This is a genomic window from Mycetocola sp. Y442, from assembly GCF_056898615.1.
Window position 1 is genome coordinate 684548 of sequence record NZ_JBXHBV010000002.1, and the last position, 57671, is coordinate 742218.

Below are 57671 nucleotides of genomic sequence, written 5' to 3' on the forward strand. Positions count from 1 at the left end.
AGCATCGAATCTAATACAAGCGGCATCTACACAACCATCTGGCCCTAGACGGGCTCGACGCGTTGAGTCGCGCATCACAGGTCGGCGTGCAGGGCCCACACTCGCTCGGCGGAATCGCGCCAGCTGAAGGCGCGAGCCCGGTCCTGACCGACGATGCGGAGTCGTTCGGCGCGTTCTGAGTCAGTGAGGACCGATGCGACGGCGTCGGCGAGCCTCTCGCCATACCCCTTCTTGCCGCGTTCGACAGCAACCCCAGCGCCACCGGCGACTTCCAGAAGGGCGGGATCGTCGGAGTGCACCACAGGGGTCCCGAAAGAGAACGCTTCGACGAGGGGGAGGCCGAAGCCTTCCCGCAGGCTGGGGTAAACGAAAACGCTTGCCCGATCGAGAACCACTGCGAGGTCTTCGTCGGCGAGATGCCCGAGCGCGCGAACGTGGTCCTCGGGCAAGCCCGCCTCGTCGGCGACGACGGCGAGGGACAGTTCGCCCCAGGTGTCGGGGCCGAGGACAAGCAGGGGAAGATCGGGGGCGCCTGGGCTGCCAAGGCCGTTGATGAGGGCGGTGACGCCGCGCCGAGGGTCGAGCGAGCCGACGGTGAGGACGTACTCGGCCGGGAGGTCGAGGCGACTCGCTCGGGCATCGGCGTCTGCTGGCAGTTTCAGGTCCGAGGCCACAGCTCCGGAGATGACCCGCACTCGGTCGCCAAGATCGACGATCTCTGACAGTTGTTCAGCGACAGCGTGCGTCGGAACGACGATTGCGTCGGCGTGCTTGTTTGCGCGTTTCAGCATCCCCTTGTGCCAGGCGACGCTCGTCGGTGTCAGCGACTTGGGGTGGGTCCAGGCCAGCGTGTCGTGGACCGTGACGACGATCTGTGTGGCGTCGAACTCGCGATCGTGCCGGTGAAGGGGCGCGAGAAGGCTCGGGGAATGGATCATTCCGGATCCCAGGGACGGAACAATGCCCAGCTGCCAGGCTGCGGCGAGCTCGCGGCGCGGGAGCGTGGTCCGATGAAGAGCGGCCAGTCCGGGGAGCGCCTCTTCGATCGCGGCGATCTTCTCTGCGGGCAGGGCCGAGACGATTCCCTCGACAGCACAGCCTTTCGGTGCGGTCTGGATGAGCGCTCGGGCGAGCTCCTCCGTATAACGGGAGATTCCATTCGGGAGGGGCGTCACCATCTGGTCGACGATCACCCGGAGTGTCGTTGCCATGCCGCTACGCTATTCGCTCGCCGACGGACGTTTGACCGCGCCTGACGCCACAGCATCCGCGAGGGCCTCCCGCCAGTGGCGCATCGGTTCAAGCCCTGCCGAACGCCACGCGTCGTGTCCAAGAACTGAGTACGCCGGCCGCGGCGCGGGCCGGACGAACGCCGAGGAATCGGTGGGTTGCACCCGCTCAGGGTCAAGGCCAACCTCTTCGAAGATGGCTTTGGTGAAGTCGAACCAGGATGCCTCACCGGCGTTCGTGCCGTGGTAGATACCGGCGGGAGCATCAGAATCGACCAGAGTGACGATCTGTGTGGCCAGGTCAGCGGTCCAGGTTGGCTGGCCGAGCTGGTCCGTGACGACGCTCACGGTCGGATGGGTGCTAGCGAGCCGCACCATCGTCGCGGCAAAGTTTGGTCCGTGCTCTCCGTAGAGCCAGGCTGTCCGCACGATGTAGGAGCCGCCAGGGTTCTCGCTGAGCACCGCTTCCTCGCCGGCGGCTTTAGTGCGCCCGTATGCCGACAGCGGTTCGCGGACAGTGTCCTCACGGTACGGCGCTGTGGCGTCACCCTTGAAGACGTAATCCGTCGACACCTGGACGAGCTTCGCGCCGGCCTCACGAGCCGCGATCGCGAGGTTCTTCGCGCCGGTCGCGTTGACCGCGAAAGCGGCATCCTCGTGGGATTCGGCGTCGTCGACCTTCGTGTATGCCGCGGCGTTGATGATGACGTCGTGGCCTGATACAGCGGTGCGGACGGCGTCCAGGTCGGTGACATCGAGATCGGTTCGACCGAGAGCCGTAACGTCGCGGCCAGCGAGGGCCTTCTGCAGGTCGGTTCCGAGCATGCCGGATGCTCCGGTGATGAGATAGCGCAATGTACTTCCTTCGTGAGAGTCCCCATAATTCTATTTGCTCGCGATGTGCCGTTCCTGCGACGAATACTGGCAGTTGGTAGACTGCCCGGGTGCAGATCCGCGAACTGAAAATCCCAGACAGCTACGAAATCACCCCGAAGCAGTTCGGCGACGACAGGGGAGTGTTCCTCGAGTGGTACCGCTTCGACAAGCTGGAGGAGGCCACCGGCCGCTCAATTCAGTTGGCGCAGTCGAATACCTCGGTCTCCAAGCGTGGTTCGGTCCGCGGAATCCACTTCGCGGATGTGCCGCCAAGCCAGGCCAAGTACGTCACCGCCACCCATGGCGCTGTCCTTGACTACGTCATCGACATTCGAGTCGGCTCACCGACATTCGGTCAGTGGGACTCGGTTCTGCTTGATGACAAAGAGCGCAAGGCGATCTTCCTTTCCGAGGGGCTCGGTCACTGTTTCGTCGCGCTCACCGACGATGCGACCGTGAGCTACCTTGTCACCGATGTTTACCGCCCGGACCGCGAGCACGGGATCAACCCGCTCGACAGTGACATTGGATTGGTCTTCCCCGATGAGGCCGGTGCCCCGCTGCTCTCACCCAAGGACACGGACGCGCCTGGTTTGGCGGAGGCTGCTGCTTCCGGCTTGCTCCCCACCTGGGACTCGGCACGGGCGTACTACGACACCCTGCGCACGCAGCTGTAACTCTGCGCACGGCAATATGACTCTTCGGGTGCAGATATAGAAGAGAGAATGTGACGTCAATGGAGACTGATCTGGGCCCGAATCCTGTGGACGAGGGCAATGTCAGGCGCGGCGAATGGGTCTCGGCCGCGTCGTATTGGCAGCCGCCGCTCTTCACCGTGACGGCATGGCTGGAGCATGCGCCTTTCGCGTACTGGCTGATGGATGCCATTCGGCCTGGAACTGTCGTGGAGCTTGGCACTCATTACGGCTACTCATACTTCGTATTCTGCGAAGCGGTGCTGCGTTTGGGGCTGGACGCCCGTACATATGCGCTCGACTCATGGGAGGGCGATGATCATGCCGGTTTCTACGGCGAGGAAGTTTACGAGTTCGTTTCGACTACGAACGAGGCATCGTACGCTGACTTCTCAAAGCTCATTCGAGGATCTTTCGACGATTCCCTCGCGCTCGTCGAGGACGGGTCGGTCGATTTGCTCCATATAGATGGCAGGCACGGATATGAAGACGTCGCTCACGACTTCAACGCGTGGCTGCCGAAGCTCTCTGCTCGGGGTGTCGTCTTGTTTCACGACGTCGCTGAACGGCAGGACGGCTTTGGTGTATGGAAGCTCTGGGAAGAACTGCGGGGCCAGCACCCCGCATTCGCATTCGACCACGCGCACGGGCTTGGAGTGCTCGGTGTTGGACGAGAACAACCTCCTGCTCTCATTGGATTCTTTGACGCGGCGAAGACCGAGGGGGACAAGATCAAGCGGTGCTATGAAGGTCTCGGTGAGACGCTGGCTTTCCGTGCGCAACTTGAAGCGATGCCCGACGAAATTCGTCGGCTTCGAGCGCAGGTGGATGCCCTTGAGTTGGAGCGAGTCGCGGCCCAGGCAGCGGTGCTCGAGCTTCAGACCGAGATGGCGCGCCGCTCGGCGTCGATGGAAGCTCGAGTCCGAGCGATGGAGGCCAGTACGAGCTGGCGGCTAACAGCACCGGTGCGGGCGCTTGGCGCGTTGTGGCGCCAGTGACCATGAGCCGCTCAGCAAGGGCGAGCCTCTGCTGGCTGAAGGATAGACTGGCGAACTATGCGCGGAATTATTCTTGCCGGTGGGTCCGGTACACGACTGTGGCCGATCACCAAGGGCATATCGAAGCAACTGATGCCGATTTATGACAAACCGATGGTTTATTACCCCCTGTCGACGCTCATGATGGCAGGAATCAGGGAAATCCTGATCATCACTACTCCGGAGTACAACGACCAGTTCAAGTCACTGCTTGGAGACGGCTCCGAGCTCGGGATCAGCCTTGAGTATGCAGTGCAGGAGTCCCCGGACGGTCTCGCACAGGCATTCATCATTGGCGAAGACTTCATCGGAGATGAGAGCGTCGCGCTCGTACTCGGCGACAATATTTTTCACGGAACCGGTCTGGGGTCGGCGTTGCGTAATCACGGGGAGGTCGACGGCGCACTCATCTTCGCTTACCACGTCGCCAATCCGACGGCGTACGGCGTCGTGGAATTCGACGACAACTTCGTTGCGCTGTCCATCGAGGAAAAACCGATGGCGCCAAAGAGCAACTATGCAGTCCCGGGTCTCTATTTCTACGACAACTCCGTCGTCGAGATCGCGAAGACCATAGAGCCGAGCGAGCGAGGCGAGCTTGAAATCTCGACGGTGAACGAAAGATACCTCAACGCCGGCAAGCTTCAGGTGAAGGTTCTCGACCGCGGGACCGCCTGGCTGGACACCGGAACATTCGAATCGATGATGCAGGCATCCGAGTATGTCCGCGTGATCGAGGATCGCCAGGGTTTCAAGGTCGGGTGCATAGAAGAGATCGCGTGGCGGGCTGGCTGGATTGACAGCGAGCAGTTAAAACGACTGGCTGCGCCCCTGGTCAAGAGTGGGTACGGGCGTTACCTCAGCACTCTCGTCAAGGAGTAATTCCTGAGTCCGTGCTGCAAGATGTGCACCGGAAGACATGCTGGATCGAGTGCATGTCGCGATCTGATTGGAACCATAAGTGAATCGAGTAATCAGGGGCGCACTCCTCGGGGCGGCTGAAACAGTTCGAAAGGGTCTCAGCCACCTGCGCATTCTCATCCAGCACGGGCCGAGCAACTACCTCAAGTACGTTGAACGGTCACGCAGGGCCCGCACCTTTATGCACCGGTTTCCTAATGGGATAACGTCCGCCATCGACCCACGCACAGCCGAGAACTGGCACTTGAACCACCGTAAGCCGACCGTATTCGTGCTGCTGGGTACTCATCCGGCAGACTTGTCGGATTGGATGCAGGAAATTCACACCGGTGCACAGGCCCATTTTCTGGTGAGCGCGGCGCAAGCGTCACATATGCCTGGCGTGGACCAGGCGCTGTACACCGTGTGCGACTTCATCGAGGATGCCGGGTCAACCAGCCTGATCGACATTCGAATGTGGATCAAGCAGTATTGGCGGAGATGCGACGTGGTCATAGCAGACCTCGGCAATCCGCTCATCAAGCTGATCGACGTGGTCAGGCTCCAGCATGCTGCGTATAGCTACGACCCTGACCATGAGATCGGAATCGCGTCACCGTCGATTAGGGCGAACGGCGAAGTCATCGCCGGCTTTGATTACGATCGTCGAAATGCTCGGTGGTCCGCCAACGGCGGAACACCTGCTGAGTATGGGCAGCGCGAGATACCGCGATATGTCTTGACGGCAGTGACCCACGGCCTTTACGTAACCGCAGAAACGATCGATCGGGTTCCGCTATCGACTCGTGAGGTGCGGAGTATGGATCTCGAGGCGCAGATCTCTTACCTGATTCACAAGGCATGGGCTCAGAATGTGCGAACCCTGTGCTTCTCTCCCGTCGTTCTCGACGTGGGCTCTATCCCGCAGCCGGAGCTCCTGCCCTTCCAGGCGAAATGGCTGAATAACAGACCGGTTCTGACCGCTGATGGGCGAAAGCGGATTATCTTCGTGTTGAATGCCACCTCGATCAGCGGTGGAATACGGACGGTGTTCGAAGAGTCGACGGCGCTCGAGCAGCAAGGGTTTGCCCCGGAAATTTGGTCGCTGCAAGGGCAACCAACCTGGATGGAGCTGAAGATTCCCGTGCGCACGTTTCGCGGCTACTCAGACATGTTGCTCGCACTCAGGGATGAAGAGGCGATCAAGGTCGCGACGTGGTGGGAAACAGCTCAGGTGGTTTGGCTCGCAAGCGTAAATTCAGGCTACCCGGTGAACTTCGTGCAGGAGTTTGAAACGTGGTTCTACCGCGATGACGCTGAAGCGCGAGCCGCCGTCGTATCAAGCTACCGGAGAGAGTTCGTCACAGCAGCGATCGCCACCTACCAGATGGGGGAGCTGAGAGACGTCGGAGTTGACGCCCAATATCTGCCGGTCGGCTATGACGCGACGACTTACCACCAGCTGCAAGGACACCCTCGCGAGACTGACGTTGTGCTTGCCGTGGGACGAAGCTTCTTCCAAAAGAACTTTGCAATGACATTAGAAGCCTGGCGCTCGTTGGGTGAGAACAGACCTCGGTTATCGCTCTTCGGGAGCGAACCGAACATCGTCGTGGATTCCCGTGCCAGCTACCACGAACGGCCTTCGAACGCCGAGGTGAACGTCCTGTACAACGAAGCCACGTGTTTCGTTCAGACTTCCCTGCACGAGGGTTTCTGTTTGCCGATCATCGAGGCGATGGCGGCTGGCTGTCCCGTAATCACGACCGATTCGCACGGCAATCGGGATTTCTGTGTCGACGGGGTGAATTGCATCATGGTCGCACAGGGCGACGTCGCAGGCCTGGCAAATGCGATCGAACGCGTTATCAGCGATCCTCAACTTCAGAATCGGCTACGAGCCGCCGGATTGGAGACGGCAAGCCGCTTCCGCTGGTCAGAACTCACCCCCGCTATTTCCGGATTCTATGATTCAGTGGCTTGAGACTCGGCGTTTCACTCCACGGTAGATTCTCGAGAGCAACGACCACGCCGCCGTGCGCCGCAAGCGCCCAAGCCGCGGCGATTCGCGTGCGAACGGCACAGAGGAGGGGGCCGCGGCGTTGAGGTGGGGACTTGTCCTCTGGGCCAGGTCGTCATAGTTGTCAATGACCGCGGACCGGAGCTGCGCGGTGGTTTGTTCCCAGGTCCATTCCGGCCTTACCATGCGAATCCGCAGTTCTGTTGCCGCGCGCAGTTCGGGATCCGTCAGGTACGAGAGGATTGCGGCTTTCGTGTCGGGCACACTGCCGATACCGGTAACTTGACCTAGTCCGTTGGCTTCGATGTACTCCGCGAACCAGTCGCCGGCTGAGACGATGCTCGGCAAGGATGCCCAGAAGTGATCGAGGATTCGGGTGCGGAACGCGTAGTGAGTCTCCAGGCTCAGCTTGTGAGCTGACAGTGCAACGTCCGCGTCCAGGAGATAGTTGACGCGGTCGTCGGCGTCCACCCATTCATCAAGGAAGATCACGTTCGATCCGAGGACTCCGAGCTCGCCTGCAAGTTCTCGTGCACGGTCGACCGCTTTCGGCCGGCCAACCGCTGTGTTCGGGTGAACCGTTCCGTAAAACACGAGTTTCACTTCCGGGTGGTTTGGCGCGAGTTCAGCGACCGCTCGGATTGGCGTTTCGGCGTCGAACCAGTCCCAGATTCCGCCCGCCCACACAATCACAAAGTCATCAGTGGCGATTCCGAAATTGCCACGTAGCGCATGTCGTGTCTGCACCGGGTCGCTTTCATTCATTCCAAAGGGAGCCAACCCGATGATTTCGTCGACAGTGCGGTGCCCAAGATCGCTGGGGAGAATTCCACCGTTGGCCATGATGAAGCCGAGCCAGTAGTCGCGTTGCCGCTCGTTCGACGTGACAAAGAAGCTTCCTGTTTGCGAGCAGAACCTGAAGTATTTGAGGAGCTCTTTATATTCGCGGTCCTTATCGATTTCGTCCGTAAACCCGCTGACGCGTTCAGCTCCGACGGTCTCGACGGGTAGCGCGTTGTAAAGGTCATAGACGATCCGTTTACCGTTTCCAAGTGCATGACTGACCACATTCGTGTCAATGAATTGGCTGAAGATGACATCGTGTTCATCGACGAGCTTTTCGAGCTCAGTCCGTGACTGATACGACGCAACCTGAACGGACGAATCGCTGAGGTCAATAAGCTCGCTTCCTTCCACACCTATCGCGAGCGTCACTGTTGCATGAGGGGCAAGGGCACGCGCAATGGCTACATACCGCATCCCGGGCCCCGCCATGCGGCGGCCAACGACGTCGGGAGCGACCACCAGCAGTCGGACAGTGGGAGCCAGGAACGTTTCCCCGTCGTTAGGTAGCATTAGGTGCTTGTCCTCTCGAATCTACAGTTGGAATTTGATGCCTCGAAACCTGCTCGCTGCTGCTGCTCGACGTATTTATCGGCGGTTACCCGCCCCGATGCACGACCGCGCTCAGGAACTCGTAACCAAACGATCCTACGCGGTCAATACGCGCGGACTTGGTGCCGATCGTGTTGCGGCCGCCTGGGTGTCGGAGCACCGTCGACCAGTGAGCATCGTCATTCCCAGCTATAACGACTTTCCTTTTCTGTCGGCCTGCCTTGAGAGCATCGAAGCGACGTGCGCGAACTTCGACTACGAGGTCATCATCGTGGACGACTATTGTGAGCCGGAGAATCGGGCCAAGCTCAGGACCCTCGAGTCGAACCGGATAAGGGTCATCCTCAAAGAACGCCGCGAAGGATTTGCGGTGGCGGTGAACGTTGGTATGCGCGCGGCCACGCACGACATCGTGTTGCTCAATAGCGACATCGTGGCGCAGGAAGGCTGGCTGGAGGCGCTCCAGTACACCGCATACGCCGTGGACCCCAAGGTGGGTTTAGTGAGCCCCAAGCTCGTTTATCCAAATGGGCGAATTCAGTACGGCGGGACCTATTACGCCCGCGTCCTCGCTCCGCAGTGGTTCGGGCACTTGTACGTTGGAAGTCCGGCGACCTCCCGAATCGCCAACGTTCCTGTCTACAACACCTCGGTCTCGGGTGCGTGCGTTTACATCACGCGAGAGGCATACGGAACTCTTGGTGGCCTCGACGAGGAATACTGGCTCGGGTTCGAGGACGTGGATTACGGGTTACAAGCGTGGGCGAGCGGAATCCGGTGTTACTACCAGCCGTTGTCGCTCCTGGTTCATCACGAGTCTGCATCACGGGGATACAGCCAAGGGAAACGCGAATTGGCGTCGATGCGACACTTTTGGCGGCGTTGGGAAGGGTTGTTCCTTGATCGGCGGACGGCAGCGCCGCTCGCCGTCGACTACCTGGTCAGTGGCGAGTCCGATGCGCTGTGGACGCAATACGTCCAGGAACAGGCTGCCTGGCTCTCTGCGAACGGGTGTCCAGCCTCAGTGCACATGGTGGCGGAAGGAACCGTCGACGAGCTCCTGGTTGATAAGTTGTCGGACGTGGAGTCGCTCAAGATCGCGTGCGATTTTGGGGCCGCTACGACAACGTGGCTAGCGAGCGTCACCAGCGGGAAGGCCGTCTATTTACTACCCGACGTTGAGAGCGGCGGGTTCCCTGACGACCCAGCCAAACAAGCTGGAATCGTGGCGAAATATCGACCCGAGTTTGACTTCATCGCCCCGAACCGATGGACGGCAGACCAGCTCAGGGCGGAAACAGCCTGGGAAACGTTTGGACGAATCGTGCCTGCTCTGCCCACGAAGGCACGAGAGGAGTCTCCGCGGTCGCGGATATTCGCGACGCTTGGGCTCGACGATGACACGCGGTCGTGGGTCGACAGTGTTCTCGGACCGCTTGGCGCCACCGCCCTGCACTTGAAGTCCGCTGTTCCGTCTCCATCCGAACTCGAGTTGCTGGCTCAGACGAAGCCCGTCGGGGTAGTGGCTCTCTCTGCCTACCCCAACGCTCTGGTGCCTCTCGCGCTGATGGCTACTGGCGCGGCACTCATTGCAATCGTGAACGACAAGACCAGATACGAAGTGCTCGACGGCTACAACTCCTTGCTCGTGTCGGGCTCCGACCGAAATCAACTTAAAGGCGCCATAGAGGATATTACGAACGATCCGCAGGTCGCCAAGGAACTGAGCGATAACGGGTTCAAGACCGCGACGAGGTTCGCCGACGCTAATGGACCGAAGATGCTGTCCCTCTTGAAGTCGATCGCCATCACCGCGCCCTAGAAGGTAACGACGAAATCGCTCTTGCCTGCTCAGCCCTTTGGTCGCAACGCGCGACGCATCGCTGCCGAGCGAATTCGCAGCCCTACGATTGCGGCCACCCGGAATGGCCAATAGACCCGTCGCGAGTACTTCTTTGCGATGAACTTTTCGGCGCTCCGATGATGCGCCTGAAGCATTGCGTCAGAAGATTTTCCGGTCGATTGGGCCCCAATGTGCGTCACCTCCGCAGCAGGTTCGTAGACGTTGCGCCAACCAGCCTTGTGCAGCCGGTAGCCGAGATCCACGTCCTCAAAATACATGAAGAAATCTTCATCGAATCCGTTTATGCTTTCGAATGCCTCTCGACGGATCAAGAGACACGAACCAGACAGCCAACCTGCTTCACGAAGCCGCGGTGACGCGCTGTCATCGTCGTGGTAACGGCGAGTCCACGGATTGGCTGGCCAGATATTCGCGAGTAAGGCATGGCCGATTCCTATCCGCACGGACGGGACACGACGGGCAGACGGATATATTGATCCATCCACATTTCGCACCAGCGGGCCGACGCTACCGATGCGTGGGTCGACCCGGGCTCTATCGATGAGCGTGTCGATCGCCGCTGGACTAACAAGAACGTCGGGGTTACTGACGAGAATCCAGTCCACTGATGCCGGCAGGCTCTCGAAGGCGCGATTGATGGCGGCGCCGTATCCCAAATTGCCGGGCATCGGAAGATACCGCGCTCCGTGCTCGCGACTAATCGATTCCGCATGACCCGTGTCCGGGGAGTTATCCGCTACCACGATAATGGCGTCATCGCGTGGCGGGGATGAAAGGCCCTCCAGGAAACTCGTCAAAGGGCCGTCGGAGTCGTAGCTTACGGTAACGACAGCACGAGAAAGCATATGTTTGAGTCTAATCGAAGAGGGATGTCTTAGCGGCTGGGCTCGAGCTGAACAGACGCAGTGGCAGCAAACTGCACCACTCCGGCACCGTTCGGGTCGTGCTGGTAATCCAGATGGCCCGCCGGGTTCAGATTATCGATGATCGTTCCGTCGAGCTCTGTCGCACCGGCGCTGATCACCAGGCGTGAAGCGCCAAAGTTGGTATCAGGGAGCCGAAATGAAATCGCATACCGACCGGGTGTGGTTGGCAGGTCAATCCCCAACCCCTCGGTATTGAGGCGATAAATTGTCTGTCCGAGCGGCGTATCGAGAGTGAATCCCGTGATCCATTCGACCTCACGCTTTACCTCGGCGTGAATCGTGAGGGTCAAATCAGATCCCCTCGGAAGCGGGGAGTCCCCGCTGAGAGATGGCGAGCTAATCGACACCTCGGAGATAACTACTGCCCGGTTCACCGGCAGGTCGTCTTTCTCCGCTTCTTCCTGTTCTTTCTCCACACGGTCACGCTCGTAACCTTCGCGGAGAGTACGAATACCCTCTCCTACGTCGCCATCGTGAACGATCGCGCCGCCGTCGAGCACGATGGCACGCGTGCACACGTCTGCGACTTGTTCCGCAGAGTGGCTGACCAGAACAATCGTGCGACCCTCGCGCTGGAACTGTCGAATCTTGTTCATGCATTTGGCTTGGAATGGTTCATCGCCCACGGCGAGTACCTCATCGACCAGCAGCAGGTCGGGGTCGGAATGAACTGCGACGGCGAAAGCCAGACGCACATACATTCCGGATGAATAGAACTTCACCTGTGAGTCGATGAAGTCACGTATCCCCGAGAACTCGACGATATCGTCGAACACCTTGTCGGTGTCGTCGCTGCTCATCCCGAGGATCGCCGCATTGAGATAGACATTCTCGCGCCCGGAAAGATCCGGATGGAAGCCGGCGCCAAGTTCAAGCAAGGCAGCGACGCGTCCACGCCGATAAACTGCTCCGCTCGACGGATCGATAATCCCGCCGATTATTTTGAGAAGCGTGCTTTTCCCAGAGCCGTTGTGGCCAACAAGTCCAACCGTTTCCCCCAGCTCAATCTCAAGGGACACGTCACGAAGCGCCCAGAAAACGTCCTTTGACTGCTTCCTGTTGGAGAAGTAGAGGACCCGGTCCTTGATCGATTTGTCCTTGTGAAGTACGAATCGCTTGGAAACATCGTCGACGCGAACAATGGGTTCAATAGTGGTCAAGGATCAAAGCTCCTGTGCGAAGTTGCTCTGGAGCCGCGAGAAGATTCGCTGAGCGCCCCAGAGAAGCAAAAGACTGACTGCGAGTGCGATCAGCAGACGAAGGTCGAGGTTTTCAGGCCAGAACTGGTTGGGATCCGCGCTGCCTGCAACCCACATGGCCTTTTGCATACCCAGCACGGCAAGAGTGACAGGGTTGGCGAGGTATACCTGTTCGATCCACGATCCGCTGAGAGCGCCGTTCACATAACTCATCGAATAAACGATGGGGGAGGCCCAGAAGAGCACGAGCAGGAGAACCTCGACGAGATGCTGCACATCGCGGAAATAAACGTTGACCGCCGACAGGACGAGGGCGAAAGCCGTACCCAGCACCACGACAACGGCAATAGAAAGCGGTAAGTAAAGAATCTCGATGTGCAGCGGGGGTCGCATGAGTACAAATGTCGCGACGACGAGGATCCCGAACTGTACGACGAAGTTGAAGAGGGCGCCACCGACGGCGGCGAGGGGGAATATTTCCCGAGGCAGATAGACCTTCTTCACGAGCCCCGAGTTATTAATGATCGAACTCGTGCCTGCGCTGATGATCTCGGCGTAAAGGCCCCAAATGGTCAGACCCGTGAATACGAACACCGCAAAGTCGGGGATCGCGCGTGCAGCGCCAAGGAACTGCCCGATGGCAATGTAGTAAATCAGCAGTTGCGCAAGGGGTCGGATAAGCGACCAGACAATGCCGAGTCCGCTGTTCTTGTACTTTGCCCGAATCTCTCGACTGACCAGACGGCCGAGGAGTTCACGATACTCGGCTATCTCTTTGAAGGACTCAACGGTCCCTTGTGTGAACTTCGGTGGTCGCCCTACCCGCCGTAACGGTTCAGTGACGACACGGGAGCGCTTTGCGCCTTCCCCAGAAATATCCATGGGCTCACTTTCTCGTCGGGCCACCAGAGAATCTTATCCACTCTGCTATGCCGAAGCTGCGAGAGCGTACAGGAGGAGCCGGCCCCCGGGGCGCTGCAATCTTCGATTGATAGACTCCCAAGTCCGCGACCGTTGAAAATGTGGAGTGCTCAGTGAGAAAAATCCGGCCTGGTGTCGTTTCAGTGGTTCTAGTGAATTTCCGAGGCGCGGACGACACGATCGCAGCCATCGCGTCTCTCCAGGAACTCAACTGGCCTCAGGAACTGCTGGAGATCGTCGTTGTGGAGAATGGATCCGGCGACGATAGTCTCGCGAAACTCAAGTCACACGGGTCTCCGGCAATTATTGTCGAATCGCAGGTGAACTTGGGATTCACGGGCGGATGCAATTTGGGAGTGAGTCACTCGTCGGGGGAATTCGTCGCGTTTCTCAACAACGATGCGAAACCACATGCGGATTGGATCGCAGAAGCGATGTCCACATTCGCCCGTGGCATGGACATCGGCGCTGTCGCAAGCAAGGTCCTGGACTGGACAGGAGAGTCGATCGACTTCGCTGACGCAGCGATCACCTGGTACGGCATGGGCTATAAGCCACACGCGGGGGAAACCGATCGTCACGCGTGGGACACCGAGAAAGATGTGTTGTTCGGCACGGGCGCAGCTATGTTCATTCGTGCGTCGGTCTTCGAAGAGCTTGGCGGGTTCGACGACAACTACTTCATGTTCTACGACGATGTTGACCTGGGGTGGCGCCTGAACCTGCTGGGGTATCGATTCAGATTCCAGCCACGTTCGCTCGCATTTCACAAGCATCACGCGTCAATGAACAAATTCGGAAGCTACCGCGAAACGTATCTTCTCGAGCGAAACGCTCTCTTTACCCTGTACAAGAATCTGGACGACGAGTCGCTGGCTCAGGTCTTGCCGGGTGCGCTACTGCTCGCAGTGCGCCGCGCCGTCGCGAGAGGGGGCGCCGATTCTGCCGAGTTCGACTTACGTCGAAGCGGGAACGATGCACAGGCTTCAGTGGCTGTCGACAAGCAAACTGTAGCGGGGGTGTATGCAATTGACCAGTTTGTCGAAAAGCTGCCAGAAATCAGTGAGTCGCGGAAGGTCGTGCAAGGAACCCGTCGGCGTTCGGATCGCGAACTGAAAGAGCTATTTGGAAACACTGACGAGCCCGCCTACCCAATCGAAAACTACCTGCGCGGCTACGAAAAGATCATTGATTCTCTGGGGCAACTCGAAATACCGGGTCGACGCCACATCTTGGTAGTCACCGGTGATGCACTCGGGGAGAAGATGGCGGGCCCGGCGATTCGTGCGTGGAACATAGCCAAGCTGCTGTCGGCGGAGCATGACGTCCGTCTGGTGAGCACGAGTCATGCCGACTTGCGCGACGAGCATGTCGCTGTCAGTGCGGTCAACTATCACCACCCGGCGTCGATGGCCCCGCACGAAGCGTGGGCCGACGTTGTTATTCTGCAGGGACATGCCCTGGCTCTGTTTCCGGTCCTCCAGAAGACGTCGAAGGTTGTGGTTGTAGACGTCTACGATCCGCTTCACCTTGAGCAACTGGAACAAGGTCGTGGCAAGACATTCACCCTGTGGAACAAGCAGATCAGCGAGGCAACTGAAACGCTCAATCACCAGCTCGAAGTCGGAGACTTCTTTCTCGCGGCTAGTGAGCGGCAGCGGTACTTTTGGCTGGGTCAACTCGCTGCAGTTGGACGCATCAACGCCTACACCTATTCGCGGGACAGTGAGCTCGACAGCCTGATTGGGATCGCGCCCTTCGGCATTGACAGCACACCGCCCGCTCACACACGACAGGTGATAAGAGGTGTCGTGCCGGGAATTGGGGCTGACGACAAGGTCGTGGTGTGGGGTGGGGGCATTTATAACTGGTTCGATCCGGAGACGCTTATTCGTGCCATCGCCCGTGTCGCGGAATCGCACCCCGATGTCCGTCTCTTCTTCATGGGCGTAAAGCACCCCAATCCCAACGTCCCCGAGATGGAGGCAGTTGCGCGTTCCCGTGTCCTCGCGGGCCACCTGAATCTCACCGGTAAGCATGTCTTTTTCAATGAGAATTGGGTTCCTTACGACGAGCGCCAGAATTACCTTCTCGAAGCGGACCTCGGCGTGTCGACCCACTTTCAACACATCGAGACAACTTTCTCGTTCCGCACGCGGATCCTGGATTACCTCTGGGCAGGTCTCCCTATTGTCACGACCGAGGGTGACTCGTTCGGTGATCTCGTCCGTGCGGAAGGGTTAGGCGCGTCTGTGCCGGAGCGGGATATTGACGCACTGGTCGAATCGATTGAACGGCTTCTATACAGCGAGCCCGACGGTCGGGTTGCGCGCGAAAACGTGGCACGGGTGCGTGAAAACTTTGTCTGGGAACAAGCGTTAGCGCCATTGCTTGAGTTTTGCAGGAACCCTCTTCGGGCCGCCGATCGTACCCCCGACGGCACCAAGGGTGACCGGAAGAGTTCGGGGTCGAAAAAGCCCGTGCGTCACACTGGCCTTCGTCGCGATGTCGATCGTGTTGTCTATTACCTCAAACAGGGCGGGGTAGGTGAAGTGGTATCGCGCGTCCGCGAGCGAAACGACCGAAAGCGAGCCAGCGGCGCCAAATAGTACGGCGCGTCACGTCAATATGGTGACCTGGTCCTCGAGTTTTCAATACCATTGCCTCTATGAGGGCAAGAAACAGTATCCGGGGTCGCAGCAAATTCATAGCATGCGCAAGTGTGGTCCTCTTTGGGCTGCTGGCAGCGATCGGTGTGACGACGGCTCCCAAGGGGGCTGAAGCAGCAGACCTCTCGAAGTTCGACCCTGGCTACATCATCAGCGACAGCGCGTTCTACAATGGCGGCGCCATGTCCGAGGGGGATGTTCAGAATTTCCTTCGCAGTAAGGTTTCCTCATGCGCTGCAGGAAAGACGTGTTTGAAGGACTTCCGCCAGACGACCTACAACCGTGCCGCAGACGCAATGTGCAACGGCTACGTGGGGGCAGCTGACGAACCGGCGGCGCGCATCATTGTGAAAGTTGCCCAGTCGTGTGGCATCAGCCCGCAGGTCATTCTTGTAATGCTCCAGAAGGAGCAGGGTCTGGTGCTCGGTAACGCGCCCACGTCGTGGGCCTGGCAGGCTTCGATGGGGTATGCGTGCCCCGATACAGCCGCGTGTGACGCGAAGTATTTCGGATTCTATAATCAGGTCTTCATGGGCTCCTGGCAGCTGAAGCGCTATGGCAATCCACCCGGGACGAGTAACTACTTCACCTGGTTCCCTGTCGGTGGGGTAGCCCAGGTCCGGTATCACCCTGACGCCTCCTGTGGGTCGTCTGCGGTTCGAATTGCGAATAAGGCAACGGCGGCGCTTTACTACTACACGCCCTACCAGCCGAACGCGGCGTCGCTTGCGGCTGGCTACGGCGCATCGTCCAATCCGTGTTCGTCCTACGGCAATCGAAATTTCTACAACTGGTATTCCGACTGGTTCGGGATCGAAAAGGGCGAAAGCCCGATTGGGAACTACGAGTCAACCTCCGTCAGTCCAGGCTCGGTACGAGTTGTGGGATGGGCTCTGGATCCCGATACGAAGGATCCAATAGCCATTCACGTCTACGTCAACGATGCGAGTACCGCACACGTGGCCAATAAGGACCGTCCCGACGTCGGTGCCGCCTATCCCGGGATGGGCTCAGCACACGGTTTCGACATCACAGTCCCGGCGCAGAGTACGGGCGCACAACAAGTCTGTGTTTATGCGATCAGCTCAGGAGGAGGCGCCAATGTTGATCTTGGTTGCCGTACTGTCGAGGCCGTGGCTGGCCCGCCCGAAGGGGCCTTTACCGTATCCGCGGCGGATGGACACGTGAGTGTGAAGGGGTGGGCCGTAGATCCCGACACGCACGCCCCCATTAATGTGCATGTCTACGTGGATAACTCGAGCGTTGCATATCTCGCCAACAAAGCAACCACGTCGGTACCCGCCAAGTACTCCGGGTACGGGAAGGACCACGGGTTCTTTGAAACAATCCCTGCCGATAGCGGAAGACGCAACGTTTGTGTTCACGCGATAAACGTGGGCGTGGGTGGCAATCAACTCCTTGCCTGCCAGGTAGTCCAAGTGCCGGGTACGGCGCTCACCGAACAGAATCGTGTCCCAATCGGGTACCTGGACTCAGTGAGTACTGTGCCTGGATCCGTGACCGTGAAAGGCTGGTCGCTTGACCCGGACACGAGGGTCCCAATTAACGTGCACCTTTACGTTGGAAAGGCGAGCACCGCGCACCTGGCGAACCGAGATCGTCCCGATGTCGCTGCTCTCTATCCTGCGCATGGTGCCGCTCATGGTTTTGAAGAGACGCTGAAAGTGCCAGCGGGTACGCATCAGGTCTGCGCGTATGGGATAAATGCCGGGCCTGGTGCCCACACGATGCTCGGTTGCCAGACAGTCACCGTGTACGAGCCCATTGTGGAGAAGAATCGGGCTCCGATCGGATACCTGGATTCAGTGAGTACAGGGCCTGGTTCTGTGACGGTGGAAGGCTGGGCGTTGGATTCTGATACCGCAGCGCCGATCAACGTTCACCTCTATGTTGGGAAGGCCAGCACCGCCTACCTCTCAAATCGAGAGCGCACAGACGTGGCTGCGCTCTACCCCGCGTATGGTGCCGCTCATGGTTTTGAAGAGACGCTGAAAGTGCCAGCGGGCACGCATCAGGTCTGCGCGTATGGGATAAATGCCGGGCCTGGTGCCCACACGATGCTCGGTTGCCAGACAGTCACCGTGTACGAGCCCATTGTGGAGAAGAATCGGGCTCCGATCGGATACCTGGATTCGGTGAGTACAGGGCCTGGTTCTGTGACGGTGGAAGGCTGGGCGTTGGATCCTGATACCGCAGCGCCGATCAACGTTCACCTCTATGTTGGGAAGGCCAGCACCGCCTACCTCTCAAATCGAGAGCGCACAGACGTGGCTGCGCTCTACCCTTCGTATGGCGCATCGCACGGGTACAGGGAGACGTTGAAGGCACCAGCGGGCACGCATGAAGTGTGCGCCTACGGGATCAACACAGGTGCTGGCGGACACACATTGCTGGGTTGCACCACCGTTACTGTTCCCTAGCTCGCTGTCGCTGCGTCACCGCTGAATGAGGCCGTCCGGTGCAGCTGCATAGCCGTTCGTCGAGGTTGGGCGAGGCAGCGAAATGCAGGACGGTTTTCCCAAGCGCACCCGGACCCCGAGCCTGACATCACAACGTTGTTCGGCAGATCGTCAATTCCGGGTGAACCCCGTACCGAGGTGCGTCGCCAGGAGCCCGACGCCTTGGGCGGTGGCCCTGGTGGACAGCTTCAAGATCTGGGTTCCCTCGCGGACAGAGCCGGGTTCTCCCGCGGACTGTAGGGGACCGGACACCGTCACGGTTTCGGTGCACCAGTCCAGGGTTATTTCCGCAAAGCTCCGGGATCGGTCGACTCTGCGGCCGGCCGCTGAGAGACGGTTGTGGCTCTCTCCCTTGCATCCGGGAAGGCCATGTCCGGTACCCGCGGAGAGACAATGTCGTATTCGATGGGGAGCACCAGAAGCGTCCGGCCCAAGAAGAACGCGGTGCCAGCAGCGAGGACGGCGTAACCCGCGAGTATAGCAATCTTTCCACCCGGTGGCGCCCATTCGGAAGCGGTGAAGAACGTGATCCAGTCCGTCGGTTCGCCCACGACGTAGCGTCGGAGGACAATCGCGAACGTGTAGAACTGTGACGCAGCGACCGCAATAGTAACTATCCAGACCAAGCGTTTGGATTGCGACCGGCTCAATGTAGCGAAGAGCGGTGCAGCGGTCGCCCCGAGCGTGACCATGAGGCAAAGGAAGAGGGGCAGGGTGTAGCGACCCTGCCAAATGTACCCCCCATCCGTTACATAAAAGGCCTGTATAAGTGCCGGAGCAAGAACCGTGGCAAGCAGGATTGCAAGCAAGGACACGAGGGCCTTACCTCTGGATGTAACGAGCCCCACAAGGAGAAATCCGCCGACGAGGGCAGACCACAAGAAAATAGCGCTCGGCGGAGATGGGGTGTCGAGCCAACCGAACAATCCGACTAAGCCGCGACCATATTCAAACGTCTTCTCAATTACTGTTATGAACCCGCTGAACCACGACTCACCAACACCGGCGTATGGTGAGACTGCATCAGGATCAGTAACGGCGGCGGTCAGGGAGTTTGACCCGAGGAGCCATGCGACAGCGAATGCGGTGCCGAGGGCGACGGTGACTATGGCGCCGAGGACCTCGCGAAGCTTGAGAGCGCGGACGACATCCGCCCATGGAACCCACAGGCACGGGACCACGACAGCGATGAATAGCCAAACCGGTGACAGGCCACGGGCGTTAACCGCCATTGCTCCAGCAAGGCCGACCATGGTTGCAGCAGCCGCGTACTGGCTGGGCTTGATCGAGCGGGTGACGAAGGACAACACGCCCACAAAGACTGTGGCTATGGCGGCTGCTTCTACGGCGTTCGGATTAACGGAGGCGCCGAGGAAGAGCAGCATAGGCGTCACGCTCACGGCAAACGCAAGGAGCACTGATCTGGCAACCCGCCATTGCGTGATCATGGAAATAGCCATTGCGAGGTACAGAGCGGTAAGAGCGCCGCTGAGGATTCGCATAGCGTAGATACCGGAGTCGTCATCGAACAGGAGCGTCGGTACGCCCGTCACGAGATAGTAAACAGGGTTATAGAGCCCCGCGGTCGTCCGCGCTTCGACGATCTCCGAGGATTCGCCTGATGTCAGCTGCTGACAGTCCGCGGAAACAGCGGGGTCAAAAGCAAAACACGTCTGAAAATGAGTTTCTGCTATGTATCGCGGGACGTGAACAACGTTCCCTGTCGGGGTCATCGGACCGATAAATTCGCCACGCACAACAGCAGCAGCCTTGACCATGTGGGCAGGCTCGTCAGGGGAAGCAGCGATCGGGGTCGCTATCGCCCAGAGCGCGATGAGGGCTGTGAGAATTGCCCAGGACGAGAGGAAGACGCGGAGCAACGTTGGAGCACCATGAGGAGCGTGCCCAGCCGGAGTTCGGAACGGACGCCGCGCGTTATCCGCCTTCACGAACGTGCTCCGGCGGAGGATTTCGACCGACGTGGGTACATATGCGTAGTCCGGCTTTCTAATCTGCGGTTTTGGAAGCCGCGCCTCTGTTCTGCGTGCTTACGGTCCGAGGCAATGTGGAGTATTAAATCTTCGGATGGTCGTGGCGAAAGTTGTCGCGCCAATCCTATTCACCCCTGCCTGTGGCGGTCCTGAACTTGAAGGCGTGCCGTAGGAGCACTTGAACTCCGCGGACGTCCCGCGAGCGAAGCGCAGAAGGGACGCGTGTGAGGGCGTTCAACCTGCTCGAGAGGTGGGCGGAGGCGATCCTGGCCGCACGTGACCAGCCTCTTTCCCGCAACCGAGATGCTACTTGATCGAAGAATGCCGCTTCTTCGATAAATCTGGATCCGTCATTCGCCTTCCATGACGACACGCTCGCGGCATGTCGTCGATATTCAAACGTGACTGTCGAGCTTGCGACGAGGGTTCCAGCGTCCAGAGCGAGGTTGAGTTGGAGTGCAAGGTCGAGCACGACGTCGAATTGCGGGTCGAAGCCGTGCGCGCGAATATTCGCCGTGCGCCAACAGATGGAAGGGAAGTAGGTCCAATTGCCTTTGAGCAACGTCGCGGCGAGTTTCTCGCCCTCGATCTTCGTGCGCGCCAAGTGGGCAACGCGCGAGCGGTACAACGCCTTAACTCTGTCGGCTAAAGGGAACACCCTTGCGCCGACGCTGTCGATGACAACGACACCTGGCTGGAAGTACGCGGCATCCGGAAAGGCCCTGATGAGATCATGCATCTCGGACACGTAGTTTGGGCGCATTAGATCGTCACACCCCATGATGACCATGTAATCGTGAGTGGCCAGATCTATGCTTCGTTGAAAATTGCCACTGACTCCGAGATTCTCGGGATTCCTGATGTACTCGATCCGGCTGTCACCGAGGGCAGTCAGCCATTCTCCGGGCTCCAGCTCCGGGTACTGGTCGTCAATGACGACGAGTCGCCAGCGGGAATCTGTCTGTTCCACGACACTTGTAACGGCGAGCTTGAAAAGCGCAGGGTCCCCGTAGTAGGGCATCATGATGTCGATGGTCATGCTGGGGATCCGTTCCTGGCTCAACGGGGGTCTGGGCAGCCGCGATTGACCGAGCTTCACGGAAGCAGGCGTTCGCCCAAACCAGCTGTCGCGGTTGCTGGTCAGTGCATCGTTGGACGAGCACCATCCGAGGATACTAGGGAACGCCTTGACAAGCTGGCTGTCGTTGCGTTCGCAGCTGCGGGACAGGAATGTTCGACGACTAAACTAGTTCCGCCGCGGAATCACGTGGCTCCGCGCGTTTGCTCTTTGGGTATCACCGAACTGTAAGCCGGATGAACCACGGGAGCCTCACATGTCTGGATCGAATCTATCGAACATGCCCGGCGGCGGGGAGCCGCTGAATCCCGCGGCTCGACCGCGACGTCCCTTAGGCTTGACCTCGATTTTGCTGGCCACCGCCGTCGCGGGAGCGGCAGGCTACGTGGTTCAGATTATCGTCGGTGCGAGTTCCGAGCCCTCGGACTATTTGCGCTTTAGCGTCTTTTGGGCGCTCTTATACCTGGTCATCTCGGGGCTTAGCGGGGTGCAGCAGGAAGTCTCGCGCGCTACGCGCGGGAAAACAATCGTTGATTCTCGTTTCCGCGGTGGGTCGACTGCTCGAAACTTCGCCATCGCGCTGGCTGGAGGCATTGCGTTCGCCACGCCACTCACCGCCCTGTGGTGGGGGACGCTGGTATTCCCAAGCCACACGTGGGTGCTTGTAGCGGCCCTCTCAGTAGGGCTGACGTCGTATGTGCTGGTCGCCGTTATCTCGGGGATTCTCTACGGTATGGGGGCCTGGTCATCAATCGCCTTGATGACTGGTCTGGATGGAGTGTTGCGGCTCATGGCGATCGGGCTGGTTGCGCTTTTGCACCTCCCAGGTGATTTCCTCATCTGGGCAGTGGTCGTTCCGTTCCCGTTGACCTTGCTCATCATGTGGCCGCGCCTCAGGCGACGGGTGCCAGGGCGTTACACGCTCGATGTCGAGTCGAAGGCCCTCGCGTGGAATTCGCTCCGCATCGTCGGAGGTGCGAGTGCGACCGGGGTCATCGTCAGCGGGTTTCCGCTTATCCTGGATCTGACGTCGAAGCACGAATCAGCCGCCGCTGTTGGAGTACTCGTACTGGCAGTGACATTGACGCGAGCTCCGCTCGTGATTCCGTTGATGGCTCTGCAGAGCTTCCTCACCGTTCATTTCCGGGAGAGCGGACGTAACCTCTGGCGCGTAGTTGCTGTGATCCTGGCCGTTGTGGCGCTAGCGGCCCTGGTGGCGAGCGCGATGGCCTGGCTCCTCGGCCCACCCTTGATGGTCGCACTGTTCGGCGCGGAATACGAGATCTCCTCGATGGAAATGTCGCTGATTGTCGCTTCAGCGGGGGTTACCGCCGCTTTGTGCGTGACGGGTCCCGCGGTCTTATCGCGAGGCAAGCATGGGGCATTCCTCGCGGGCTGGGTCGTGGCGGCCGCTGTCCTCGTTCTGATTCTCTTGATGCCGGCCGACTTGGTCGCCAGGGCGCTTATGGCCCTATCCGTGGGACCGCTGATCGGGTTGGCTATTCACCTCGGTGCGCTTGCCTTTGCTCGACCGCGTCCAACCGCAGGCTTGCAAGTGCAGACTCCTCTGTGAGCACCCGCACTTTCTCTTCCAGCCGCGTGAGTTCTGCGCTGTGCTGAAGGCAGACGAAGAAAAGGATCGCGGCGCTCATAAAGAACACCAGGTTGACTGGAATCTCTACTCCGACGACCCGGGCGGCCCACTCCAATAGCGAGGGAAAGATGGCGACGATGAGCGCGAGGAAGCCAGCTACGAGCCACCACATGGCGTGCCGCTCTCTCAGAGTCCGTCGTCTCAGCATCTCGATGACGACAATGAGCGTGAACAACGCCGAGGCAATCCCAAGGACATAGGACGTGACGCTCATGAGATAACTTGCCTTCGTCGGGTAGGGAGCGGAAGCGGCGGGCGGGCGAGCGCGAAGATAAGTGCAAGGCACGAGCGCCCAAGATAGGCAGCTGCACGGAGCGGATTGTGTGAGGGAATGCCGCCGGCTCGAGGGCGCATTTTTACCGGCACCTGGCGAATCGTCAGACCCGCCCGAGCCGCGATGACAAGCGCTTCAACCGTGTCCCCCAGATACTCCGCTGGGTAATGGTCGGCATAGAGCTGCAATGCGCGCGGTCCAGTCGCCTTAAATCCGCTGGTCGTATCGTTGAGGCTGGTGCGACATATTCGCGTGAGAACGAAGGAAAGTACGACCATTGCCCACTTTCGTGGGCCCGCTACGTCGTAGTGCGGTTCGCCGGCGAACCGCGAGCCAAGGACGATGTCAGCGTCACCAACCAGACGGAGCAGATCTGGCACGGATCGTGGATCGTGCTGCCCGTCCGAGTCAATCTGAACCACGCAGTCATAGCCATGATCGAGCGCGTACTTGAACCCCAAACGCATGGCTCCTCCCACGCCGAGGTTGATCGGCAAAGTAGCCACATGTGCCCCAGCCGATCGCGCTTCGCTCGCCGTTGCATCGGTCGAGCCATCATCCACGACAAGGCAGGATATTCCGGGGTTCGTCAGCTGGACTTCTTTGACGACAGCGGCGACGGAGGCTTCCTCATTAAACGCGGGCATGACAATCAAAGTTTTTTCAAGCGGGATCGTCATGAGCCGATTCTAGCAAGCAGAAGTATGGCTGCTTCGAGAAGACACCGGCTCTCGAGCGTGTCTGCCGCGTTCGCCTTCATGGTTCGAACGGTCGCGACCGGCGCGCGCACCGCTCGTCGTCTAGGCTGATCGCGCGCAAGCTCTCTCGTCGAACAATCAGAATGGTGTCTTACAGAATGGTGTCGAACCCAGCGGACGACGGTATCAAAAATCCTCTAAAAGTCACGCTCTCGATGCTGACCTTCGTCCCCGGCGGGATGGGTGGGACAGAGACGTGCGCCAGGGAGCTGGCGTGGCGATTGAGTGCTTCGCCCCAGATAGACGCCGAAATCGTCGTACCCGAATCGGCGCGAGGCGTGATCAGGGGCGTACGGGAGGTTGTTGTGGGCGGTTTGCGCGTCGGACACTCGACGCCAGCGCGCATTGCGGGTCTTGCGCGCGCAATTCTGAAGACCCGTCAGATCAAGAAGCTGATGGCAGCAGCAGATGTCATCCACTATCCCTTCACCGTTCAAGGTGTGAGAGCGTCTCGAACACAGGCAACAGTGCTCACTGTTTTCGATGTCCAACACCGTGACCTTCCGCAGTTCTTTTCGCGTCTTGAGCGACTCTTTCGAGTTTTTACCTACGAGCGACCTGCGCGAAAAGCTGACTCGATCATTACGATCAGCGAGTTCGCGAAGGAGACGATCGTGCGCCACCTCAGGGTGCCAGAGGAGCGCATAACCGTCGCTCACCTCGGCGTCGACACTGCGAGTTTTACGCCGAATCTCGGTATACGAGAGAACTTTGTGTTCTACCCGGCGCGTGGCTGGCCCCACAAGAACCACCCAGCGCTGATCAAGGCAATGGAGATCCTGCGGCGAACTCATCCGGACCTACGGCTTGTCCTCACCGGTGGAAACCTGGACGGTTTAGGCGAGCTGCCGAACTGGGTCGAAAATCGGGGGCTCGTCCCGCTCTCTGAACTCCACGACTTGTATCGACGTGCAGCGGTGCTCGCTTTTCCGAGTCTGTATGAGGGGTTTGGCCTCCCCCCGCTGGAGGCAATGGCGTCAGGTTGCCCAGTCGCCGCCGCAGACTCGGGCTCGCTGCCTGAAATCTGTGGGGATGCTGCGGTGATGTTCGATCCGAAGAACCCCGAAGCCATAGCCCGTGGGATCGCCGAAGCGATCTCCCGCACCGGAGAGTTGTCAGCGGCCGGAATAGAACGAGTCAAAATGTTCACCTGGGACCGGTGCGCCGAGCTTCATACTGAGGCGTACCGCTCCGCGATGGCTCGAGCCGCGCTTCGGCGCTGAGGTCGCGAACGATCTATTAGTCTGTTGTTTTACCGATGAACGTTTGACGAATCAATCCGAAGGACTACATGACCCGCGCACTCATCACCGGCATCACCGGTCAGGACGGTCTCTATCTCGCAGAACTGCTGCTCGAGAAGGGATACGAGGTGTTTGGCCTCATCCGCGGGCAGAACAACCCTAAGTATGATTTGGTTCGCCGCGTCGTTCCCGGGGTGAAACTGCTCACCGGTGACTTGACAGATGTATCGAGCCTCGTGCGTGTCCTGAGTGTCGCTCAGCCTGATGAGGTTTATAACCTCGGAGCTATTTCCTTCGTTGCATACTCGTGGGAAAATGCGTCGCTCACAACTGACGTGACGGGCAAGGGTGTCCTCAACGTTCTCGAGGCGACGCGCCTCTATGCGGGAGATGACATCTCCAAGGTGCGGTTTTACCAGGCATCGTCGTCTGAGATGTATGGCAAGGTCCAGCAGGTCCCACAGAGCGAGTCGACACTCCTGTGGCCGCGCTCGCCATACGGCGTTGCGAAGGTTTATGGGCACTACATGACCATCAACTACCGCGAGTCGTATGGCCTGCACGCCTCGAGCGGCATTCTCTTCAACCACGAATCGCCGCGCCGCGGCCCTGAGTTCGTGACTCGCAAGGTGTCGCAGGCCGTAGCGAGAATCAAACTCGGACTGCAGGACAGCCTCGTGCTCGGCAACCTCGACGCAAAGCGCGACTGGGGTTTCGCCGGCGATTACGTTGATGCGATGTGGCGTATGCTTCAGCAGCCCGAAGGCGATGACTATGTGGTCGCGACGGGCGAAACGCACTCGATTCGTGACCTGCTCGACGCTGCGTTCACCGCTGCGGGGATCGAAGATTGGTCGCGATACATCAGCCAGGACCCCCGGTTCATGCGCCCCGCGGAGGTGGATCTGCTTATTGGCGATCCGACGAAGGCCCACGAGGTTCTCGGGTGGAAGCCGACGGTGACGTTCAATGAACTGATCACAATGATGGTTGAGAACGACCTCTCTGAGCAGGCCGCGCTCGCGCGCTAACGTTAGGACACCGCTATTCCTCGGGCATTTGTTACCGGCATAACGGGACAGGACGGCAGTTACCTCAGCGAGCGTCTTCTCGCGGAAGGATGGGACGTTCACGCGCTTGTTCGTGAGGGCATTTCGATCGCAGAGCAGCCGGTCGACGCGCGGGTGACTTCGCACCTAGGGGACCTCTCGAAGACGGACGAGTTGGGCGGGATTCTTGACGATGTTCAGCCCGACTGCGTCTTCAACCTTGCGGGAATAAGTTCGGTTGCACGCTCGTGGGCGGAGCCAGTTCTCACCGCGCAAGTGACGGGCGTTGCGGCCATAGCGATGCTCGAAGCAGCGTGGCAGCTCCAGGAAAGCAGCGGGCGAGCTGTTCGGTTCGTTCAAGCGTCGAGCTCGGAGATATTCGGTGATGCAATTCAGTCGCCTCAAACCGAGCTGACGGCGGTCAAACCGGTCACGCCGTACGGAGCCGCGAAGGCCTTCGCCCACCAGGCGGTTGCCGTCTACCGCGCTCGGGGCCTGTTCGCCTCGGCCGCGATTCTCTATAACCACGAGTCTCCGCGGCGTCCTGACTCGTTCGTAACGCGAAAGATCACGTCGGGCGCGGCTCGAATTGCGGCTGGCAAGGCGGAAACGCTTGCGTTGGGCAATATGGACGTCAAGCGGGACTGGGGGTGGGCCCCCGACTATGTTGACGCCGTATTCAGGATGGCCGTGGCCGATAAGGCAGACGATTTTGTGATCGCCACAGGGACGTCGCACACCGTTCGAGAATTCGTTGCCGCCGCATTCGTCGCGGTCGGAATAGACGATTGGGAACGGTTCGTTGTGATCGATCCCCGGTTTGTCAGGCCCACCGACGCTCATGAGATGAGGGGAGATCCCTCTCGAGCGCGGGACGTGCTCGGCTGGAGCCCAACCGTCGGTTTCGATGAGCTCGTCAGTCGCATGGCCCGTCATGACCTGGAAATGAACGCTGAGCACCCTACCAAGGCCACCCCGTAAACTCGCTGACGTGGTGACTGCCGACAGTAAGACCCCTCCCGTCGTTTCAGTGGCTGTGTGCACGTACAACGGTGCCCCCTACGTCGAGGAGCAGCTGGCGAGCATTCTCGAGCAGACGCGCCGTCCGGACGAGATCGTTGTCTCGGATGACGGATCGAGCGACGACACGATCGCCCTGGCCAGTCAGCTGCTTGAGGGCTCGGGCGTCCCGTTCCGCATGCTCGAGAACGCGAGCCCCCTCGGCGTGAGTAAGAACTTCGAGCAGGCGGTGCGGGCCTCATCAGGAGACATCGTCGTCCTGTGCGACCAGGATGACGTGTGGCACCCGCAGCGACTCGAGCGCGCCCTCGCCGAATTCGATGCCCGGCCCGAACTGACGCTGCTCTTCTCGGACGCGCGGATGGTGGACGCCCAGGGCAATCCGCTCGGTTACTCCCTGTTCGAGGCTCTCGAGATCAGCGCAGCGGATCGCACATCAATACACAGCGGATCCGCGTTCCCGACTCTTCTCCGCCGCAACATCGCCACCGGAGCCACGATGGCGTTCCGGCGGTCCCTGCTCGACGTCGCTATTCCATTCCCCGTCGAGTGGGTGCATGACGAATGGCTCACCGTTCTCGCCGCTGCTGTCGGACAGGTCGATTTCCTCCCGGACGCGCTCATCGACTACCGGCAGCACGGTGCCAACCAGATCGGTGCGCGTGAGCCGAGCCTCTCGCACAAGGTTCGCCGGGTGCTCGAGCCCCGCGGCGACCGCAACCGTGACCTCGCCGTACGCACCGGCATCCTCGTCGACAAGCTGGCGTCGCTTGGCGACGCCGTGAAGCCGGCAGACCTCACGGCCGCCCGCGGAAAGCTGCGCATCGAACGGATGCGAGCGGGGTTGCCCGCAAACCGGCTCGCGCGGGTGCTACCCGTTTTGAAAGAAGCATGGACCGGCGACTACGCCCGGTTCACCAGCCAGGGCAACACGGAGGTCCTGCGCGACCTCTTCCAGCCCCAATAAGCCAGCGCGGAGTTGTGGCTCCCTGCGGGGTGTCGAGCGCACCTACTCCACCGGTACGGGCGGGTGAGGTTCGGCACGAAGCCGTGTGCGCCAACTCATGTTCTGTGAGGCTTTCACCGCGCAGACAATGAGAAGCAGCCAGCCGGCGTCAACGAGGATGAAGCTTTCGGCGGCACCTGTCCCTATGAGCGCGACGAGCACAAGTGCCGGCCAGGCGTAGGTCACGGTTCGTCGGTTGGAGGCCAGGAGCCAGGAGCGCACGAACGCGAGTACCAGCAGGCTGAGGAAGAGGCACAAACCCACGATGCCCACCTGCAGGTAGACATCGAGGAACGCATTGAGCGCGCTGTCGTGATCGCGGATGAGCGCGTTGTTGATGTAGCTGTACGGGGCCACGTCCTGCCAGAAACCTGTCCAGCCCCACCCTTCGATGTCGTGTACCGGGACGAGCTTCCACGCCTGGAACCAGAGAAGGTAGCGGTATTCGAACTCGCTCCCCGCGTTGAGGAGCGCGAGGACCCGAAGCCGCGACAGGTAAGTGACGTACAGGACGACGATCGTTAACCCGGCGAGGGCGAACTGCAGAGTCCTCCTGGTGTCCTTCGGTGCCTGACGGAGGCCGTACAGGGCCAGTGCGGCCATTCCGAGCGCTATCGCGACGAGGATGGTGACCGGGGATTGGCTGAGACCGAGCGCGGCAACGGCGACAACCAATGAATACGTCACAACCACCCTCGGCACCGAGCGGGTGCGCCACTCGATCACAAAGGTGACGAGCGCGATGAGTGCCATGAAGCCGAGCATGTTGCGCGTACCGAACACGCCCTGAATCGGCCCGCCCATCGCGATGTTTCCCTGCACGCCCATGAAAGGAAACGGCATGTCGAGGACGAGCCCCGCGAGCACTTCGACCGCGATCGAGAGCGTGAGCAGAGCCCGAAGAACACTTCCAACCGAGCGTACGATCTGGATCATGTCCCTCGTGAGCGCAACGGTCACACCGAGGAACGCAACGGCGATCTGGTAGAGCGAACTCGCGAGCGTTGCCACCTCGTGGTCTGTCCAGAACACCGACAACAGGCACCACCCCATGAAGGCCAGGATCGAGATCGGGAGAAGACCGTGCCACTCGATGGTGTCCCATCGCGCGATCACGACCAGCACGGCAAGGGGAACCAAGGCGAGGAGGACCCCGACGAGCCCGTTCCAGCCGAGGACGGATCGGATCAGGGGAGCGGTGAACGCGACACCAAAAATCGTGATGCTGAGCGCCGCCGTCGCCTGGGCGCTCGCAAGGCCCCGAATGAGCGTGGCGAGTACCGGATGGTGCGGCAGGGGGCGTGGTGACGTCATCGAGCGGTTTCAGCAGCGATAACGGGGCTGAGACTGGGCCGCGCGACGGCATCCATCACGGGATATTGCTTGGTCTTGAGCGCGAGCGCAACGACAAGTACCCACCCGGACTCGACGAGAATGCGGCTCTCGGCAACGGACTGGACGACGAGCGCGACGGCGATGAGGATGGGCAGGATCGAGAGCACCGTGTACGGGCGGTCGGCACGAAGGTCGAACCGGGGACGATCGACGGCGGCGAACCAGCAGCGCCAGAGCATCGACACGATCACGGCGGCGAACAACACCACGCCGGCGGCGCCGAGCTGCAGCCAGACGTCAAGCCAGGCGTTGTGGGCGTGGAGCTGCTCCACGCCATTACGCACGACGAGCCCGTCGAACGGTTCCACCCAGCCGATCCAGGGGCTGGAATACCCCCACCCGAACCACGGGCGCTGCTGGGCGAGTTCTGAGACATCGTTCCAGATCCCGATTCGGCCGGTCAGGTCGCTGCTCTTGCCGAAGAGGGCGAGGAAGATGTTGCTGAAGACGGTGACAAACAGGATGCCGGCCGCTGCGATCGCGGCGAGGCCCAGGTACACGCCGGTACGGGCGCGAGGAGTTCTGCTTCGCCGGATCAACAGCACGGCACCGAGTACGACGGCGGCGGCGACAGCGGCGAGGATCATGGTGCTCGACCGGGTCAGGCCGAAGATCAGGACGGCGAGCGCCAGCCAGGCGATGCCCCAGCTGCGACGGACGCTTCCCGCGGCGAGCTGCAGGCCGAACACGATGATGCCGAGCAGTGCGATCACGGCCAGGAGGTTCGAATTGCCGAGGATGCCCTGAATCCGACCGCCCTCGAACAGCAGGTTGCGCGACCACATCGCCAGCAGCGGTGGTTCTTCACCGCCGAAGTCGACGAACAGCGGCAGCACTGGGGCGCGCACGATGAGCGCGACCCAGAGTTCGAACAGGATCGACAGGCCAAGCACCCACTTGAGCGCGACCGCGAGCACACGAACGAACTCGGTCCAGGTGAGAACGAGGGCGAGGTAGATGCCGACGATCGTCGTCAGGAGCGTTCCGGTGAGCGTCAGAAGAGTTGCGGACGGGTACGCCGACCACGCGTTGGAGATGGTTGCAAACCCGAGAAAGGCGATAAGCGCCTTGGGCAGTCGCGACCTGTCGAGCCGCGGCCTTAACCTGACAATGGTCACGGCACACGCCAGAGCGACGATGATCGCGACCGCCGAGAACCCCCAGATGGTAATGAGGTTGCGGATGCCGTCACCCGCGAACGCGACGAACAGGGCGAGCGTGCCGATTCCCGTCGCCCAGAGTCGCTCGGTGGAGAGCTCGACCGGCGGCAGCACGGGGGACGTCGTCATGGGTTACAGGTTATCGCGGTTCGTGGAGCTTGCCTCGGACGCGTGGCTGCATCCTCGTCGCCGGGCGTCCCGGCGTCCTCACCGTTAACGGCGGCCGCCCGTACCGGCCGTGCGCAACCGGTGCCACCGCCTGGCGAGTCCCCGGCGGATCCGGAGCGCCAGCGCATCGAGCGGTTCATCTGGAGCGGCGCGCCGTGGACCGACGCCGGCTGCGGCTCGATCGAGTTCGAGAGCCCAGCGCCTGGTGATCGCCTGGTCCGAGTACGCTGCGGATGTCTTCACTGCGTTGCGGCGCATCGCATCGAGCTTTTTCGGCGGGAGGCCGACCAGTCGCTGGATCACCGCCGCGAGCGCGGTGATGTCGCCGGCGGGGACGAGGAAACCGTTGACCCCGTCGCGGATGATGTCGGCCGGGCCATACGGGATGTCATACGCGACGGGGAGGCAACCGGCAGCCATTGCTTCGACGAGAACGAGCGGAAATCCCTCGCTTTTCGAGGTCAGGAGAAGGAAAGAACTCTCACGCAGGTGATTCCTGGCATCCGGCTGGTAACCGTGCAGCTGGACGCCACCATCGGTTTTTGCAATGGCGGCCTCGACCTGGCCACGTTTGGGTCCGTCACCATAGATGTCGAGAGTGACGGGAGTGGACGCGGCGCGAGCCGCAGCGATGGCGCGGACCGCGTGGTCTACCCGTTTGCGGTCGTCGAGCGCCGAGAGCATGATGCCCGAGTGCGCGTTCCGCGCCGGGGGTGCGGCTGACCCGCGCGGAACCTCTCTCCCGTTCGGGATCACCGCGGTACGAGCCCTCGGCCCAAGCAGCGGCAGGGCTTCAGCCCGTTGCCGTTCAGTCAGGAAGACCAGCAGGCTGAAACCGGTGGGATTCTCGAAGACCGCGGCCCTCGACGCTCGAATTGTGTGGCCGTCGGAAGCGAGGTGTGAACCGTGGAGCACATGGGCCGAGACGACGTTCGATCGTTTGTACCCGACCATAAACCGTGCACTGGTCTTGCTGTCCACGATCATCGTTGCCTGCTCGCTGTCGCGCACTTCGTCGAGCCACCACCGGTACAGGGACCATGCGCCGTTCCACGCCTTCACCGGATTGCCCGCGCGATCGCAGAACACTATCGTGCGCCCGCCCGTCGTCCCGCGCTCCGTGACGTCCCGCCGATCGCTCACAGCGAGTGAACCATCGGGCCTGTAGTGGTCGACCTGCAGCTGGGTGGAAGCGTCATCGCTGTACCGGGTGCGATTCATCACCCGGCCGTTTCGTTCGCCGCCGACGTATGGCCCGGCGGCGTCGAGCGGGGTGAATCCTTCGACGAGCTTTCGGCCGGGAACCGCGGCCGCCACGCCGGCGTAATCGTCGGGAGACGGGTACTCACGGAGCCAGTCCCACAGATTCAGGACGCGCATGCCCTCGACGATTTTCCCCGTCGCGCGGAGCCGCTGCTCCAGTTCAGGGTAGTCGGGGCGGGTGTCAAAGGTGAGGACGTCGACCCGCACGCCTGCCAGCCGGACGAAGGCCCTCGAGCGATGGAGCAGAGCTCCGGTCATGCCGCCGAATGCGTCTGAGATTCCCCACGTGACCGCGTAGTGGCGCCCCCCTCGCATGGCAATTCGAGCTGGCACGGCGCTCCCTTCCTGACTCGATCCCGGGTGGCGTGCGACCCGGGTCCGGAATAGTAACCCCGGGAAAAGGCACGCGACAGGGCCGCCTCCTGACGAAGGCAGAGCGGCAAAGCGAATCAGCGACGGGGCTGGACAGTGCGGGCTCAGTCGTGGTCCACTCGGGGGACTCGCTCACCTCACCGTGGAGGCACCATGAGAAGGACCCCATTGGTCGCAGGGCTTGCGGCTGCCACCGTCATGTTCGGTGCAGTGCCGGCCACTGCAGTGGGACCGAGTGTGGTGTCGGCTGGTGCGCGCACCGTCGCCACGGCGGCCGACGTCACCGAAACGTATTCGAACCCTCTCACCCTCACTCTGCCTGACGGGCGCCTCGCTGAGCAGTGTGCAGACCCCGACGTCATCCGGTCCGCGGATCCCGCTGACCCCGCGTGGTATCTCTTCTGCACGAGGGACGCGCTCGATGCGGGGGAAACCAACGATGACGGGTCGTTGCGTTTTTACAGCATCCCCAGCTACCGGTCGACCGACCTGGTGAACTGGACGTTCGTGGCAGAAGCGTTGCCGGAGAAGCCCGCGTGGATCGGCGACGGCGACATGTGGGCTCCGGACGTCGTCTACCTCAACGGCACGTACTTCCTGTACTACACGGCGACCCAGACGACGGGTCCCGGCGGCGGCCCTGCCATCGGGGTTGCGACCGCAGCCACCCCGGCCGGGCCGTGGACCGACGCGGGTGGGCCGGTCGTCGAACCCATGGCTGGGCGCTGGGTCTTCGACCCGGAAGTGATCACCGTCGATGGCCAGAACTACCTCTACTTCGGAAGCTACTTCGGCGGGCTTTCGGTGCGCGAATTGAGCGACGACGGGCTGAGCACGGATCCAGCGAGCCAGGTCGAAATCGCGATCTCGAACCGTTACGAAGGAACCAGCGTCGTCGAACACGAGGGCTACTTCTACCTCCTCGGTTCGGCCACGAACTGTTGCGCAGGGCCGGCAACGGGCTACAGCGTTTTCGCCGGTCGATCGACCAGCCCGACCGGGCCGTTCGTCGACCGCACAGGTACTTCCCTGCTCGCGGGGCGTGTCGGGGGTACCCCTGTGCTGCACCAGAACGGCAACCGCTGGATCGGCACAGGTCACAACTCGGTAGTGACGGATGTTGCCGGTACTGACTGGATTGTTTACCACGCGGTCGACCGTCATGACCCCTATCTGGTCGAAGGTGGCACCTATACGAAGCGCCCGGTGCTCATGGATCGGATCGACTGGGCGGATGGATGGCCCACGGTCCGGGGCGGACGCGGCCCGTCTGACACCCCGCAACCAGCGCCCGTCACGCGGGCGGGTCTGCCGCCGTCCCCCTCGCCGGATGCGCTCAGACAACCGGAACCGGCTGACCTGATCGCCGGGCTTTCGGATAACTTCGACGGTGATGCGCTTTCGCCGCAGTGGTCGTGGATTCGCCAGCCAGACCCGTCGACGTACAGCGTCGGGGACGGAGAGTTCCGATTCGACACGCAGGCAGCGGACCTCGGCCCTGACCCCGGCGCGGCCGGCCTCCTCACCGAAGAGGCACCAGAGGGGGACTATGTTCTCGAGACGAGACTGTCGGTGTCGGTGCCGGCGGAGGGCTGCTGTCAGAACTACGTCCAGGGCGGAATCGTGATTTATGCCGACGACGGCAATTTCATCAAGCACGCCGTTTCATCGATCTTTGAGACGAGGCAGACCGAGTTCGCGAAACGGCAGAGCCCGGTGCCTGAGGGATACCCGGTCTACGGGAACAGCGTCGGGGGGCCGGTCGGTGAATACACCTATCTGCGGATTGTGCGCCAGCACAGCGACACCGAAAACCTCTACACCGGTTACACCAGCCTCGATTCGGTGACGTGGGACGAGTCGGGGACCTGGACGACACCGCTCGGTGCGACCACCCGTATCGGGCTGGTCTCGATGGCAGGCGCCGGGTTCACCAGCACGTTCGACTACGTCAGAGTGTCGACGCTCGCTGCGCAGCCGACGGACCCGACGGACCCCGCCGAGCCACCGGTCGTACCGACTCCTGCCGCGCCGGCCGTTCCCGGTCCAGGCGCAACCGCGGCTCCGGTCGTTCCCGGCGACACGCTCGCTGGTGCCCCGGGAGCGGATGCGAGGGCGAGGGGATCCCTGTCGCAATCCGGTGCCGACCTGACGTCCGTCCTCGCCATCGCCTGCATCGGGGCGGCGCTCGCGGTTGCGGGTGTTTTCCTCCTGCTGGTGAGGAGGACGCGCGCTCGGCGCGACGCCCGTCGGCCGGACTGATGGCAGGCGCCCCTCACTGAACGGCTCGATTCCGGGAACTCCCAGCCGCGTCCGCTTAACGTGGAACGAATGGGAACAGGGCAAACCGAACGCATGCACGCGCTCGACGGCGTGCGCGGCGTCGCCGCCGTCGTTGTCGTGCTCTACCACCTGACGCTCATGGCGCGACCGCGACTGGAGGAGACCGCCGGGCTCTGGGAGTGGATCACCCAGTCTCCGCTCAGGCCGCTGACCGCCGGCAGCGAAGCGGTGCTCGTCTTCTTCGTGCTGAGCGGACTCGTCGTCTCGATCCCCGCGCTTTCGGCCACCTTCGACTGGCTCCGTTACTACCCGAGCCGTCTCATCCGCCTCTATCTCCCCGTCATCGGTGCTGTGCTGTTCGCTGTCGCACTGATCCTCGTGGTTCCCCGGTTCCCCGGCGCGATCACCCCGGACAGCTGGCTCGACAACCGGGTGGCGTCGAGTGTCTCGCTCGGGCGGATCATCGAAGAATCGTCGCTCCTCCCGCAGACCTACACGATAGTGAACGTGCTGTGGTCGCTCCGCTGGGAGGTGGTGTTCTCGGTGCTGCTGCCGGTGTTCATCGTCGTCGGGCTCGCGGTGCGCCGCCGGCCCTGGCTCGCCGCTGTCACGTCGGTCGCGCTCATGATCGCTGGCCGGGTTCTCGAGGTCGACGCGCTCGTCTACCTGCCCACGTTCTTCCTCGGCACCATGATGGCCGTTCACCTGCCCCAGATCCGGGCATGGGCCGATCGGGTGAACCGACGCGGCGGCAGGTTCACCTGGGGGACGCTCGCGCTGGCATCCGTCGTTCTCCTCGTCCTGAGCTGGCTCGCCCGCGACATCGCCCCGGCGGGCTCCAGCGCGAGCGCCGCCCTGTGGGGGCTCGCCGGTGTGGGTGCTGCCGGGCTCATCGTCGTGGCGATCGGGTCGCCCTTCGCCGAACGGATGCTGTCAGCCCGCCTGCCGCTCTGGCTTGGCCGTGTCTCGTTCAGCCTCTATCTCGTGCACGTGCCTGTGCTTGCGAGCGTGGCCTTTCTCATTGGGGACGCCGCGTGGTGGCTGGTTGCGCTGATCGCGTTCCCGGCCAGTTTCGCCATCGCCTGGCTATTCCACGTCGCAGTCGAAACACCAGCGCATCGACTGGCGCGGCGGGTGGGAAACCGCGTCGCTTCGCGGCGCGATCGAGTTCCGACGCCCATCGTTTCGTAACCGCTTCGTCGGAGTACCGCGACGCTGTCTGCACCGCATTACGTCTCATCGCGAGTACCTCTGCCGCTGGGAGGTTTACCAGCCGCTCGATCGCCGCGCTGAGAGCGGAGACATCGCCGGGCGGAACGAGGAATCCGTTGACCCCGTCCCGGATGATGTCCGCGGGCCCGTAGGCGATGTCGTAGGAGATCGGCAGGCAACCAGCGGCCATCGCCTCAACGAGAACGAGGGGGAACCCCTCGCTTCGAGAGCTCAGCAGAAGGAACGAACTCTCCGAAAGGTGAGTGCTGGCATCCGGGTCATATCCGCGCAGCGTGATCCCGTCCCCGGCCTTCGCGATGGCCGCCTCAACGCGACCTCGTTCGGGCCCGTCGCCGTAGATGTCGAGGGTGACGGCCGCGCCGGCGGCCCGTGCCCCGGCAATCGCACGCACTGAGTGCTCGACCCGCTTGCGTTTTTCGAGCGCCGACAGCATGATCCCCGACGTGACGGGGCGGTCTTTCGGTGCCGCGGTCGCTCGTGGCACTGCGCGGCCGTTGGGAATTACGGCGGTGTTCACCCGATCGCCCAGGAGCGGCTCCGCCTCGGTTCGCTGGCGTTCGGTGAGGAAGACCAGGGCGTCGAACGAGCGGGGGTCATCGAACACCGCCGCCCGCGATGCGCGCACCGTCGTCTCGTCCGATCCCGCGAGGTGCGAGGCATGGATGACGTGCATGACCAGCAGCTGCGGCCGCACGTAACCGACCATGAACCGTGCGCTCGTCTTGCTGTCGACGATCATCGTCGCCGGGCCGTTGCCGCGCACCTGGTCCAGCCACCAGCGGTAGAGCGCCCAGGCACGGTCCCACGCCCGCACGGGCTCGCCGGAGGTGTCACACAGCACGATGCTGCGACCGCCGACCGTCCCGCGGTGCCTCACGTCGCGGCGGTCGCTGACCGCGAGCGTGCCGTCCGCTCGGTAGTGATCGACCTGAAGCTCGGTCACACCGTCCTCGGCGTATCGAGTGAGGCTCATGATCACGCCGTCGCGGATCCCGGCGAAGTACTGCGTGCTCCGGTCGAGGGGGGCGAACGCTGAGGTCAGATTTTCACAAGCGGATGCCCTGGTGCGGGCAAACTGCCCGGGTGACGGGTGATCGCGCATCCAGTCCCACAGGTTGACCAGCCTCATGCCGTCGATGAGCCTGCCGCCCTGGCGCAGGCGGCGTTCGACGTCCGGGTAGTCCGGGCGCGCATCGAAGGTCAGGACGTCGACGTCGGTCCCGCCGAGGCGGACGAAAGCACGGGAGCGGTGGAGGAACGCCCCGGTCATGCCGCCGAAGGTGTCGGAGATTCCCCAGGTGACGACGAAATGTCGGCCCTGGCGCAGTCGAACGCGTGAGATTTCGCGCTCCTTCCCGTCGCAACACATGGGCGGGAGCGTCCCCGCACGTTCAAGCGTACCCGTAGGGGAGTAGAGCGGGCGCGCCCGCCACTGCTCCTCGCCCGCGGGCAGCGCGATGCGCAGGAGAGAGCGCGTTGATCAGGATGGGATCGCGGAAAGCGACCTGAACAACGCACTATTGCCTGAAAGGCGGGCGCTGGCATCCGCTCGCCTGCGAGCCGGTCGGGGGTGAAGGCTAGACGAACGCCGCCTTACCGGTGATGGCCCGCCCGACGATCAGTGAGTTCATCTCCCGAGTGCCCTCGTACGAATACAGTGCCTCGGCATCAGCGAAGAACCGCGCAGCCTCGTAGTCGAGAACTATGCCGTTGCCGCCCATCGCCTCGCGGGCCCAGCCGACGGTCTCGCGCATCTTCGCGGTGCAGAAACCCTTGGCGAGAGCGGAGTGTTCGTCGCGCTGGGTGCCCTCGTCGAGCATCTGGGAGACCCGCACGCACATGGCCATCGACGCTGTGATGTTGCCGAGGCACTTGGCGAGCAGGTCCTGGATCAGCTGGTGCTCGGCGATCGGCTTGCCGAACTGCTCGCGCTCCTTTGCGTACGCAACGGCGGCTTCGTAGGCGCCGACCGAAACACCGACGCTCGACCACGCGACGGCGGCGCGGGTGAGGCGAAGCACCTTCGCTGTGTCGCGGAACGAGTTGGCGTTCGCCAGCCGCATGCTCTCGGGCACTACGACGTTGTCTAGGGTGATGTCGGCGTTCTGGACCGGGCGAAGCGCGATCTTGCGCTCGATCTTCGTGGCGGTGTAGCCGGGGGAGTCGGTCCGGACGATGAAGCCCTTGACCTGTCCGTCCTCGGTGTCCTTGGCCCAGATCACTGTGATGTCGCTGAAGGTGGCGTTGCCGATCCAGCGTTTCGAACCGTTGAGCGTCCACGAGTCGCCGTCCCGCGTTGCCGTCGTGCGCAGGCCGCGCGCGCTGTCGCTTCCCGACAGCGGCTCGGTCAGGCCGAATGCACCGATGACCTCGCCGCTCGCCATCTTCGGCAGCCACTCGCTCCGCTGCTCACGGGATCCGCACACGCTGATCGATCCCATGGCGAGACCCTCCTGCACGCCGATGAACGTCGCCATCGACGCGTCGACCCGCGCCATTTCCATGGCGACGAGTCCACGGAATACTGCCGAGTTCTCGAACGGCCGCACTTCCTCGAACCCGTAGCGAGCGACATCGGTCTCGAGAAACGACGCGATGAGGTCGTGGGGGAACTCGGCGCGCTCCCAGTAGTCGTTGATCACCGGCCGGACCGTGGTTTCCATGTAGCTGCGCACTCGCATGAGCGCGTCTTTCTCCCGTTCGGAGACGAGGCTCTCGAATCCATAGAAATCGCTGGCGAGTGGTTCAAACGACATTCGTGCTCCGTTGCGTTGGGGTCGGTCATCCGGGTGAACCGGACTCGAATGAAGCCTACGGACGCGCGGCTTTCCCGCACAATCGCTTGCCGTTTGGGGCAAGAGAGAACGGATGCCTGTGGACGGCTCTTGTAGGGTGTCAATGAACGCCCACCGCTCGTGGCGGTGTGAAAATCCGGCGTCGCACCATGGCACTCAGCCATGACGCTCGACCACTTGGATAAGGACCAGTCCGTGTTGATTCCCCTGAGCAATGTTCCCCGGGATTATGCGTGGGGGTCGACAACGGCCATCTCCGATCTCCTCGGAACTGTGCCATCCGGCGGGCCTGAGGCCGAACTCTGGCTCGGCGCCCACCCCGGGTCACCGGCGCGCGTGCTCGATCCATCGATGACCGGTAGCGCGGCGACGCTCGCGGACTGGATCGAGAGCGACCCTGCCGCCGCGGGGCTCGCCGAACCGCGCTTGCCCTTCCTCCTGAAGGTCCTCGCTGCAGACGCTCCGCTCTCGCTGCAGGCCCACCCGACACCCGCTGAAGCCCGCGCGGGATTCGAGCGGGAGAACGCCGCTGGCATTGCGCTCGACGCGGCGAACCGCAATTACCGCGACGCCTTCCACAAACCCGAGTTGATCTACGCGCTCAGCGAGACGTTCGATGCGCTCTGCGGATTCCGTCCGGTCGCTGACGCGCTCGTCGACGTCGACGCCCTGCTCGATGCGCCGGGTCTCAGCGCCGATGCCATCACCGCGTTGCGCGCGTTCCGCGACCGCCTCGCTGGCGGTGCCGACGGCGCCGGTACTGACGCCGTCGTGCTGCGTTCTGTCGTTGAATACCTGCTGACCGATGATGTGTCGGCTGTGGTCACGGCGGTCACGGATGCCGCTCAGTCCGCGCCCGAAACGCCCGCGGTGAGCACCGTGCGGCGGCTTGCCGGGTTCTACCCGGGTGACCCCGGAATCGTGGTCTCCCTCCTGGTGCGCAGTGTCACCCTGAAGCGCGGAGAGGTGCTGTACCTGCCGGCGGGAAACATCCATGCTTACCTCGGTGGCCTCGGGGTCGAACTCATGGCAGCGAGCGACAATGTGCTGCGGGGTGGCCTCACTCCCAAGCACATCGACGTCCCCGAACTGCTCAGCGTTCTCGACTTCACGCCGCTGCCCGTCCCGTACCTCGAGCCGCGTCCTGTCGGCGATGGCACCGAGGCCTTCGTTCCCGACGTGCCCGATTTTGAGCTCATCCATGTCTCAGGGCTGGGAGAAGGGTCAACTCAGCTCGAGCTGACCGGGCCGGCCATCGCCCTGGTCACTGACGGGAGCGCAACGGTCCGAGGGGCATCCGCGCACCGCTCTGTCGAACGGGGCGACGTGCTGTACATCACGCCGGACGAGGGTCCGCTCACTATCTCCGGTCCTGGCGAGATGTTCCTCGCGACGACCAGGCTGTCGGCCGACAGCTGAGTTCAGCCGACCATCTCTTCGTCGCTCGCTGTGCAGCTGAAGGTACGGCGGTACGCATTCGGGGTCGTGTGCAGGACCTTGAGGAAGTGGTGACGCATCACCGCCGATGAGCCGAAACCGCTCTCGGCGGCGATCTGCTCGAGTCCGTAATCGGTGCGCTCGAGCAGTTGCTGCGCCCGCATCAGTCGTTGCCTGTTGAGCCAGGCTGCCGGGGTCGCTCCCAGCTCGGCGCGGAACCGCCGGGCGAATGTGCGCTCGGACATCAGTGCCTGTGCGGCGAGCACGTCGACGGTGAGGTCCTCGGCGAGGTTCTCGAGCATCCAGTCCGTGACAGCGGCAAAGGAGTCGCTCCGACGCTCTGGCACCGGCGCCTGGATGAACTGTGCCTGCCCGCCGTCACGCTGTGGCGGAACAACCATTCGGCGAGCGATGACGTTCGCGGCCGCTGCGCCGAGCTCCGTTCGGACGAGGTGGAGGCACGCATCGATTCCCGCGGCCGTGCCTGCACCGGTGATCACGCCGCGGTCCTCGACGAAGAGCACGTCGGGGTCGACGTCGGTCAGGGGGTATTCGCGGGCGAGCTGGTCTGTGTACATCCAGTGCGTCGTGCTCCGGCGCCCGTCGAGGATTCCTGCTTCGGCGAGGGCGAAAGCACCGCTGCAGACCGAGAGGATCCAGGCGCCCCGTTTCTCGGCGTCCCTCAGGAGGTCGAGGACTCGCTGGTCAGGGTCGCCACCCGTCACCGAGTACGCGGGGATGGCGATCAGGTCGGCGTCCGCAGCCGCGCGGAGGTCGTCGGCGACGACGATGTCGAAACCCAGCTTGGTCTTCACGGGGCCAGGGTCTGCTGTCACGATCCTGAAGTCGAAACCGGGTCCGCCCGAGTCGGTCCTGTCGATACCGAAGACCTCGCAGATCACGCCGAACTCAAATGGCGCCATGTCGGGCAGGGCGACCACAGCGATTTTCTTCAACATTGGGACCTCCGGCTGGCAGAAATGAATCGAACAATGGCGAGTCTGCCACTGTTGGCAGAAAACAGCAATGCATAGATTTACAGCCATGATTCTTCTTCTTCTCCTCGTCCTGGCCGCCGTTGTGATTGCAACGGTCGCCTGCGCGATTGCCCTCACCCGCGACGGCTACCGTCGCGTCCCGACGCGTGGTCCCGGTCCAGCTGAAAGGCGCCGGTTCATCGTCTAGTTCGCCCCGCTTTTTCGGGTGCCATAGGCTCTGTGTGGGCACGAACAGTGCCCACACAGAGGAGGCAACATGACCTGGCTGGTCACCGGCGGAGCCGGATACATCGGAGCGCACGTCGTTCGCGCGTTCACCGAGCAGGGCATCGACGCGGTCATCCTGGATGACCTGTCCAGCGGTCACGAGTCGTTCGTTCCGCGCGACGTTCCCTTCGTTCGGGGAAGCATCCTCGACAGGGACCTCGTGCTCGACACACTGCGCCGGTTCAACATCACCGGCGTGGTGCACGTCGCTGGCTTCAAGTACGCCGGCGTTTCCGTCCAGCGGCCGCTGCACACTTACGCGCAGAACGTGACGGGAACTCTTGCGCTCCTCGGCGCCATGGAGGACGCCGGTGTGAACCGCCTGGTGTTCTCGTCGAGCGCGGCCGTCTACGGAACGCCGGACACCGACATCGTTACGGAGGAGACGCCAAAGAACCCTCAGTCTCCGTACGGTGAGTCCAAGCTCATTGGGGAATGGCTCCTGCACGACCAGGGTGTCGCCCAGGGGCTGGCACACACCTCCCTGCGTTACTTCAATGTCGTCGGCTCCGGTTATCCCGACGTTTACGACACGAGCCCGCACAACCTGTTTCCCCTCGTCTTCGACGCTCTGATCGATGGTCGGACGCCGCGGATCAACGGCAACGACTACCCGACCCCTGATGGCACGTGCGTTCGGGACTACATCCACGTCGCCGACCTTGCCCTGTCGCACGTCGCCGCCGCGAGGAGGCTCGACGCCGGAGAACCGATCGAACCCGTGTACAACCTGGGCTCGGGAGAAGGGGTCTCGGTCGGCGAGATCATGACCGCCATGCGCGAGGTCACCGGGATCGAGTTCGAGCCGGAGGTCGCGCCCCGTCGTCCCGGTGATCCCGCCCGCATCGTGGCATCGGGGGAACTCGCGGCACGGGACCTGGAGTGGACGATGCGCCACACGCTCAGCGACATGGTGTCGAGCGCGTGGAGCGCTCGCTCGACGGTCTGAGACACCTGCCTCCGCCGGGGTCGTCCATCGCGGACGGCCCCGCGCGGTGGGGCGGATTCTCTCCCCGGACCCCGGTTTTCGAGAGAAGTTGAGCCGCCCGCGACACGCCGGTGAATGCGGCATGAACCCTCCATGGGGGGTTGAGGGTTTACGATCTGCGACTTGACGTGGCGGAATTACACGGGTGTAATTAGCTATAGCGCCGCGTGGCGCACGGGTAACAAGTGGGGAGAGGGATATGGCGCCTGAATATCGCTCCGGTGTTCCCGAGGACTGGTTCGTCGATCCGGTACAGCTCGGAGTTCCTGGTGTCCGCAAGGCCGTCGACGACGACAACCCGCTTGCGTGGCAGTCCGATTCGCTCTGCGCGCAGACGGATCCCGAAGCATTCTTTCCCGAAAAGGGCGGCTCGACTCGCGATGCGAAGCGCATCTGCACGAGCTGCGAAGTGCGCACACAGTGCCTGGAGTACGCGCTCGAGAACGATGAGCGTTTCGGCATCTGGGGTGGCCTCTCCGAGCGCGAGCGCCGGAAGCTCAAGAAACGCGCCGTTTAGTTCTCCGCTGCTCAGTTCTCCGCTGCTCAGTTCTGCACTGCTCAGTTCTGCACTGCTAAGTTCTGCACTGCTAAGTTCCCGCCGTTTAGCTCTGCGCTGCTAAGTTCGCGCCGCTAAGTACTTCGCGCGCAGGGGTTGCGGCCCGTGACGCACCCGCGCCGACCAGCCATTCCGTGCCACGCCGACACGGTCAGCCGTGTCCTGACCAGGTCGACATAGTCTGGACGCGATGTTTCCCCGAGTAACCGCGATCCTTGTTGTGCACGATGGCACTGGCCCCACTGGCTCGAGCCACCTGCAGGACACGCTTGATGCCCTCGCAGCCCAGACCAGACAGCCAGACGCGATAGTCGCTGTTGCGTGTTCGTCGCCCGCCTCCGTCACGGAAGCCCTCGAACGAGCCGGCGTCGGTCGGATCGTCGAGGCCGATGTCCGGCTGAACTTTGCACAGGCCCTCGCCGAGGGCGCGCGGGTGATTCCACACGCGGGGGGTGAGGATGAGTTCCTCTGGCTGCTCGCACAGGACACGGCTCCAGCGCCGGAGGCACTGGCGCGACTGGTCGGGGCGCTCGAGGTTGCGCCCTCTGTCGCCGCTGCCGGCCCCAAGGTCATGGATGCCAGGGACGGCGCGACAATCGTCTCTCTCGGCCAGGCCCTCACGCCGCTCGGTGCCACAGTGTCGCTCGTCGGGGAAGAACTCGACCAGGGCCAGCACGACAGCATCTCCGACGTGCTCGGCGTTGCCCCGGCTGGCGTGCTCGTTCGCCATGCCGTCTGGGAAGAGGTCAGTGGGTTCGACACGTCCTTCGGCTCCACCGACGATTCTCTTGACTTCTGCGTGCGGGTTCGCCTGGCAGGACACCGCGTCGTTGTCGTACCAACAGCCGTGGTCTTCACCGCCGGTGACGGAATCGCCGGACCGTCGCGGTCGCGCCGCGCCGCGGCGTACCGCAGGAGGGTGCGCCAGTCGCGCGGAGCCCAGCTGTATCGCCGACTTGTCTATGCTCCGGCAGCTCTCGTTCTGCTCCACTGGCTGTCACTCGTTCCGCTCGCCGTTGCCCGCAGCGTGTGGCGCATCGCGACGAAGAATCCGGGCCTCGTCGGTGGCGAGTTCGCCGCGGCGTTCCAGGTCGCGTTCAGCCCGATTCGAGTCGCCAGGTCCAGGAAGAATCTGCACAACGCGAAGACCATCGGCTGGTCAGCGATCTCGCCCCTCCGCATCCCATTCGCCGAGGTGCGGCGCAGGCGCCTGCTCAGGCGGGAGGCTGGCGCTCCTGTCTACACGGTCGAGCGCAGCGATCTTCGTTTCTTCACCGGCGGTGGCGGCTGGCTCGTCATTGCCTCGGCGCTCGCAAGTGTCGGCCTCTTCTTCTCCCTCCTGGCCGCCCCGGCCGTTGAAGGGGGAGGGATGCTTCCGCTCTCGGCCTCCGTCGCCGGACTGTGGCAGAACATCGGCTTTGGCTGGCGGGACATCAGCATAGGTTTCACCGGCGCAGCCGACCCCTTCTCCGTGGTCATGGCCCTGCTCGGATCCGTGACGTTCTGGGACCCGTCGTACGCTCTCGTGGCCCTCACACTCCTCGCGCTTCCCCTGGCAACGCTCGGCGGCTGGTTCGCTGCGACCAGGCTCACCGAGTCGAGCGGCTACCGGATTGCCGCAGCGGTTCTCTGGACAGTTGCCCCGCCGTTCCTCACCGCGCTCATCGACGGTCGACCTGGCGCGATCCTTGTGCACCTTCTGCTGCCGTGGCTGTTCTACGCCGGATGCGTCGCCGCGCGTTCCTGGGCGGCATCCGCTGTCGCGTCGATGCTGCTGGCGATGACCGTAGCTGCTGCGCCGTCGCTCGCTCCCGCGTTCCTCGTGATCTGGGTACTCGCCCTCTGCGTCAGCGGTCGGCACATCGCCAGGATCGTCTGGCTCATCATCCCGACCGCAGCTCTCTTCGCGCCACTCATCTGGCAGCAGGGGATCGTTCGTGGCCGGTGGCTCCTCCTCCTCGCGGATCCCGGCGCCGTACTCGGCTCCCTCCCCACAACGGGCTGGCAGCTGGCCCTCGGCTTGCCGGGCGGAAACCCTGCCTGGGACTCGATCACCGCAGCCATGGGGATCTCCGGCCTGCCCGCTCACCTCGTCGTGCCGGCCCTGCTCGCGCCGATCGCCGCGATGGCACTCATCGCGCTCTTCCTGCCGGGCAGCGCCAGGGCTGCCGTGTTGCTCTTCGTCGGCCTGCTCGGCCTGGCGACGGCTCTCGGTGCGACCCAGCTCGAGATTTCGCTGAACGGGGCGACGGCCACCAGCGTCTGGGCCGGGTCTGGGCTGAGTCTCTACTGGCTCGGTCTCACCGGTGCCGCTGTCGTCGGCTTCGACAGCATGCGCAGGGCGGCCGTAGTTCCCGCAATCGTCGTCTCGACGCTCGCACTCGTGGTCGCCGTTCCCATTGCTGCGATGCTTCCGCTGGGCCACGGTGCCATTGTGGCGAGCGATGGCCGCACGCTGCCGGCATACGTCGCGGCGGCAGCCGCCACGAATCCCTCGCTCGGCACGCTCATCGTCACCCCCCAGCCGGACGGCGGAATCTCCGCGCGGATCGTCCGCGGAGCCGGTGACACCCTCGACAACCAATCGACGATCCTCACGACCGGTGAGAATCTCACGAGTAACGACGAGCAGGTCACTGTACTCGCGGGCAACCTCGTCTCACAGGGTGGCTACGATCCCGCTCCGACGCTCGCCGCGCTCGACGTCCAGTACGTTCTGCTCCCTCCCGCCGTTGTCGAGACGGGTGAGCAGGTGAGTCCCGAAGCGACCACGACGACGAGCCGCGCGTCGGCAGCCCTCGACAGCAGCCCCGTGCTCGCCCACATCGGACCGACCGACCACGGAACCCTCTGGCGGTTCGAGGGCGAAACCAGCGGCTCTGCCGCTGTCGGTCCCGTCTCCGTCTTCTCGACGCCGGTCCTGATCGGCTGGGCTATCGTCTTCGGATTCGCCCTGCTGCTCTCGGTCCCGACGGCCGCATCGCGTCGCGCCGCCGAAGAGTCCCCCCGAACCGTGGGCCGACGCGAGGTCCGCGAGCCGGTCCGCCGTCTGAGCCGCGCCGAACGCGCACAGCGTAAGGCCGACGCCGAAGCCGAAGCGAGCCTCGCCGCCGTCATCGCGTCGGAGGCGGAAGCCGAGGAGAAACGCGAAGCCGCTGACGCCGTCGCCGCAGCCTCGCCGGACGCTACTGCCGACACGACCGCGCCCGCTGACTCGGACGCACCCGCCGAAACCGACGCACCCGCCGAAACCGACGCATACGCCGATACGGCCGTACCCGCCGACACGGACCAGCTGCTGGTCAGCGCGGATCCTGACGCCGACGCATCCGTCGCCGCCGCGGAGGACGCCGAGACCCGGCCGCACGCAACACCAGGGACCGAAAGCGAGTACAGCCATGGCCGCTAGCAGAACCAGGGCTGCCACGAGCGGCCGCATGATCGCGGGCATCATCGGTGTCGCGATCGCGGGTGCCTCCGTCTTCGCCGTCGGCACCCTTGACCTGCCGCGCGTGAGGGCAGCGGTCCCGAGCGCCGTCATCACGCCGACGGCCGCCGATCAGGCGCGGGTGTGCGCCGGGCCATTGCTCCAGCTCGCTGGCGACGGGTCGTCGAGCGCTTCGTCCTTCGGAGCTGCGGAACTCACTGTCGGATCTGAATCCGGTTCTGAGCCGACGCTCAGCCCGCTTGCCGCACCCCATAATGTCGAAGCGGATGCCTTCGGGTCGCCCGCTGTGGTGAGCGTGCCGAGCGGTACGGATGCTGAGACGGCGCCCCTGCTCGCGGCGGCGCAATCGCAGTCTGCCGGGCTCGATGAACTGGCCGGCTTCGCTGCGGGCTCGTGCACCGAAGCCAGCGCCGAGAGCTGGCTGGTTGGCGGTTCGACCGACGTTGGCCGAACGAGCGTCATCACCCTCACCAACCCGACGCGCTCAGACGCCATCGTCGACCTCACCATCTACGGCGAAGCCGGCGTCGTCGACGCTCCGGGTTCGCAGGGAATCATCGTCAAGGGCGGTGAGCAGAAACTGCTGTCCCTCGCGGCCTTCGCGCCGAACCTGATCAGCCCGATCGTGCACATCGAGAGCAGAGGAGGGCAGGTCGCTGCCGCGATCCAGCACAGTGTCATCCGCGGCCTCACGCCGAGCGGAGTGGAATACGTTGCGCCGACGGCGCCGGCGGCCAACCGCCAGGTCCTGAGCGGGGTCGTGCTTCCGGAGAACGCTCCGGCCGTCTCCGATGAGGACTACGACGACAACAGCCCGGCCGTTCGGATGATCGCGCCCGGAACCGAGACCGCGCACGTCACAGTGACATTCACGAGCGAGCAGGATGCCTCATCGCCTGAACCCCTCGAGTACGACCTCGAGCCCGGTGTCGCAACGGAGATCAGCCTGGGCAGCCTGACCGCTGGCAGCTACACCATCGACATCCGTGCGGACCAGCCTCTCGTCGCTGGAGCACGCACCTCCGCCGCTGTCGGAGAATCGAGCGACTTCGCCTGGTTCCAGGCCTCAACGGCGCTGCCTGACACGGTGATGATCGCGGTTCCCGCCGGAGACGCCCCTGTGCTGCACCTCGCCAACCCCGGAAAGGACACCCTGGAGATCGAGCTCATCTCGGCCGGCGGGATCCTGAGCGAGACCCTCCCGGGTTCTTCGTCCGTTGCGATCCCGGTATCCGGCGGGACCTCGTACGAGGTCACCGGTGTTGACGGTGCGTTCGCCCAGCTCAGTATCGAGACAGCGACAGGGTTCAGTGCTTTTTCCGTGCAGCCGGCCAACCCCTCCGCAACGCCGGTGACGGTCTACCCGCGCTAACGGACTCCGGTGTCGGGCCTCGCTGGCCCGGCACCGAACCAGCGCGGGAGTCAGAAGTGGAAACGGTCGGGGCCGAGATCCCAGGGGTCCTTGCCGATCAGTTCGGCCGTCGCCCGGAAAACACAGCTCTCGATCATCATCCGCTGGTGGAGTTCATCGTCGCGGTGCAGCTTGCTCATGCGCTGGATCGGCAACCGGTACAGGACAACCCGTTGCTCGGACTGGCTGGTCCACCAGCGGGCGACGCCGTCCGTGTCCTGACTGCCGGCCGGCATCGAACCCACCTCAAAACGCACGGCTGCGAGTTCCTCCGGCCAGGTCGCGCGCAGAAAGTCTGCGGCGGCAGCGACCGTCATATCGAACGTGTCGATGCGGTTCTTGAGCGGCGGCAGGTGTGGGCCCGTTGCCGCGCTTCGCCCGGCCCGGCCGTGCCTGTCGTGCCTCACCGCTCGCCGCTCAAAGGTGCTGCTTCGTGAACCGCGTCGTGCCATGCAGCCATCCTATTCGCCGGTGAGATCGGCGAGGTGACCTCTGGCGCCTTCGAGCGGATGTATCGTGAATGGAATGTTGGACAGGCCATGTACGAAAGTCGGATGCTCGCGCGAAGCGGTCTCGACGCTCACCTACGATTACGGCGATTCGATGGCTGTCGTCGGTCCGCTCAGCCTCGCGCGCGAGCCGCACACCTACGATCTCTGCTCATTGCACGCCGAACGGATGAGCGTCCCACAGGGCTGGCAGGTCGTCAGGCATCAGGTGCTGAATAACAGCTAGCTCACCGGGTTTGTTCACGCCGGGTCTGCGAGAATGGAGGAATGACGTTTTCTTCGCCCGCAGCATCCGCTACCGCTCTTCCGTTCAAGGTCCGTGACCTTTCGCTTGCAGAGGCGGGCCGCCACCAGATCCGCCTCGCCGAGAACGAGATGCCTGGGCTCATGGCCCTTCGCGCCGAGTTCGGCGAATCGCAGCCGCTCGCTGGAGCCCGCATCGCCGGTTCGCTGCACATGACCGTGCAGACCGCCGTGCTCATCGAGACGCTCGTCGCCCTCGGTGCGCAGGTGCGCTGGGCGAGCTGCAACATCTTCTCCACTCAGGACGAGGCTGCCGCGGCCATTGCCGTCGGCCCGACAGGGACCGTCGACGCCCCCGCCGGCGCCCCGATCTTCGCCTGGAAGGGTGAGACGCTCGAGGAGTACTGGGAGTGCGCCGAGCAGATCTTCGACTGGAGCGCTGAAGCCTCTGCTGCCGGTGCCGACTGGGCCGGTCCGAACATGATCCTCGACGACGGTGGAGACGCCACGTTGCTCGTGCACAACGGCCGCAGCTACGAACTCGCGGGTGCCGTCCCCGAGACCGCCGACGACGAGAGCCACGAGGGCCGCGTTGTCCTCGACCTGCTGCGCCGTTCGCTCGCTTCGTCCACCGACCGCTGGACGAAGATCGCCGAGGAGATCCAGGGCGTCACCGAGGAGACCACCACGGGTGTTCACCGCCTGTACGAACTGTTCAGGAACGGCGAACTGCGGTTCCCGGCGATCAACGTCAACGACTCGGTCACCAAGAGCAAGTTCGACAACAAGTACGGCATCCGCCACTCGCTGCCCGACGGCCTCAACCGTGCCACCGACGTCCTCATCGGCGGCAAGGTCGCGTTCGTCGTCGGCTACGGCGACGTCGGCAAGGGTGCCGCTGAAGCGCTCCGCGGCCAGGGCGCTCGCGTGATCGTGAGCGAGGTCGACCCGATCTGCGCACTGCAGGCAGCGATGGACGGCTACCAGGTCGCCAAGCTCGAGAGCGTCGTCGACCAGGTCGACATCTTTGTCTCCGGCACCGGAAACCTCAACGTCATCACGACCGAGCACATGCTGAACATGAAGCACCTCGCAATCGTCGCGAACGTCGGCCACTTCGACAACGAGATAGACATGGCCGGACTCGAGAAGATCGAGGGTGCCGAGCGCGTCGAGATCAAGCCGCAGGTGCACGAGTGGCGCCTGCCGAACGGCCGGTCGATCCTCGTGCTCAGCGAGGGGCGCCTGATGAACCTTGGCAACGCCACCGGGCACCCGTCGTTCGTCATGAGCAATTCGTTCACCAACCAGGTCCTCGCGCAGATCGAGCTCTACGCGCACCGCGAGAACTACCCGGTCGGCGTGTACGTGCTGCCAAAACACCTCGACGAGAAGGTCGCGCGCCTCCACCTCGACGCACTCGGCGTTGAGCTCACGCGACTCACCGAGGAGCAGGCGGCATACATCGGAGTGTCGGTCGATGGTCCGTACAAGGTGGATCACTACCGCTACTAGGTCTTACGTGTGAGCGACGGCGTCGCCTGGCTTCGGCCGGGCGGCGCCGTTTGCGTGGGGCCGCGGTTCGTCCGTCACGGATGTCGGGCTTCCGTGCCGGTTGTCGGCATTCGCAACGGATGGCCGGTGGCCAGTTCGCGACAAGAGTTTCGTCCGTCGCGGATGTCGGGCTTCTGTGCCGGTTGTCGGCATTCGCGGCGGATGAGCCGGTGGGCAGTTCGCGACAGGAGTTTCGTCCGTCGCGGATGTCGGGCTTCTGTGCCGGTTGTCGGCATTCGCGGCGGATGAGCCGGTGGGCAGCTGGCGACAGGAGTTACGTCCGTCGCGGATGTCGGGCTTCTGTGCCGGTTGTCGGCATTCGCGGCGGATGAGCCGGTCGGCAGTTCGCGACAGGAGTTACGTCCGTCACGGATGTCGGGCTTCTGTGCCGGTTATCGGCATTCGCGGCGGATGAAGCGGGACGCGCCGAGGCGAATCGCTACCTCTCGGGGAACCCGTGCGGGCGCCCCGTCAACACGGGCGTGAGCGCCGCGAGCCGCTGCTGCTCGAGCATGTGTGCGGCGTACTCCCTGTCGCGGCGCACCGCGGCGACAGCGTAGAGGAACAGCACGGGGTCCGTGTCAGGAACGGGGGAGACGAACGCTGCGGCCTCCGCGGCCAGGTTCCGACCCAGCCGTGCGCGGGTCTCCGGCGTGAGCTTGTCGACCTGGTCGAGGAACTGGGCGATCCTGCGTGACAGGCGGTCAGGCATCCGCCCCACATCGGCAATGGTTGCCCAGCCCTGCAACGCCGGTGGTACGCCGTAGACCGAGTGATCAGCCTTCGGCACCCGCTCCTGCTGCGCGTAGGTGCCCGCAAGAAGATCGCCGAGCCGTTTCGAGCGAGCGGAGAGCAGGCCGGTGATGGCTGCGACGCCACCGAGGGTCATGTAGATCTCGAAGAACCCGACGAGGGCGCGGATGAACGCGTGCCGGAAACCCGTCGCACCGCCGTCGTCGCGGACGATGCGCGCGCCGATCGCAAGCTTGCCGAGGGAACGACCGTGGCTCAGCGTCTCGATCGTCGTCGGCAGCGCGACGGTCGAGAACGCGATGATTGCCGTTGAGAATGCGGCTGTCGCTGACTGGTCGATGACGCCCTGGGTCGCGAGGACGAGCAGGAGCCACAACAGGCCTGCCGCAACGAGGACCGACAGCAGGAAGTCGATGATGGCGCTCGCAGCACGGAGGATGAAGCTCGCGGACTGAACGTCGAGGGCGACGGCTTCGCCGGTGATCAGGAGCGAAGAGTCAGACAGATCCGACATGTGTGTGCCGGAGGAGTCAGTCATGAATAGTATCTAATCAGATGGATCTCGACGCCTACAGTGCCGCGCACCGAAATGAATGGGACCGCCTCGACTCGCTCGCGTCGAAGCGGTCGTTGTCGGGCGCTGAGGCCGACGAACTCATCGATCGGTACCAGGCCGGGGCAACGCAACTGTCGGCGATCAAGACGACAGCGGGATCGACCAGACAGGGTGATCGGCTGAGCGTCACCCTGTCGAAGGCGCGGCTGCGCTTCACCTCGGCGTCGACCAACGTGCTCAGCCAGCTGCCACGGTTCTTTGTGCTCCAGTTGCCCGCTGCGCTCTACCGGCTGCGCTGGCTGACGCTCGCCGTTGCTCTCGCGACCATCGCCGTCGCCGCGCTCTGGGCGGCGTGGGTGCTGAACGACCCGCAGGTGCTCGCGAACCTCGGTGACACGGAGGAACTGCGCCAGGTCGCCGAGGAAGATTTCGCCAATTACTACTCAGACAACCCCGCCGCGTCGTTTGCCGGGCAGGTCTGGACGAACAACGCGTGGATCGCTGCGCAGTGCATCGCGTTCGGAATCACGGGAATCTGGGTGCCATATGTCATCCTGCAAAACGCCCAGAACCTCGGGCTCAACGCCGCGGTGCTCTTCAGCTTCGGCCACGGCGACACCTTCTTTCTCTACATCGCGCCGCACGGCATGCTCGAACTGACCGCCATTTTCGTCGCTGCTGCCGGTGGACTGCGGATCTTCTGGGCGTGGGTGTCACCGGGCAACCGCACGAGGGCGCAGGCGCTCGCCGAAGACGCGCGCGCCTTGTTCACCGTGGCGATCGGCCTCGTGTTTGTCCTGCTCGTCGCCGGTATCCTCGAGGGATTCGTGACACCGCAGCCGTGGCCGTGGCCCGTGAAGATCGGGCTGGGGGCTCTTGCCCTCGGCGCGTTCCTCTTCTACATGCTCGTCGTCGGTCAGCGCGCGTACCGGGCGGGGGAGACCGGCGACCTCGTTGCCTTCGAGGCCGGCGCCCGGCGTCTCTACGCGAACTGAGCGGTTGTGCCGGCGGAAGGGGCGCGCGCGGCGTGTCGACCGTGCTGACGCTGGCACGTGACGGCATGGCCCCAGTTGTGGGACCGTGCCGGCGGGTGACCCCACCCATCGATATGCTCGGTTTTATTCGAGCATCCGGGGGCCTTCGTGAAAAAAATGTCGATCTTGATCGGCGTATCTGTGGTGTTGGCGCTTTCCAGCTGCGCGGCTGCAGATCCGCCTGCCGCATCGCCGGTTCCGACCGTCACGGTGACGGCGACTCCTGAGCCAGCAAAGCCAGAGCCACGTGGCCCGGATAGTCCGATCGAGGCCATCGACGCCTACGTGATGTGCCTCCCGTGGGCGACGGGCTATTCTGCGCACCCAATGGAGGTCGAGGTCGCCCCATTCGACGACCCGCGCACCGTAGTTACGGTCCGGTCGGACGGAAACTGGTTCGTCTACCTGCACGTCATCAACAACAGCCCCGGATACGACGGACAGGAAGAGGCCACCGGATGCCTGCTCAAGGGGACGATGGGAAACGTGGAATGGACAATGACCAATACCGGGGCGTGGCAGGACCCGACGACGTTTGAACCTGACGGGTACGAAGAAGCCTTTCCCGGCGACTAGCGGAGGAGCGCGTTTAGGGCGGTAATGCGACCCGGCGCAGCCACCAGTAAAGGCCGTAGGCCGCCACCGTCGGAATCACGGCGGCTGGAGCGGCTAGCGGCGCGCACCCTCGCGTGCCGGGGCATCCGCCTGCCTCGCCGCCTGCTCCGTCGACTGCTCGCCGCGAACAGCATCCTTCGGCCGGTTCTTCAGCTCGCCCGTCAGGACCAGGGCAACGCCGCCGCCGCACAGGGCGAAACCGACGAGGGTGAGGGCTGTCAGTGGCTCGCCGAGAAGCAGGAAGCCCGCAACCGCCGTCATTGGGGCGACGAGGAACAGCAGGGCGTTGAGTGCCGTGATGCCGACTCTTCGAAGCAACCACCAGTACAGGCCGTAGGCGGCCAGGGTGGGGAAGATCGCCATCAGAATGATCTGGAGCCAGAACACCGGTGAGGCCGGGGGCAGCAGTGTGCCAGTGACCGCAGCGAGGACGAGGGATGCGACGGCCGTCACCGTGACGTGGATGGTCATCGTGGTCAGCACAGGAAGCTGTGCCGCCGCGCGCCGGTCCAGGAAGGTGGCCCCGACGAGGCAGACCATGGCGAGTGCGGGCAGAACGTAGGCGAGGGGAGGGGCGTCAGACCCCGTCATCTGCGTCTGGACGACGAGCAGCACCCCGAGCGCGCCGAGGACGAGTCCTCCCCACTGGCCGATCCGCACCCGCAGCCCGAGCAGCGGGCCGACCAGCGTCGCAACGATGAGCGGCTGAACGGCGTCGATCAGCGCGGTGGTCCCCGCGGTGATGCCGCTGGCGACCGACGCGTAGACGAAGACGCAGTACCCGAACTGCGCGAACAGGCCGACGACCGCCTGGTGTCCGATGTCGGCGGCAGACACACCGCGAAACAGTTTCCGGGTCCGGGCAACGAGCAGGAGGAGGAGCGCGACGGGAATGAATCGCCAGACGAGCACCGTGGCCGGAGCGACGTCGACGGTTGCCATCGCCGCGATGACGAACCCCGAGCTCCAGGAGGTGACGAATCCGGCAGCGGCCAGTACGGTGACCACCGCTCCCAGTACACCGACCTGTTTACTCATTCGGTCGACTATACAGGACGGTATAGTAAGCCGCATGACGGTCACTCTTCCGGCACAGCCCTCGCTGACGCCCGCCGCGCGCCAGATCCTCGACGCGGCCTCCGAGTTGTTCTACGAGCGCGGCATCCACGCTGTCGGCGTCGACACCATCGCCGCGGCCGCCGGTGTGACGAAAAAGACCCTCTACGACCGGTTCGGGTCGAAAGAGGCGCTCGTGGTGTCGTATCTCCGGCACAGGGAAGCCCGCTGGCGAGAGCACCTCGCTGCCTGTCTTGCACGCACGCCTGAGCCAGGAGTCGAGCGTATTCTCGGCGTCTTCGACGCAGCGATCTCCTGGTCGGGCACGAACAGCCCCAAGGGGTGCAGCGCGATCAACGCTCGCGCAGAACTCGACGACAGCCAGGCCGGGGCCGTGTTTCCTGAGGTCTCCGGGCAGAAGGCGTGGCTGCTCGGGTTGTTTGCCGAGTTGTGCCGCGACGCGGGAGTCCCTGACCCCGATCGCGCAGCATCCACGCTCATGCTCCTCTACGAGGGTGCGATCGTGACTGTCGGGATGGGAACGTTCGACAGTCCGTTTGAACTCGCGCGCGACGTGGCGCGTGCGCTGCTGGAGTCGAGGCAGGCGGACGTTACAGCCGGCCAGCAGCCTTGAGCGCGATGTACCGGTCAGCGAGGGCTGGCGGCAGCTCCTCGGGCGAGGCCGTCACCACCTCAGCGCCGAGCTGACGAACGGCGGCGGACACGCGCGCGACGTCGAGTAGAGCCCGCTCGGCTGCCGCCGCCAGGTAGATCTCGTCGCGATTGCCCCTGGTTTGGCTCGCTTCGAGCGCAAAGGGATCGGTGACGGATGCCACAACGACCGTATGGCGGGCCGTCAACTGGGGGAGTACCGAGAGCAGCCCCGTCGACGCCCCCGGCGCGTCGATCGAGGTCAGGAGAACGACGAGGGAGCGCTGGGTGGTGATGTTGCGCACCTGGCCTGGCACCGCCTTCCAGTCCATTTCGAGCAGCTCAGGATCGATCCCCGCCATGGTGTCGACGAGCTTCGACAGGAGGTCAGCCCCTGTTGCCCCCTGCACACGCCCGCGGACGCGCCTGTCGTACGCCACGAAGTCCACCCGGTCACCCGCCCGGGTAGCGAGTGCGGCGAGCAGCAGTGAGGCTTCGAATGCGGTGTCGATCCGCGGTTCGTCGGCCACCCGCACCGCCGAGGTCCTGCCGGTGTCGAGCACGATCACCACGCGCCTGTCCCGTTCAGGGCGCCACGTGCGCACCACGACGTCGCGCCGTCGTGCCGTTGCGCGCCAGTCGATCGAGCGCACGTCGTCGCCGCGGACGTACTCGCGCAGCGAGTCGAACTCGGTTCCCTGGCCGCGAACCATCACGCTCGTCGCGCCGTCGAGTTCACGCAGTCGCGCGAGCCGCGATGGCAGGTGCTTGCGGGCGTGGAACGGCGGGAGCACGCGAATCCGGCCGGGCGAGGCGAGTGTAGCCTGGCGGGCCGCCAGCCCGAGGGGGCCCCGCGAACGCACGGTGACCTGCTCGACCCGCCGTTCGCCGCGGCGTGACGGAGTGAGTTGCACCGTGATGACCCGGCGTTCGCGCGGGGGAATGGTGACCCGGGTGCGGTTCGTCGCCGGTCCCGCCGACGGCTGCCAGGCATCCCGCACCGTCGCCCGGAGCGTGCGCCGACCCCGGTTGGTGAGGTAGAGCTCGCTCGTGACGCTCTCTCCCAGCCGGGTGCGTGAGGGCAGGGACCTCGAGGTCGAGACCAGGCGGGGGGATGCCGCGAGCACGAGATCGAGGACGGCCGCGAGCACGCAGAACACCAGCCACAGCCCGAGCATGACGGCCGGTTCGCCGGTGATCGAGCCAAGCACGATCACCGGAACAACGCCGAGTGCGACGAGCGCGACGAACCTCCCCGAGATGGTCATTTAGATCGGGACCTGCACCTGCGTGAGAATCGACCGGAGGATGGCGTCGGATGCGACACCCTCGAGTTCGGCCTCCGGCCGGAGCTGGAGCCGGTGCCGCCAGACCGGAAGCACCATGGCCTGCACGTGGTCGGGGGTGACCGAGGGGTAACCGCTCAGCCAGGCCCACGCCTTCGCTGCAGCGAGCAGCGCCGTTGTTCCACGGGGACTGACGCCCATGCGCACGCTCGGACTCTGCCGGGTCGCCCGTGCGAGGTCGACGACGTAGCCGAGCACGTCAGCAGACACCCCGGTGGCCGCGGCGGCACGCTGGGCGTCGGCGAGGTCATCGGCATCGAGCACGGCGGTGACGCCTGCAGCGGAGAGGTCGCGCGGGTTGAAGCCGGCGGCGTGGCGCCGAAGCACCTCGACCTCGAGTTCCCGCTCGGGAATGTCGAGGACGAGTTTGAGCAGGAACCTGTCGAGCTGCGCCTCGGGCAGCGTGTAGGTGCCCTCGTACTCGATCGGGTTCATTGTCGCGGCGACCATGAACGGGGTGGGGAGCGGCTGGGTGACCCCGTCGACGCTCACCTGGCGCTCCTCCATCGACTCGAGCAGCGATGACTGGGTTTTCGGGGGAGTCCTGTTGATCTCGTCGGCGAGGAGGATGTTCGTGAAGACGGGGCCGCGCCGGAACTCGAACTCACCGCTCTTCGCGTCGTAGATCAGGGACCCGGTGACGTCACCCGGCATCAGGTCCGGGGTGAACTGCACGCGCTTCGTGTCGAGATCGAGCGCCGAGCTCAGTGTGCGAACGAGCAGCGTTTTCGCGACACCGGGAACACCCTCGAGCAGAACATGGCCCTTCGCCAGCAGCGCGATGATGAGACCGGTGACCGCCGCCTCCTGCCCGACAACGCTCTTCGCGACCTCGCGCCGCACCTGGACGAGTTTCTCCCTGACTTCAGCGACCCGCGCGGGCTCGCCGTGTGTCGGGGTACCGTCAGCCGCGAGGGGATACGGGTTCGGTGGAACCGCCGCACTCGGGTGCTCGATGAGGGGCTGCTGCGGGTACTGGTTGCCCTCGACTGGCTGCTGCTGTGACATCTGAGTTCTGCTTCCGGTTGCGAGTGGGGATCTGTCGGAACGGCTGCGGCACGATCGCCGCTTCCACGTTACGACGGGCGGGCGGGTGGTCGCGGGGTCACGGCGGCTGCCGTTGCCCGCTCGAGTTCGGCAAGAGCGTCGGAAATCGCGACAACGTCGCGCTCCGAATTCGGCACGGTGTCGACGAGGATGCCGCGGACCTGGTCGCGAGGACGCGAGAGCAGAGCCGCAGCGGCATCCGCCACCTCGTACACCGTCGCGTGTCTGGAGAGGCCGAGTGCCCCGCC

Annotated in this window: 47 protein-coding genes and 1 pseudogene (2 of these 48 running past the window's edge); 26 read left to right on the forward strand and 22 right to left on the reverse strand. The window is 63.2% G+C overall.

The window, feature by feature from the left end:
* Window positions 1–48: the final stretch of a hypothetical protein gene (locus AC1X6S_RS09785; protein WP_483405560.1), read on the forward strand. The gene continues 678 nt to the left of window position 1, outside the view; the window shows 48 of its 726 coding nt (coding positions 679–726); the start codon falls outside the window, past its left edge; the stop codon is at window positions 46–48.
* A 26-nt stretch (window positions 49–74) separates the two neighbouring features.
* Here AC1X6S_RS09785 and AC1X6S_RS09790 read toward each other — a convergent pair whose 3' ends face one another.
* Together AC1X6S_RS09790 and rfbD are read right to left on the reverse strand one after the other, a co-directional pair.
* The gene (locus AC1X6S_RS09790) at window positions 75–1211 is read right to left on the reverse strand and encodes a glycosyltransferase family 4 protein (RefSeq protein WP_483405561.1); all 1137 of its coding nucleotides are present in this window, start codon (window positions 1209–1211) and stop codon (window positions 75–77) included.
* 9 nt (window positions 1212–1220) lie between these two features.
* Window positions 1221–2084, reverse strand: coding sequence for a dTDP-4-dehydrorhamnose reductase (rfbD, locus tag AC1X6S_RS09795; protein ID WP_483405562.1), 864 nt, complete (start codon window positions 2082–2084; stop codon window positions 1221–1223).
* A gap of 89 nt (window positions 2085–2173) precedes the next feature.
* On the opposite strand from rfbD, the gene AC1X6S_RS09800 reads away from it, so the two are divergent.
* The 4 genes from AC1X6S_RS09800 (at window position 2174) to AC1X6S_RS09815 (ending at window position 6721) form a co-directional block, all read left to right on the forward strand.
* On the forward strand, window positions 2174–2782 hold the full coding sequence (locus AC1X6S_RS09800) for a dTDP-4-dehydrorhamnose 3,5-epimerase family protein (protein ID WP_483405563.1): 609 nt from the start codon (window positions 2174–2176) through the stop codon (window positions 2780–2782).
* Window positions 2783–2841: 59 nt separating this feature from the next.
* Window positions 2842–3798, forward strand: a complete 957-nt coding sequence (locus AC1X6S_RS09805) for a class I SAM-dependent methyltransferase (protein WP_483405564.1) — start codon at window positions 2842–2844, stop codon at window positions 3796–3798.
* Window positions 3799–3855: 57 nt separating this feature from the next.
* Window positions 3856–4719: a glucose-1-phosphate thymidylyltransferase RfbA gene (rfbA, locus tag AC1X6S_RS09810; protein ID WP_483405565.1), complete on the forward strand. Its 864-nt coding sequence runs from the start codon at window positions 3856–3858 to the stop codon at window positions 4717–4719.
* Window positions 4720–5002: 283 nt separating this feature from the next.
* Window positions 5003–6721 (forward strand): glycosyltransferase family 4 protein, encoded by a 1719-nt coding sequence (locus AC1X6S_RS09815; protein ID WP_483405566.1) that lies wholly within the window; start codon window positions 5003–5005, stop codon window positions 6719–6721.
* On the opposite strand, the gene AC1X6S_RS09820 is transcribed toward AC1X6S_RS09815, so the two are convergent.
* Window positions 6710–8113, reverse strand: coding sequence for a glycosyltransferase family protein (locus tag AC1X6S_RS09820; protein WP_483405567.1), 1404 nt, complete (start codon window positions 8111–8113; stop codon window positions 6710–6712). The genes AC1X6S_RS09815 and AC1X6S_RS09820 overlap by 12 nt on opposite strands.
* Window positions 8114–8321: 208 nt before the next feature.
* Between AC1X6S_RS09820 and AC1X6S_RS09825 the strand changes: the two genes are divergently transcribed.
* Window positions 8322–9974, forward strand: coding sequence for a glycosyltransferase family 2 protein (locus AC1X6S_RS09825; RefSeq protein WP_483405568.1), 1653 nt, complete (start codon window positions 8322–8324; stop codon window positions 9972–9974).
* A gap of 29 nt (window positions 9975–10003) precedes the next feature.
* Here the strand turns inward: AC1X6S_RS09825 and AC1X6S_RS09830 are convergent, their stop codons facing one another.
* The 3 genes from AC1X6S_RS09830 to AC1X6S_RS09840 are packed head-to-tail and all read right to left on the reverse strand — an operon-like array spanning window position 10004 to window position 13023.
* Window positions 10004–10861, reverse strand: coding sequence for a glycosyltransferase family 2 protein (locus AC1X6S_RS09830; protein WP_483405569.1), 858 nt, complete (start codon window positions 10859–10861; stop codon window positions 10004–10006).
* 29 nt (window positions 10862–10890) lie between these two features.
* Window positions 10891–12102 carry an ABC transporter ATP-binding protein gene (locus AC1X6S_RS09835; RefSeq protein ID WP_483405570.1) on the reverse strand — a complete coding sequence of 404 codons (1212 nt, stop codon included), beginning with the start codon at window positions 12100–12102 and terminating at the stop codon, window positions 10891–10893.
* A 3-nt stretch (window positions 12103–12105) separates the two neighbouring features.
* Entirely contained in the window at window positions 12106–13023 is a 918-nt protein-coding gene (locus tag AC1X6S_RS09840) for an ABC transporter permease (RefSeq protein WP_483405571.1), read from the reverse strand.
* A 152-nt stretch (window positions 13024–13175) separates the two neighbouring features.
* Between AC1X6S_RS09840 and AC1X6S_RS09845 the strand changes: the two genes are divergently transcribed.
* Both AC1X6S_RS09845 and AC1X6S_RS09850 read left to right on the forward strand, forming a co-directional pair.
* Window positions 13176–15671: a glycosyltransferase gene (locus AC1X6S_RS09845; RefSeq protein WP_483405572.1), complete on the forward strand. Its 2496-nt coding sequence runs from the start codon at window positions 13176–13178 to the stop codon at window positions 15669–15671.
* Window positions 15672–15784: 113 nt separating this feature from the next.
* Window positions 15785–18172, forward strand: coding sequence for a hypothetical protein (locus AC1X6S_RS09850; RefSeq protein ID WP_483405573.1), 2388 nt, complete (start codon window positions 15785–15787; stop codon window positions 18170–18172).
* 320 nt (window positions 18173–18492) lie between these two features.
* Here the strand turns inward: AC1X6S_RS09850 and AC1X6S_RS09855 are convergent, their stop codons facing one another.
* Window positions 18493–20091 (reverse strand): DUF2142 domain-containing protein, encoded by a 1599-nt coding sequence (locus tag AC1X6S_RS09855; protein WP_483405574.1) that lies wholly within the window; start codon window positions 20089–20091, stop codon window positions 18493–18495.
* A gap of 235 nt (window positions 20092–20326) precedes the next feature.
* Window positions 20327–21241, reverse strand: coding sequence for a glycosyltransferase family 2 protein (locus tag AC1X6S_RS09860; RefSeq protein ID WP_483405575.1), 915 nt, complete (start codon window positions 21239–21241; stop codon window positions 20327–20329).
* 295 nt (window positions 21242–21536) lie between these two features.
* Between AC1X6S_RS09860 and AC1X6S_RS09865 the strand changes: the two genes are divergently transcribed.
* Entirely contained in the window at window positions 21537–22853 is a 1317-nt protein-coding gene (locus AC1X6S_RS09865; protein ID WP_483405576.1) for a polysaccharide biosynthesis protein, read from the forward strand.
* Here the strand turns inward: AC1X6S_RS09865 and AC1X6S_RS09870 are convergent.
* Window positions 22780–23148: a DUF2304 domain-containing protein gene (locus AC1X6S_RS09870; RefSeq protein WP_483405577.1), complete on the reverse strand. Its 369-nt coding sequence runs from the start codon at window positions 23146–23148 to the stop codon at window positions 22780–22782. The genes AC1X6S_RS09865 and AC1X6S_RS09870 overlap by 74 nt on opposite strands.
* On the reverse strand, window positions 23145–23888 hold the full coding sequence (locus AC1X6S_RS09875) for a glycosyltransferase family 2 protein (RefSeq protein WP_483405578.1): 744 nt from the start codon (window positions 23886–23888) through the stop codon (window positions 23145–23147). The genes AC1X6S_RS09870 and AC1X6S_RS09875 overlap by 4 nt, the downstream gene beginning before the upstream one ends.
* Before the next feature lie 176 nt (window positions 23889–24064).
* Between AC1X6S_RS09875 and AC1X6S_RS09880 the strand changes: the two genes are divergently transcribed.
* From AC1X6S_RS09880 to AC1X6S_RS09895, 4 genes are all read left to right on the forward strand, one after another.
* Complete coding sequence (locus AC1X6S_RS09880; protein ID WP_483405579.1) at window positions 24065–25189, forward strand: glycosyltransferase family 4 protein; 1125 nt, start codon at window positions 24065–24067, stop codon at window positions 25187–25189.
* A gap of 68 nt (window positions 25190–25257) precedes the next feature.
* Window positions 25258–26241 (forward strand): GDP-mannose 4,6-dehydratase, encoded by a 984-nt coding sequence (locus AC1X6S_RS09885; protein WP_483405580.1) that lies wholly within the window; start codon window positions 25258–25260, stop codon window positions 26239–26241.
* Between the two features lie 39 nt (window positions 26242–26280).
* Entirely contained in the window at window positions 26281–27240 is a 960-nt protein-coding gene (locus tag AC1X6S_RS09890; protein ID WP_483405895.1) for a GDP-mannose 4,6-dehydratase, read from the forward strand.
* Between the two features lie 10 nt (window positions 27241–27250).
* The gene (locus AC1X6S_RS09895; protein ID WP_483405581.1) at window positions 27251–28246 is read left to right on the forward strand and encodes a glycosyltransferase family 2 protein; all 996 of its coding nucleotides are present in this window, start codon (window positions 27251–27253) and stop codon (window positions 28244–28246) included.
* A 42-nt stretch (window positions 28247–28288) separates the two neighbouring features.
* Here the strand turns inward: AC1X6S_RS09895 and AC1X6S_RS09900 are convergent, their stop codons facing one another.
* The 3 genes from AC1X6S_RS09900 to AC1X6S_RS09910 form a co-directional block, all read right to left on the reverse strand.
* Window positions 28289–29599 (reverse strand): O-antigen ligase family protein, encoded by a 1311-nt coding sequence (locus AC1X6S_RS09900; protein ID WP_483405582.1) that lies wholly within the window; start codon window positions 29597–29599, stop codon window positions 28289–28291.
* Window positions 29596–30969 carry an O-antigen ligase family protein gene (locus AC1X6S_RS09905; RefSeq protein WP_483405583.1) on the reverse strand — a complete coding sequence of 458 codons (1374 nt, stop codon included), beginning with the start codon at window positions 30967–30969 and terminating at the stop codon, window positions 29596–29598. Before AC1X6S_RS09905 ends, AC1X6S_RS09900 begins: the two co-directional genes overlap by 4 nt.
* Window positions 30970–31053: 84 nt before the next feature.
* On the reverse strand, window positions 31054–32604 hold the full coding sequence (locus AC1X6S_RS09910; protein WP_483405584.1) for a glycosyltransferase: 1551 nt from the start codon (window positions 32602–32604) through the stop codon (window positions 31054–31056).
* A gap of 192 nt (window positions 32605–32796) precedes the next feature.
* On the opposite strand from AC1X6S_RS09910, the gene AC1X6S_RS09915 reads away from it, so the two are divergent.
* Both AC1X6S_RS09915 and AC1X6S_RS09920 read left to right on the forward strand, forming a co-directional pair.
* Window positions 32797–34905, forward strand: coding sequence for a glycoside hydrolase family 43 protein (locus AC1X6S_RS09915; RefSeq protein ID WP_483405585.1), 2109 nt, complete (start codon window positions 32797–32799; stop codon window positions 34903–34905).
* Between the two features lie 69 nt (window positions 34906–34974).
* Window positions 34975–36117 (forward strand): acyltransferase family protein, encoded by a 1143-nt coding sequence (locus AC1X6S_RS09920; protein WP_483405586.1) that lies wholly within the window; start codon window positions 34975–34977, stop codon window positions 36115–36117.
* A gap of 55 nt (window positions 36118–36172) precedes the next feature.
* Here AC1X6S_RS09920 and AC1X6S_RS09925 read toward each other — a convergent pair.
* Both AC1X6S_RS09925 and AC1X6S_RS09930 read right to left on the reverse strand, forming a co-directional pair.
* Window positions 36173–37528, reverse strand: a pseudogene (locus AC1X6S_RS09925) (glycosyltransferase); the annotation flags it as partial.
* Between the two features lie 208 nt (window positions 37529–37736).
* Entirely contained in the window at window positions 37737–38915 is a 1179-nt protein-coding gene (locus tag AC1X6S_RS09930) for an acyl-CoA dehydrogenase family protein (protein ID WP_483405587.1), read from the reverse strand.
* Between the two features lie 234 nt (window positions 38916–39149).
* Between AC1X6S_RS09930 and manA the strand changes: the two genes are divergently transcribed.
* Entirely contained in the window at window positions 39150–40373 is a 1224-nt protein-coding gene (gene manA / locus AC1X6S_RS09935) for a mannose-6-phosphate isomerase, class I (RefSeq protein WP_483405588.1), read from the forward strand.
* A gap of 2 nt (window positions 40374–40375) precedes the next feature.
* Here manA and AC1X6S_RS09940 read toward each other — a convergent pair whose 3' ends face one another.
* A complete protein-coding gene (locus AC1X6S_RS09940; RefSeq protein ID WP_483405589.1) occupies window positions 40376–41350 on the reverse strand; it encodes a GlxA family transcriptional regulator in 975 nt (324 codons plus the stop codon).
* A gap of 85 nt (window positions 41351–41435) precedes the next feature.
* Here AC1X6S_RS09940 and AC1X6S_RS09945 point away from each other — a divergent pair, with 85 nt between their 5' ends.
* From AC1X6S_RS09945 to AC1X6S_RS09965, 5 genes are all read left to right on the forward strand, one after another.
* Window positions 41436–41576: a hypothetical protein gene (locus AC1X6S_RS09945; RefSeq protein ID WP_483405590.1), complete on the forward strand. Its 141-nt coding sequence runs from the start codon at window positions 41436–41438 to the stop codon at window positions 41574–41576.
* 69 nt (window positions 41577–41645) lie between these two features.
* Window positions 41646–42605, forward strand: coding sequence for a UDP-glucose 4-epimerase GalE (gene galE / locus AC1X6S_RS09950; RefSeq protein ID WP_483405591.1), 960 nt, complete (start codon window positions 41646–41648; stop codon window positions 42603–42605).
* A gap of 238 nt (window positions 42606–42843) precedes the next feature.
* Window positions 42844–43161, forward strand: coding sequence for a WhiB family transcriptional regulator (locus AC1X6S_RS09955; RefSeq protein ID WP_483405592.1), 318 nt, complete (start codon window positions 42844–42846; stop codon window positions 43159–43161).
* A 229-nt stretch (window positions 43162–43390) separates the two neighbouring features.
* The gene (locus AC1X6S_RS09960; RefSeq protein ID WP_483405593.1) at window positions 43391–46609 is read left to right on the forward strand and encodes a glycosyltransferase family 2 protein; all 3219 of its coding nucleotides are present in this window, start codon (window positions 43391–43393) and stop codon (window positions 46607–46609) included.
* Window positions 46599–48020, forward strand: coding sequence for a DUF5719 family protein (locus AC1X6S_RS09965; RefSeq protein WP_483405594.1), 1422 nt, complete (start codon window positions 46599–46601; stop codon window positions 48018–48020). The genes AC1X6S_RS09960 and AC1X6S_RS09965 overlap by 11 nt, the downstream gene beginning before the upstream one ends.
* 50 nt (window positions 48021–48070) lie before the next feature.
* Here AC1X6S_RS09965 and AC1X6S_RS09970 read toward each other — a convergent pair whose 3' ends face one another.
* On the reverse strand, window positions 48071–48511 hold the full coding sequence (locus AC1X6S_RS09970) for a metallopeptidase family protein (RefSeq protein WP_483405595.1): 441 nt from the start codon (window positions 48509–48511) through the stop codon (window positions 48071–48073).
* Window positions 48512–48584: 73 nt separating this feature from the next.
* Between AC1X6S_RS09970 and AC1X6S_RS09975 the strand changes: the two genes are divergently transcribed.
* Together AC1X6S_RS09975 and ahcY are read left to right on the forward strand one after the other, a co-directional pair.
* Window positions 48585–48794, forward strand: coding sequence for a DUF3499 family protein (locus AC1X6S_RS09975; protein WP_483405596.1), 210 nt, complete (start codon window positions 48585–48587; stop codon window positions 48792–48794).
* Between the two features lie 41 nt (window positions 48795–48835).
* Window positions 48836–50326, forward strand: coding sequence for an adenosylhomocysteinase (ahcY, locus tag AC1X6S_RS09980; RefSeq protein WP_483405597.1), 1491 nt, complete (start codon window positions 48836–48838; stop codon window positions 50324–50326).
* 478 nt (window positions 50327–50804) lie between these two features.
* Here ahcY and AC1X6S_RS09985 read toward each other — a convergent pair whose 3' ends face one another.
* Window positions 50805–51656 (reverse strand): RDD family protein, encoded by an 852-nt coding sequence (locus AC1X6S_RS09985; RefSeq protein ID WP_483405598.1) that lies wholly within the window; start codon window positions 51654–51656, stop codon window positions 50805–50807.
* Window positions 51657–51673: 17 nt separating this feature from the next.
* Between AC1X6S_RS09985 and AC1X6S_RS09990 the strand changes: the two genes are divergently transcribed.
* Window positions 51674–52669 (forward strand): stage II sporulation protein M, encoded by a 996-nt coding sequence (locus tag AC1X6S_RS09990; RefSeq protein WP_483405599.1) that lies wholly within the window; start codon window positions 51674–51676, stop codon window positions 52667–52669.
* Between the two features lie 165 nt (window positions 52670–52834).
* Window positions 52835–53284, forward strand: coding sequence for a hypothetical protein (locus AC1X6S_RS09995; RefSeq protein ID WP_483405600.1), 450 nt, complete (start codon window positions 52835–52837; stop codon window positions 53282–53284).
* A 93-nt stretch (window positions 53285–53377) separates the two neighbouring features.
* Here AC1X6S_RS09995 and AC1X6S_RS10000 read toward each other — a convergent pair whose 3' ends face one another.
* Window positions 53378–54361, reverse strand: coding sequence for a DMT family transporter (locus AC1X6S_RS10000; RefSeq protein WP_483405601.1), 984 nt, complete (start codon window positions 54359–54361; stop codon window positions 53378–53380).
* Between the two features lie 34 nt (window positions 54362–54395).
* Here AC1X6S_RS10000 and AC1X6S_RS10005 point away from each other — a divergent pair, with 34 nt between their 5' ends.
* Window positions 54396–55013 carry a TetR/AcrR family transcriptional regulator gene (locus AC1X6S_RS10005; RefSeq protein WP_483405602.1) on the forward strand — a complete coding sequence of 206 codons (618 nt, stop codon included), beginning with the start codon at window positions 54396–54398 and terminating at the stop codon, window positions 55011–55013.
* Here the strand turns inward: AC1X6S_RS10005 and AC1X6S_RS10010 are convergent.
* From AC1X6S_RS10010 to AC1X6S_RS10020, 3 genes are all read right to left on the reverse strand, one after another.
* Window positions 54991–56298 carry a DUF58 domain-containing protein gene (locus AC1X6S_RS10010; RefSeq protein WP_483405603.1) on the reverse strand — a complete coding sequence of 436 codons (1308 nt, stop codon included), beginning with the start codon at window positions 56296–56298 and terminating at the stop codon, window positions 54991–54993. The two genes, AC1X6S_RS10005 and AC1X6S_RS10010, sit on opposite strands and share 23 nt — an antisense overlap.
* On the reverse strand, window positions 56299–57384 hold the full coding sequence (locus AC1X6S_RS10015) for an AAA family ATPase (protein WP_483405604.1): 1086 nt from the start codon (window positions 57382–57384) through the stop codon (window positions 56299–56301). It abuts the gene before it with no gap.
* A gap of 68 nt (window positions 57385–57452) precedes the next feature.
* On the reverse strand, window positions 57453–57671 hold the end of the coding sequence (locus AC1X6S_RS10020; RefSeq protein WP_483405605.1) for a DUF4350 domain-containing protein. 1026 nt of this gene lie beyond the right edge of the window; only the last 219 of its 1245 coding nucleotides appear in the window; its start codon lies off the right edge, out of view — the gene reads right to left on this strand; it ends in the stop codon at window positions 57453–57455.

Coding starts and splice junctions, on each gene's coding strand:
- AC1X6S_RS09790 (WP_483405561.1), bottom strand. CDS start 1,211: ATGGCAACGACACTCCGGGTGATCGTCGACCAGATGGTGACGCCCCTC.
- AC1X6S_RS09805 (WP_483405564.1), top strand. CDS start 2,842: ATGGAGACTGATCTGGGCCCGAATCCTGTGGACGAGGGCAATGTCAGG.
- rfbA (WP_483405565.1), top strand. CDS start 3,856: ATGCGCGGAATTATTCTTGCCGGTGGGTCCGGTACACGACTGTGGCCG.
- AC1X6S_RS09820 (WP_483405567.1), bottom strand. CDS start 8,113: ATGCTACCTAACGACGGGGAAACGTTCCTGGCTCCCACTGTCCGACTG.
- AC1X6S_RS09830 (WP_483405569.1), bottom strand. CDS start 10,861: ATGCTTTCTCGTGCTGTCGTTACCGTAAGCTACGACTCCGACGGCCCT.
- AC1X6S_RS09840 (WP_483405571.1), bottom strand. CDS start 13,023: ATGGATATTTCTGGGGAAGGCGCAAAGCGCTCCCGTGTCGTCACTGAA.
- AC1X6S_RS09860 (WP_483405575.1), bottom strand. CDS start 21,241: ATGACCATCGACATCATGATGCCCTACTACGGGGACCCTGCGCTTTTC.
- AC1X6S_RS09865 (WP_483405576.1), top strand. CDS start 21,537: ATGTCTGGATCGAATCTATCGAACATGCCCGGCGGCGGGGAGCCGCTG.
- AC1X6S_RS09870 (WP_483405577.1), bottom strand. CDS start 23,148: ATGAGCGTCACGTCCTATGTCCTTGGGATTGCCTCGGCGTTGTTCACG.
- AC1X6S_RS09875 (WP_483405578.1), bottom strand. CDS start 23,888: ATGACGATCCCGCTTGAAAAAACTTTGATTGTCATGCCCGCGTTTAAT.
- AC1X6S_RS09880 (WP_483405579.1), top strand. CDS start 24,065: ATGGTGTCGAACCCAGCGGACGACGGTATCAAAAATCCTCTAAAAGTC.
- AC1X6S_RS09885 (WP_483405580.1), top strand. CDS start 25,258: ATGACCCGCGCACTCATCACCGGCATCACCGGTCAGGACGGTCTCTAT.
- AC1X6S_RS09900 (WP_483405582.1), bottom strand. CDS start 29,599: ATGACGTCACCACGCCCCCTGCCGCACCATCCGGTACTCGCCACGCTC.
- AC1X6S_RS09905 (WP_483405583.1), bottom strand. CDS start 30,969: ATGACGACGTCCCCCGTGCTGCCGCCGGTCGAGCTCTCCACCGAGCGA.
- AC1X6S_RS09915 (WP_483405585.1), top strand. CDS start 32,797: ATGAGAAGGACCCCATTGGTCGCAGGGCTTGCGGCTGCCACCGTCATG.
- AC1X6S_RS09920 (WP_483405586.1), top strand. CDS start 34,975: ATGGGAACAGGGCAAACCGAACGCATGCACGCGCTCGACGGCGTGCGC.
- AC1X6S_RS09930 (WP_483405587.1), bottom strand. CDS start 38,915: ATGTCGTTTGAACCACTCGCCAGCGATTTCTATGGATTCGAGAGCCTC.
- AC1X6S_RS09940 (WP_483405589.1), bottom strand. CDS start 41,350: ATGTTGAAGAAAATCGCTGTGGTCGCCCTGCCCGACATGGCGCCATTT.
- AC1X6S_RS09945 (WP_483405590.1), top strand. CDS start 41,436: ATGATTCTTCTTCTTCTCCTCGTCCTGGCCGCCGTTGTGATTGCAACG.
- galE (WP_483405591.1), top strand. CDS start 41,646: ATGACCTGGCTGGTCACCGGCGGAGCCGGATACATCGGAGCGCACGTC.
- AC1X6S_RS09955 (WP_483405592.1), top strand. CDS start 42,844: ATGGCGCCTGAATATCGCTCCGGTGTTCCCGAGGACTGGTTCGTCGAT.
- AC1X6S_RS09960 (WP_483405593.1), top strand. CDS start 43,391: ATGTTTCCCCGAGTAACCGCGATCCTTGTTGTGCACGATGGCACTGGC.
- AC1X6S_RS09965 (WP_483405594.1), top strand. CDS start 46,599: ATGGCCGCTAGCAGAACCAGGGCTGCCACGAGCGGCCGCATGATCGCG.
- AC1X6S_RS09970 (WP_483405595.1), bottom strand. CDS start 48,511: ATGGCACGACGCGGTTCACGAAGCAGCACCTTTGAGCGGCGAGCGGTG.
- AC1X6S_RS09975 (WP_483405596.1), top strand. CDS start 48,585: ATGTTGGACAGGCCATGTACGAAAGTCGGATGCTCGCGCGAAGCGGTC.
- ahcY (WP_483405597.1), top strand. CDS start 48,836: ATGACGTTTTCTTCGCCCGCAGCATCCGCTACCGCTCTTCCGTTCAAG.
- AC1X6S_RS09985 (WP_483405598.1), bottom strand. CDS start 51,656: ATGACTGACTCCTCCGGCACACACATGTCGGATCTGTCTGACTCTTCG.
- AC1X6S_RS09990 (WP_483405599.1), top strand. CDS start 51,674: ATGGATCTCGACGCCTACAGTGCCGCGCACCGAAATGAATGGGACCGC.
- AC1X6S_RS10000 (WP_483405601.1), bottom strand. CDS start 54,361: ATGAGTAAACAGGTCGGTGTACTGGGAGCGGTGGTCACCGTACTGGCC.
- AC1X6S_RS10005 (WP_483405602.1), top strand. CDS start 54,396: ATGACGGTCACTCTTCCGGCACAGCCCTCGCTGACGCCCGCCGCGCGC.
- AC1X6S_RS10010 (WP_483405603.1), bottom strand. CDS start 56,298: ATGACCATCTCGGGGAGGTTCGTCGCGCTCGTCGCACTCGGCGTTGTT.
- AC1X6S_RS10015 (WP_483405604.1), bottom strand. CDS start 57,384: ATGTCACAGCAGCAGCCAGTCGAGGGCAACCAGTACCCGCAGCAGCCC.